Annotated in this window: 55 protein-coding genes and 5 tRNA genes (1 of these 60 cut by a window edge); 15 read left to right on the top strand and 45 right to left on the bottom strand. The window is 33.7% G+C overall.

Annotation, left to right across the window (positions count from 1 at the left end):
• Window positions 1-450 precede the first annotated feature (450 nt).
• From ABD859_RS17945 to ABD859_RS17975, 7 genes are all read left to right on the top strand, one after another.
• Window positions 451-523 (top strand) — tRNA-Asn (locus tag ABD859_RS17945).
• Window positions 524-543: 20 nt separating this feature from the next.
• Window positions 544-616: transfer RNA gene (locus tag ABD859_RS17950), tRNA-Asp, on the top strand.
• 71 nt (window positions 617-687) lie between these two features.
• Window positions 688-759 (top strand) — tRNA-Pro (locus ABD859_RS17955).
• A gap of 78 nt (window positions 760-837) precedes the next feature.
• A tRNA-Leu gene (locus tag ABD859_RS17960) sits at window positions 838-911 on the top strand.
• A gap of 800 nt (window positions 912-1,711) precedes the next feature.
• Window positions 1,712-2,809: a slipin family protein gene (locus ABD859_RS17965; RefSeq protein WP_345145961.1), complete on the top strand. Its 1,098-nt coding sequence runs from the start codon at window positions 1,712-1,714 to the stop codon at window positions 2,807-2,809.
• Between the two features lie 400 nt (window positions 2,810-3,209).
• The gene (locus ABD859_RS17970) at window positions 3,210-3,704 is read left to right on the top strand and encodes a hypothetical protein (RefSeq protein ID WP_345145962.1); all 495 of its coding nucleotides are present in this window, start codon (window positions 3,210-3,212) and stop codon (window positions 3,702-3,704) included.
• A 75-nt stretch (window positions 3,705-3,779) separates the two neighbouring features.
• Window positions 3,780-4,325, top strand: a complete 546-nt coding sequence (locus tag ABD859_RS17975; protein ID WP_345145963.1) for a 3'-5' exonuclease — start codon at window positions 3,780-3,782, stop codon at window positions 4,323-4,325.
• 103 nt (window positions 4,326-4,428) lie between these two features.
• On the opposite strand, the gene ABD859_RS17980 is transcribed toward ABD859_RS17975, so the two are convergent.
• The 3 genes from ABD859_RS17980 to ABD859_RS17990 all read right to left on the bottom strand — a co-directional run bounded on the left by ABD859_RS17980 (window position 4,429) and on the right by ABD859_RS17990 (window position 9,366).
• Entirely contained in the window at window positions 4,429-6,210 is a 1,782-nt protein-coding gene (locus ABD859_RS17980) for an AMP-dependent synthetase/ligase (protein ID WP_345145964.1), read from the bottom strand.
• Between the two features lie 178 nt (window positions 6,211-6,388).
• Window positions 6,389-6,820 (bottom strand): hypothetical protein, encoded by a 432-nt coding sequence (locus ABD859_RS17985; protein ID WP_345145965.1) that lies wholly within the window; start codon window positions 6,818-6,820, stop codon window positions 6,389-6,391.
• A gap of 143 nt (window positions 6,821-6,963) precedes the next feature.
• On the bottom strand, window positions 6,964-9,366 hold the full coding sequence (locus ABD859_RS17990) for a TonB-dependent receptor (protein ID WP_345145966.1): 2,403 nt from the start codon (window positions 9,364-9,366) through the stop codon (window positions 6,964-6,966).
• A gap of 241 nt (window positions 9,367-9,607) precedes the next feature.
• On the opposite strand from ABD859_RS17990, the gene ABD859_RS17995 reads away from it, so the two are divergent.
• Entirely contained in the window at window positions 9,608-9,892 is a 285-nt protein-coding gene (locus ABD859_RS17995; RefSeq protein WP_345145967.1) for a hypothetical protein, read from the top strand.
• 104 nt (window positions 9,893-9,996) lie between these two features.
• Here ABD859_RS17995 and purL read toward each other — a convergent pair whose 3' ends face one another.
• From purL to ABD859_RS18010, 3 genes are all read right to left on the bottom strand, one after another.
• Window positions 9,997-13,650: a phosphoribosylformylglycinamidine synthase gene (gene purL / locus ABD859_RS18000; RefSeq protein WP_345145968.1), complete on the bottom strand. Its 3,654-nt coding sequence runs from the start codon at window positions 13,648-13,650 to the stop codon at window positions 9,997-9,999.
• Between the two features lie 304 nt (window positions 13,651-13,954).
• Window positions 13,955-15,802 carry an endonuclease gene (locus ABD859_RS18005; RefSeq protein ID WP_345145969.1) on the bottom strand — a complete coding sequence of 616 codons (1,848 nt, stop codon included), beginning with the start codon at window positions 15,800-15,802 and terminating at the stop codon, window positions 13,955-13,957.
• Window positions 15,803-16,030: 228 nt separating this feature from the next.
• On the bottom strand, window positions 16,031-17,521 hold the full coding sequence (locus ABD859_RS18010; RefSeq protein ID WP_345145970.1) for a hypothetical protein: 1,491 nt from the start codon (window positions 17,519-17,521) through the stop codon (window positions 16,031-16,033).
• Window positions 17,522-17,771: 250 nt separating this feature from the next.
• Between ABD859_RS18010 and ABD859_RS18015 the strand changes: the two genes are divergently transcribed.
• The 4 genes from ABD859_RS18015 (at window position 17,772) to ABD859_RS18030 (ending at window position 20,262) form a co-directional block, all read left to right on the top strand.
• Complete coding sequence (locus ABD859_RS18015) at window positions 17,772-18,203, top strand: PaaI family thioesterase (RefSeq protein ID WP_345145971.1); 432 nt, start codon at window positions 17,772-17,774, stop codon at window positions 18,201-18,203.
• Window positions 18,204-18,206: 3 nt separating this feature from the next.
• Entirely contained in the window at window positions 18,207-19,274 is a 1,068-nt protein-coding gene (locus tag ABD859_RS18020) for a chorismate-binding protein (RefSeq protein WP_345145972.1), read from the top strand.
• 118 nt (window positions 19,275-19,392) lie between these two features.
• Window positions 19,393-20,109 (top strand): bacillithiol biosynthesis deacetylase BshB1, encoded by a 717-nt coding sequence (gene bshB1, locus ABD859_RS18025; protein WP_345145973.1) that lies wholly within the window; start codon window positions 19,393-19,395, stop codon window positions 20,107-20,109.
• Window positions 20,110-20,188: 79 nt separating this feature from the next.
• Window positions 20,189-20,262, top strand: a tRNA-His gene (locus ABD859_RS18030).
• A 304-nt stretch (window positions 20,263-20,566) separates the two neighbouring features.
• Here ABD859_RS18030 and ypfJ read toward each other — a convergent pair.
• From ypfJ to ABD859_RS18070, 8 genes are all read right to left on the bottom strand, one after another.
• Window positions 20,567-21,415, bottom strand: a complete 849-nt coding sequence (gene ypfJ / locus ABD859_RS18035) for a KPN_02809 family neutral zinc metallopeptidase (RefSeq protein WP_345145974.1) — start codon at window positions 21,413-21,415, stop codon at window positions 20,567-20,569.
• Between the two features lie 92 nt (window positions 21,416-21,507).
• Window positions 21,508-25,560, bottom strand: coding sequence for a PAS domain S-box protein (locus ABD859_RS18040; protein WP_345145975.1), 4,053 nt, complete (start codon window positions 25,558-25,560; stop codon window positions 21,508-21,510).
• A gap of 94 nt (window positions 25,561-25,654) precedes the next feature.
• On the bottom strand, window positions 25,655-26,449 hold the full coding sequence (locus tag ABD859_RS18045) for a DUF2189 domain-containing protein (protein WP_345145976.1): 795 nt from the start codon (window positions 26,447-26,449) through the stop codon (window positions 25,655-25,657).
• Between the two features lie 121 nt (window positions 26,450-26,570).
• A complete protein-coding gene (locus ABD859_RS18050) occupies window positions 26,571-27,899 on the bottom strand; it encodes an aldehyde dehydrogenase (RefSeq protein WP_345145977.1) in 1,329 nt (442 codons plus the stop codon).
• A 76-nt stretch (window positions 27,900-27,975) separates the two neighbouring features.
• Window positions 27,976-28,665, bottom strand: a complete 690-nt coding sequence (locus tag ABD859_RS18055) for an RluA family pseudouridine synthase (RefSeq protein WP_345145978.1) — start codon at window positions 28,663-28,665, stop codon at window positions 27,976-27,978.
• A gap of 185 nt (window positions 28,666-28,850) precedes the next feature.
• Entirely contained in the window at window positions 28,851-29,669 is an 819-nt protein-coding gene (panB, locus tag ABD859_RS18060; RefSeq protein WP_345145979.1) for a 3-methyl-2-oxobutanoate hydroxymethyltransferase, read from the bottom strand.
• A gap of 50 nt (window positions 29,670-29,719) precedes the next feature.
• Window positions 29,720-30,913 carry an SH3 domain-containing protein gene (locus ABD859_RS18065; RefSeq protein WP_345145981.1) on the bottom strand — a complete coding sequence of 398 codons (1,194 nt, stop codon included), beginning with the start codon at window positions 30,911-30,913 and terminating at the stop codon, window positions 29,720-29,722.
• A gap of 87 nt (window positions 30,914-31,000) precedes the next feature.
• Complete coding sequence (locus tag ABD859_RS18070; protein ID WP_345145983.1) at window positions 31,001-32,428, bottom strand: L-serine ammonia-lyase; 1,428 nt, start codon at window positions 32,426-32,428, stop codon at window positions 31,001-31,003.
• A 307-nt stretch (window positions 32,429-32,735) separates the two neighbouring features.
• On the opposite strand from ABD859_RS18070, the gene ABD859_RS18075 reads away from it, so the two are divergent.
• Genes ABD859_RS18075 through ABD859_RS18085 form a run of 3 tightly spaced genes read left to right on the top strand, consistent with a single transcriptional unit; the run spans window position 32,736 to window position 36,033 of the window.
• Complete coding sequence (locus ABD859_RS18075; RefSeq protein ID WP_345145985.1) at window positions 32,736-34,883, top strand: cation:proton antiporter; 2,148 nt, start codon at window positions 32,736-32,738, stop codon at window positions 34,881-34,883.
• Window positions 34,884-34,904: 21 nt separating this feature from the next.
• Window positions 34,905-35,648, top strand: a complete 744-nt coding sequence (locus ABD859_RS18080; RefSeq protein ID WP_345145987.1) for a DUF2625 domain-containing protein — start codon at window positions 34,905-34,907, stop codon at window positions 35,646-35,648.
• A 19-nt stretch (window positions 35,649-35,667) separates the two neighbouring features.
• A complete protein-coding gene (locus ABD859_RS18085) occupies window positions 35,668-36,033 on the top strand; it encodes a VOC family protein (protein ID WP_345145989.1) in 366 nt (121 codons plus the stop codon).
• A 59-nt stretch (window positions 36,034-36,092) separates the two neighbouring features.
• Here ABD859_RS18085 and ABD859_RS18090 read toward each other — a convergent pair whose 3' ends face one another.
• The 31 genes from ABD859_RS18090 to ABD859_RS18240 all read right to left on the bottom strand — a co-directional run.
• Window positions 36,093-36,776 carry an AKAP7-like phosphoesterase domain-containing protein gene (locus ABD859_RS18090; RefSeq protein ID WP_345145991.1) on the bottom strand — a complete coding sequence of 228 codons (684 nt, stop codon included), beginning with the start codon at window positions 36,774-36,776 and terminating at the stop codon, window positions 36,093-36,095.
• A gap of 7 nt (window positions 36,777-36,783) precedes the next feature.
• On the bottom strand, window positions 36,784-37,152 hold the full coding sequence (locus ABD859_RS18095; protein WP_345145993.1) for an iron chaperone: 369 nt from the start codon (window positions 37,150-37,152) through the stop codon (window positions 36,784-36,786).
• A 77-nt stretch (window positions 37,153-37,229) separates the two neighbouring features.
• Window positions 37,230-37,697, bottom strand: coding sequence for an SRPBCC family protein (locus ABD859_RS18100; RefSeq protein WP_345145995.1), 468 nt, complete (start codon window positions 37,695-37,697; stop codon window positions 37,230-37,232).
• Between the two features lie 159 nt (window positions 37,698-37,856).
• A complete protein-coding gene (locus tag ABD859_RS18105; protein WP_345145997.1) occupies window positions 37,857-38,438 on the bottom strand; it encodes an LOG family protein in 582 nt (193 codons plus the stop codon).
• Window positions 38,439-38,518: 80 nt separating this feature from the next.
• Window positions 38,519-39,043 (bottom strand): GNAT family N-acetyltransferase, encoded by a 525-nt coding sequence (locus tag ABD859_RS18110; protein ID WP_345145999.1) that lies wholly within the window; start codon window positions 39,041-39,043, stop codon window positions 38,519-38,521.
• A 28-nt stretch (window positions 39,044-39,071) separates the two neighbouring features.
• Window positions 39,072-40,196, bottom strand: a complete 1,125-nt coding sequence (locus ABD859_RS18115; protein ID WP_345146001.1) for a lactonase family protein — start codon at window positions 40,194-40,196, stop codon at window positions 39,072-39,074.
• Between the two features lie 40 nt (window positions 40,197-40,236).
• Window positions 40,237-41,340: an MBL fold metallo-hydrolase gene (locus ABD859_RS18120; RefSeq protein WP_345146002.1), complete on the bottom strand. Its 1,104-nt coding sequence runs from the start codon at window positions 41,338-41,340 to the stop codon at window positions 40,237-40,239.
• Window position 41,341: 1 nt separating this feature from the next.
• Window positions 41,342-41,764 (bottom strand): DUF1801 domain-containing protein, encoded by a 423-nt coding sequence (locus ABD859_RS18125; RefSeq protein ID WP_345146003.1) that lies wholly within the window; start codon window positions 41,762-41,764, stop codon window positions 41,342-41,344.
• Window positions 41,765-41,769: 5 nt separating this feature from the next.
• Window positions 41,770-42,816, bottom strand: coding sequence for a serine hydrolase domain-containing protein (locus ABD859_RS18130; protein WP_345146004.1), 1,047 nt, complete (start codon window positions 42,814-42,816; stop codon window positions 41,770-41,772).
• A gap of 92 nt (window positions 42,817-42,908) precedes the next feature.
• Entirely contained in the window at window positions 42,909-43,277 is a 369-nt protein-coding gene (locus tag ABD859_RS18135; RefSeq protein WP_345146005.1) for a nuclear transport factor 2 family protein, read from the bottom strand.
• Window positions 43,278-43,327: 50 nt separating this feature from the next.
• On the bottom strand, window positions 43,328-44,014 hold the full coding sequence (locus ABD859_RS18140) for a hypothetical protein (RefSeq protein ID WP_345146006.1): 687 nt from the start codon (window positions 44,012-44,014) through the stop codon (window positions 43,328-43,330).
• Window positions 44,015-44,061: 47 nt separating this feature from the next.
• Window positions 44,062-44,280, bottom strand: a complete 219-nt coding sequence (locus ABD859_RS18145; protein ID WP_345146007.1) for an ArsR family transcriptional regulator — start codon at window positions 44,278-44,280, stop codon at window positions 44,062-44,064.
• 10 nt (window positions 44,281-44,290) lie between these two features.
• The gene (locus ABD859_RS18150; protein ID WP_345146008.1) at window positions 44,291-44,719 is read right to left on the bottom strand and encodes a hypothetical protein; all 429 of its coding nucleotides are present in this window, start codon (window positions 44,717-44,719) and stop codon (window positions 44,291-44,293) included.
• A gap of 62 nt (window positions 44,720-44,781) precedes the next feature.
• Entirely contained in the window at window positions 44,782-45,696 is a 915-nt protein-coding gene (locus tag ABD859_RS18155; protein WP_345146009.1) for a helix-turn-helix domain-containing protein, read from the bottom strand.
• 12 nt (window positions 45,697-45,708) lie between these two features.
• Window positions 45,709-46,605, bottom strand: coding sequence for an SDR family oxidoreductase (locus ABD859_RS18160; RefSeq protein ID WP_345146010.1), 897 nt, complete (start codon window positions 46,603-46,605; stop codon window positions 45,709-45,711).
• A gap of 122 nt (window positions 46,606-46,727) precedes the next feature.
• The gene (locus tag ABD859_RS18165) at window positions 46,728-47,213 is read right to left on the bottom strand and encodes an SRPBCC family protein (protein WP_345146011.1); all 486 of its coding nucleotides are present in this window, start codon (window positions 47,211-47,213) and stop codon (window positions 46,728-46,730) included.
• Between the two features lie 159 nt (window positions 47,214-47,372).
• Window positions 47,373-48,155 carry a hypothetical protein gene (locus ABD859_RS18170; RefSeq protein ID WP_345146012.1) on the bottom strand — a complete coding sequence of 261 codons (783 nt, stop codon included), beginning with the start codon at window positions 48,153-48,155 and terminating at the stop codon, window positions 47,373-47,375.
• An 89-nt stretch (window positions 48,156-48,244) separates the two neighbouring features.
• Window positions 48,245-48,658, bottom strand: a complete 414-nt coding sequence (locus tag ABD859_RS18175) for a 3-hydroxyacyl-ACP dehydratase FabZ family protein (protein WP_345146013.1) — start codon at window positions 48,656-48,658, stop codon at window positions 48,245-48,247.
• Between the two features lie 102 nt (window positions 48,659-48,760).
• A complete protein-coding gene (locus ABD859_RS18180; RefSeq protein ID WP_345146014.1) occupies window positions 48,761-49,369 on the bottom strand; it encodes an NAD(P)H-dependent oxidoreductase in 609 nt (202 codons plus the stop codon).
• Between the two features lie 62 nt (window positions 49,370-49,431).
• Window positions 49,432-49,821 (bottom strand): DUF1801 domain-containing protein, encoded by a 390-nt coding sequence (locus ABD859_RS18185; RefSeq protein WP_345146015.1) that lies wholly within the window; start codon window positions 49,819-49,821, stop codon window positions 49,432-49,434.
• Window positions 49,822-49,839: 18 nt separating this feature from the next.
• Complete coding sequence (locus ABD859_RS18190) at window positions 49,840-50,271, bottom strand: GNAT family N-acetyltransferase (RefSeq protein ID WP_345146016.1); 432 nt, start codon at window positions 50,269-50,271, stop codon at window positions 49,840-49,842.
• Window positions 50,272-50,282: 11 nt separating this feature from the next.
• The gene (locus ABD859_RS18195) at window positions 50,283-50,966 is read right to left on the bottom strand and encodes a DUF4919 domain-containing protein (RefSeq protein WP_345146017.1); all 684 of its coding nucleotides are present in this window, start codon (window positions 50,964-50,966) and stop codon (window positions 50,283-50,285) included.
• Window positions 50,967-51,031: 65 nt separating this feature from the next.
• Window positions 51,032-51,934 carry an arginase family protein gene (locus ABD859_RS18200; protein ID WP_345146019.1) on the bottom strand — a complete coding sequence of 301 codons (903 nt, stop codon included), beginning with the start codon at window positions 51,932-51,934 and terminating at the stop codon, window positions 51,032-51,034.
• Window positions 51,935-52,187: 253 nt separating this feature from the next.
• The gene (locus ABD859_RS18205; RefSeq protein ID WP_345146021.1) at window positions 52,188-52,763 is read right to left on the bottom strand and encodes a hypothetical protein; all 576 of its coding nucleotides are present in this window, start codon (window positions 52,761-52,763) and stop codon (window positions 52,188-52,190) included.
• A 139-nt stretch (window positions 52,764-52,902) separates the two neighbouring features.
• Complete coding sequence (locus ABD859_RS18210; RefSeq protein WP_345146023.1) at window positions 52,903-53,310, bottom strand: hypothetical protein; 408 nt, start codon at window positions 53,308-53,310, stop codon at window positions 52,903-52,905.
• 1 nt (window position 53,311) lies between these two features.
• Window positions 53,312-53,956 carry a suppressor of fused domain protein gene (locus ABD859_RS18215; protein WP_345146025.1) on the bottom strand — a complete coding sequence of 215 codons (645 nt, stop codon included), beginning with the start codon at window positions 53,954-53,956 and terminating at the stop codon, window positions 53,312-53,314.
• Window positions 53,957-54,027: 71 nt separating this feature from the next.
• Entirely contained in the window at window positions 54,028-54,543 is a 516-nt protein-coding gene (locus ABD859_RS18220; protein ID WP_345146027.1) for a TPM domain-containing protein, read from the bottom strand.
• A gap of 121 nt (window positions 54,544-54,664) precedes the next feature.
• Window positions 54,665-55,189: a hypothetical protein gene (locus ABD859_RS18225; protein WP_345146029.1), complete on the bottom strand. Its 525-nt coding sequence runs from the start codon at window positions 55,187-55,189 to the stop codon at window positions 54,665-54,667.
• A 121-nt stretch (window positions 55,190-55,310) separates the two neighbouring features.
• Window positions 55,311-56,060, bottom strand: coding sequence for a DUF2314 domain-containing protein (locus tag ABD859_RS18230; protein WP_345146031.1), 750 nt, complete (start codon window positions 56,058-56,060; stop codon window positions 55,311-55,313).
• Between the two features lie 102 nt (window positions 56,061-56,162).
• Entirely contained in the window at window positions 56,163-57,128 is a 966-nt protein-coding gene (locus ABD859_RS18235; protein ID WP_345146033.1) for a DUF6620 family protein, read from the bottom strand.
• Between the two features lie 24 nt (window positions 57,129-57,152).
• Window positions 57,153-57,671: the 3' portion of a hypothetical protein gene (locus ABD859_RS18240; protein ID WP_345146034.1), read on the bottom strand. It continues 444 nt past the right edge of the window; the window shows 519 of its 963 coding nt (coding positions 445-963); its start codon lies off the right edge, out of view; the stop codon is at window positions 57,153-57,155.

A 57,671-nucleotide genomic window follows, 5' to 3' on the forward strand; every position in this document is an offset into this window, starting at 1 on the left:
AATCAAAAAAATAATTGACCAAATGTTTAATGATTAATAAAAATAGTGAAATATAATCTTGAAAAGTAATTGGGTGAGAGACAGTCATTTGATACGAAAAAAAAATCTGCACCAGTTTGCGGACAGGGATTTCTTTGCTTAAAATATAAGTTTAACTAATTAATAGTCAGTGAAATAATTGAAAAATAAATTTGGAGAATTGATTTTTTCGACTTTATCTTTGCCGAAGAAAATCAGAACAACGGTTTTCAAATAACAACGATTTTAAAATATAATACAGCATATAAAATGAAATTCAATTTCGCATATAGAATAGAATCACAATGTCCGAGCCTAGATCTTGGGTGTATAAAAATACAGGTGCATGAACATGGACAATAGGATACATATATCCTTATAAATCTTGTAAGCACCTTTAATCGGGTGCTTTTTTTATGCCCAAAAATTACTGATTTCGTAGCTCAATTGGCAGAGCACTTGACTGTTAATCAAAAGGTTGGTGGTTCGATTCCACCCGAAATCGCTCGTTCTCTAGAAGGAACTGGCTCATCGGGGTTACTGGCTAACCTTCCCGACTGTCTCTCGGGAGAAACGGGTTCGATTCCCGTATGAGCCGCTATTTTTTACAAAGGTGCTGAGGTGCTAAGTCGCTAAGGAACTAAGGGAAAAGATTGAGAGTTAAAAAAACTGGGAAGATAACGGAGGTTGTTTACCCGCCTTGGACGCGGGAGGTCGCAGGTTCGAATCCTGCTTCCCAGACAAATGAATTAATTTTTAAGTTACTGAGACCTAAAGTTATAAAAGTAAAAAACTTAGCAACTTAAAACCTTAAAAAAAGCAGGAATGGCGCAATTGGTAGACGCGACTGATTTAGGATCAGTTTTCTGAGAGTTCGAGTCTCTCTTCCTGTACAAAAAATACAGATTTTATTTTCTACGCAGAATAATTGCGTAGGATCATTTGAATCTTTGTTCAAGAAACAAAACGTTCTTTAATAAAATGAAATGACATCAAAGGAAACTTTGAGTAAAAATATCAAACAAGCCTTGTTGGGTGTTTCGGTATAGCACTATTGTAGCAGACTTTTCGCGAAAGCGTATTATGTTTTACTATGCAGCTTGGTTTGGAGGTTTTGATGGTTTTCCATAAAACTATCTCACACAAGGGATCTAAGGGTTGTGGGTTCGAATCCCACTCGCAGTAATGCGGTGGCTCAATAGGATAGAGCATTAGAGTGTTTACGCAGGTTCGAATCCTGCACCAATTTCGATTGGTTGGACGAGTCCGGTTTAAGTCAACAGACTGAAAATCTGTCAACAGTAGAGACCATCACTCTTAAAAAGATGACCATTAGAAAAAAACTGATTTGTCTTTGTCAGTGAAATTAGGATTGTAGATTCGAAGTTTCACACTCTGATAAAGCCAGTGCCAATAGAAATGTATTTTGAAAAGTTTGTTTTCTTTTTGATTTGATTGTTAAGAGAATTTGGGGATTCTCTCAATAAAATAGAATCAGAAACAATTCAGACAGACAAAGAACAAACTATTCGTCCGTTTTTCTTAGAGGAGAAAGACAAAAAGGTTTTTTTTTATTTATTAAGAAGAAAGAGAATAGAAAAAAGAAAAAAGATAAAAGATAAAAGATAATAGAGGTTATAGATTTCAGAACTTGAAACTTTAAACTTGAAACAAAACTAAAAAAAACATAACCATGATAAAAAGAATTAAAATCGAAAATTTCCAAGTAGGCTTGGTATTCGAAAATAGAAAATTAATTAAAGTATTAGAAGAAGGATTACACTGGATTTTTGGAGACAAAAATGTCATGATTTACGATCTAAATGGATCTTTTCAGGCTCCTTTTGAGTTGGATATTTTATTGCAAAATGAAGTATTAGCCTCTCTTTTGGAAGTGGTTGAGGTTGCCGATAACGAAATTGTATTACAATTCGTGAAAGGAAACTTTAAAGAAATCTTGGTGCCAGGAAAGTATGCTTTTTGGAAAGGAGTTGTAAAAAATGAATTCATTAAAGCAGATTTGTCTAAGATTGAAATTACAGAAAACATTCCAGTAAACTTATTGGAAAACGCTAAGTTGAGATTCTTCATAAGAAAGTTTATTGTAGCGAGCAATGACAAAGCTTTGCTTTTTGTGAATGGCACTTTCGTGAAAGAATTGAAATCCGGAACACATTATTTCTGGAATAACACGATTACAATAGAAGTAAAAACCGTTGATACAAGACAACAGCAATTGGAGATTTCCGGCCAGGAATTGCTGACTAAAGATAAAGCAGGATTGAGAATCAACTTTTTTGTGAGATACCAAGTGGTTGATATCATGAAAGCTTTGACTGAAAATAAAGATTTTGAGAAACAATTGTATGTAGCCATGCAATTGGCTTTAAGAGCCTTTGTTGGAGGTTTGACTTTAGATGAATTGTTAAGTAAAAAAGATGCAATTGCCGAAGCAATTTTAGATGAAGCGAAAGCTAGAATCGAAGATTTAGGTTTGAAAATTTCTGATGCAGGAATAAGAGATGTAATTCTTCCAGGCGATATGAAAGAAATCATGAATCAGGTTTTGGTAGCTGAGAAAAAAGCTCAGGCAAACAGTATTATGAGAAGAGAAGAAACCGCTGCAACTAGAAGTTTACTAAACACGGCAAAGCTGATGGAAGAAAACGAAATGTTGTGGAAATTGAAAGAGATGGAATACGTTGAAAAAATCGCTGATAAAATTGGTGAAATTACCATTTCTGGAAGTGGAAACGTAATTGGTCAATTGAAGGAAATCTTCGTAAAATAACACTGCTTGTAAAATAGAATTGTGCTAATTAACGTAGTAATATTGATTAAAGAACGCAAAAAACAGTATAGTAAAAACTAGAAACTATCAGTATTTAATGCTGATAGTTTTAAATTTAATAATAAAAATTAAGGATGAATCAAGAAATAGGATTTGGGTTAAGCCATAACGATCAAACAGATACAGCGGAGTTTAGTGAATCTTCATTTGCCTCGATTAAAAGAGCAGATTTAGAATTCATTATCCTATGGAATGAGAAGGTAAATTTTAAGGAATGATTGATATTATTTAGAGATATTTCTCTAATAAAGCAAGGGTGTTTTTGACCTTTTGTGATATTGGATTTCCCAGAAAAGCCTTTGATTTCTGAGATTTCCAAGAATTACAAAAAAAGAATGCCATGAACAACAATACACTAAAACAATATAAAAAGGCAATTAGAATTAAATACGAGATAGAAAAAGAAGGTAAATACTTCGATTACTTGTACAAACCCTCTCGTGGAAAACTTCGTGATTTATGCTGGTTCATTTTCGAAAATAACCCAACTCAGGATGATTTGAATGTTTTTAAGAATCTATTGGGATTAGATTTCGACCACACCAAAAAGAATAAGTTTAAGGAGAAGAAAGACAAGTTCAGACCTATCGAAACGTTCTTTAAAGGTGAAACAGATTTATCAAACATTGATGCTGTTAATATGGCAGCAATTTTGGTTGATTTTGAACCGCGTCCTTTTAAGCAATTCTATGAAATTGCTAAAACTCAAGAAATAAAATCAGGTAAAAAATTTGAGAAAGTTAAGTCTGTTTTTGAAAAGAAAAGTGCTGTAAAAAAAGAAAAAAAGTCTAAGAAGAGAAGTTTCTTTATGGATTTTAAAAGCATGTTTTTCTAAAAAAAAAAGCAGATAAGATTCAACAGAAACCATTAGTCAGAGGCTGATGGTTTCAATTTAAAATTTTTAAAAAAAATGAAAACTACAAATAAAATTATCATTATCGATTTAGAAGCCACATGCTGGCAGGGTGCAGTCCCGAAGGGACAGCAAAATGAAATTATTGAAATTGGTTTAGCCGTACTAGATACAGAAACCGGCGAAATTTCGAAAAATAAAGGAATATTAATTAAACCGCAGCGTTCAACGGTAAGTCCGTTTTGTACAGAACTTACTACCATTACTCAGGATTTGCTGGATAAAAACGGCGTTAGTTTTGAAGAAGCGATCAAACAGTTAAAAGATCAATATCAACCTTATTTATATACTTGGGCAAGTTATGGGCAGTACGATTTGAATATGCTTAAAAATCAATGCCGTTTACGTGATATTGAATATCCTATGAGGGGCGAGCATATCAATGTTAAAACATTATTTACAGAAAAATTTGGACTTACAAAATCCCAAGGAATGAATGGTGCACTTCATTTACTGAATATTCCTCTGGAAGGAACACATCACCGCGGAATTGATGATGCTAAAAACATCGCCAAGATTTTGAACTGGTGTCTTAAAAATTAGAATTTAATTTTTGTTAATTACAGTTATCAAAAGGATAGCTGATAACTGTAAAAAAGGCTGTCTCATAAAGACAGCCTTTTTCGTTTGGTTATATTATTTTGATTTATTGATTGTTTCCGTAGATTTTTGCGTAAAGATCTTTGTAAATTTCTTTAATAATTTTACGTTTCAATTTTAAAGTAGGAGTAAGCTGTCCGCCATCAATAGACCAAACATCTGGAGTTAATTCAAAACGTTTGATTTGTTCCCAGTGTCCAAATTTTTTGTTTATTTCTTCTACTTCAGTATCAATACGTTTTATAACATCTGGATTTGAAGCAATATCAGCAGTAGAATCTCCTAAAGTAATTTTATGGATTTTAGCCCATTCTTTTACAAACTCAAAGTTAGGCTGAATAAACGCTGCAGGCATTTTTTCTCCTTCACCAATAACCATAATCTGCTCAATAAAACGAGATTGTTTCATAGCATTTTCGATCATTTGCGGTGCAATATATTTACCTCCTGAAGTTTTAAACATTTCTTTTTTACGATCTGTAATTTTCAGGAATCCTTCGCTGTCAATTTCTCCAATATCTCCAGTATGGAAATAACCGTCGATTACAGCTTCGGCAGTTTTTTCAGGGTCTTTATAGTAACCTAACATTACGTTTGGTCCTTTTAATAAAATTTCACCGTCTTCGGCAATTTTAACTTCAACATTGCGAATTGGCTTTCCTACAGTTCCAACTTTAAAACCTTTGTTTCTCTGGTCGTTAACAGCAATTACAGGCGATGTTTCAGTTAAACCATAACCTTCCATAACCGGAATTTCAGCCGCAGCAAACACTCTTGATAAACGTGTCTGTAGAGCTGCACTTCCAGAAACCATTAAATCTAATTTTCCTCCCAAACCTTCTTTCCATTTGCTGAAAATCAGTTTGCGGGCAATTTTTAATTGAAATTCATACCAAAATCCATTAGCTCCGTATGGCTCATATCTTAAACCTAAATCGATAGCCCAGAAAAACAGTTTTTTCTTGATTCCTGTTAATTCAGCTCCTTTAGCGTAGATTTTATCGTAAACTTTTTCTAAAAGTCTTGGAACAGCAGTAATTACTGTAGGACGAACTTCTTTTAAGTTATCACTGATTTTATCAATAGATTCTCCAAAATAAACCGAAACACCATAATATTGATAGATGTATAAAATCATTCTTTCAAAAATATGGCAGATAGGCAGGAAGCTTAAAGCGGTACTTTTTCCCGGGTCAAACGGAATTCTTGGCGCGCTGTCTAAAACATTAGAAACAATATTTTTATGAGAAAGCATAACACCTTTTGGTCTTCCTGTAGTTCCTGAAGTATAAATAATAGTCGCTAAATCGTCAGTTTTAATACTGTCTTTTCTGGCTTCAACTTCGTTTTGATTGCTTTCGTCTGCACCTAAAGTCAGTAATTCTGACCAATGTTTACAGCCTGAAATTTCATTAAAAGAATAAACTTCTTTTAATGTTGGCACATTGGCTTTAATAGCATTTACTTTTTGTAAAACTTCTTCATCAGAAACAAAACAGTAAATACTGCCGCTATGATTTAAAATGTATTCGTAATCTTCTTCGGCGATGGTTGGATAAACAGGAACGTTTTGAGCTCCAGTCTGCAAAATACCAATATCCATGATATTCCACTCTGTTCTATTATTTGATGTAATTAAGGCAATTTTATCATCTTTTTGAACACCCATGCGCAATAATGCTCTCGATACGGCATTAGCTTTTGCAATATATTCCTGACTGGATGTTTTTTCCCAGACTCCATTTTTTTTAGTTGCAAGAGCAACCGGAAGGTTATAAGTTTCTTGTTGATAATAGGGAAAATCAAAAAGTCGTGTGATTGAAACCATGTTTAATATATTGAATTTTACTGCAAATTAAATAAAATTTAGGTATGATTTTTTATTTTATGGAATTTTATGGGAAAATTTATATAGACTATTAAAAATCAACGAAAACGTTTTCTTTTTTCTTGTAAAATTTACAAAAAATCAAGAAAAATTTAATTTGAAACCTCTTTTTAAAGGTCTATTGCACGTTATAATCTTCGTATGCTTTTACTCTTTCACCCATCAAGAACATTTTTTTCTTTGTAAAATGAATAGAGAATTGAGAATAGTACCATTCGTTGCTGTCGTTTGGTCTGTACCAGAATGTATAAGACTTGCTGTTAAAACCTTCTTTAAAAATGGCAACACCTTCTTCAGAACATTCAATTCCCCAATTGATTTTTTTCTTGCTTAAATCCTCTGCCTGAATAGAACCTGTTCCGTCCGGGTTTAATACGGTAATTGGTTCTTTCATGCCAATAGGTGCGTAAGTTCCCTGAACCGGATAACCAATTGTAGTGGTAATATAACGTTCTTTTGAATTGTGTGTAATTTGATTTACTTCGACTTGAGAGTATGATTTTACAGCAATAAAAAATAAGGCAGCAAGGAATACATGTACAGATTTCATTCTATGTAGGTTTAAGTGTTTTTGGCGTTTAGAGAAAAATCAGCGGTAAATTTTTCGGAGCTAATATAATCTAAATTTTAATAGAATAGTAAATCTGAAATGCAAGAATGCTATTTTTTGAGGTTTTAATTTTTTATGACAATTTATTCTGTCGAAAACTGATTTTCGAGCAGTTTTTCTTTAAAATCTGATTTAAAAGTATAGGCAAAAGTAATCATCAAAGCACGTGTATCTGATTTGTTGGTTCTGTTATTACTAAAAAGTGTCGTATTGTTTTTATAACCGCTTTCGAGTGTGTTAAACATATCGGTTACGACTAAGCCTAAACGGGCATTTCCTTTTCCTATTTTCTGCTGAAAACCCATGTCGAAATTGTATATAGGAATTCTTTTTCCCTGCGGAGTTGCTACAGCTGAATTATAATTTCCAATTAATTGCAACTTTCCGCCTTTCCACGGAGTAAAGTTGTTAATTAATTTTCCATACCAGCTAAAAGCGCTATTTACCAGATTTTCGTTTTGTGGTAAATTAACACCGCTTATTTTTTGTTCAAAAGTAGTTAAGCTAATATTGGCATCATAAAAAGAAAATGGCTTTATGCTGAAAATGGCTTCGACTCCGTAAGTAACCATATTTCCTATATTTTGAGGCTGTAATAAAACGGCGCCGTTGTCCTGAAGAATTGAATATTGTCTGATTGTATTATTGGTGTTTCTGTAAAAAGCATTTCCGGAAAGGGAATATTTATCCCACGCTTTGTTATAGCTTAATTCCAGAATATGAATTATTTCGGGTTTTAAATATGGATTTCCTCCATGTGGATTTAAGGCGTCGGTAATGTCAACAAACGGATTCAAATCGTCTAAATCCGGACGGTTGATTCTTTTACTGTAGCCTAGTTTTAACGACTCATCAGATTGGAAATTTAATTGTACAGATGCCGAAGGGAAAAATTTGAAATAATGATTATAAAAATGATCACTTCCGTTTTCTGTTTTTCCGTTGTTTGTAACCTGTTCAGCTCGAAGTCCTAAATTATATTTCCATTTTTGATTTTCTTTAGAACCTGAATACGAATTTAAAAGTGCGTAAAAAGCATTAATCTGCTCATTAAAATCAAAAATAGTACTAGTAAGCGGATTTATTACATATTCGCCATTGATTTGATCTGCACTTTGAAAATCAGAATTAAAGAATCTGAAAGTTCCTTTATAACCTGTTTCGATTATAGATTTTTCTGAAACAGGAAAAGCATAATTTACAATAGCATTCGAAATGTTTTCTTTTGAATAATTATGTGTTTGCTGTAAAAACGGATTACCTGTTATTGTACCGTTTTCATCATAATTATTAGTGTCAATATCTGTGTTTTCTCTTCCAAAGTTATACGAAGTCGTAATACTGGCGTTTAAAATTTTCCGGTCATCAGAAAATTTCCTGTCATAATTAAAAGACATTTCTGCCGCCTTGGCTTTTTGTATCTCTGAAGAAAAACGTTGATTTCCAGAGAAAAACTGATTCGAATTATTGAAAATATTGGTTCTTAAAGTTTCTTCATTGTCTTTATTTTCAAGATTGCCAAGAGCTTCAAATGAAAAAATATTTCTTTCATTTGGCGAAAAATCAACATTCAGTTTTAAATTTTGGAGGCCTTCTGTGCGTTGGTCACTTCTGTTTTGGTCAATAAAATGTTCGTCATCAATAAAGTAATTAGTCCTGTCTGCTTTGATTTTTTTAGTTCGTCCGGCAAATCGGTTGTCGTAAGCAAGACCAATGTTCCATTTGTCTGTTTTTTGATTCAAAATAACAGAACTGCTAAGTCTTCCTTTGGCACCAAAACCGGCGCCCAGAACAGCCGCACCGTTTATGCCGTTTTGGTTATTCTTTTTAAGTTTAATATTAATAATACCGCTTTCGGCATTGGCATCGTATTTTGCGGTTGGACTTGTAATAATTTCAATACTTTCGATACTGCTCGCCGGAATTTGATCCATGTTTGTAATAGCAGAATTCTTTCCATTTATTAAAATTAAAGGTGTTTTTCCTCGCAGCGTAATGGCGTCATCGGCATCAACAGCAACTGTTGGAATATTCTTCAGCATATCAATTGCTGTTCCGCCAGACTGCGAAATATTGGAAACAGCATTAAAGATAAAACCTTCATCTGTTTTTTGAATTTGTTTTTTCTGCGAATTCACCACTACAGTATTCAACAAATTGGTATCGTTTTCTAAAATAATAGTACCAACTGAGACAGGAGAATTTGTTACTCTAAACTTTTTAGTATAGTTTTTAAACCCCATTAATTTGACTTGCAGCTCATATTCACCTTCGGTTAAATTTTCTAAAGAGAAATTTCCCGAAATATCAGTTACTGTATAATTTGCTGTTTTTGTAGAATCGGCTGTCTTTTTTAATATAACATCAACAAACTCTAAAGGTGTTTTTCCATCTGTAACGGTTCCTCGAACAGAAGAAGCTTTTTGACTAAATGAAAATTGATGTACAAGAAATAAAAGAATAATAAGCGCGGTATTTTGAGTCATTTTTTTCATGAGACAAAGATATCTGCCGAGTGAAAGAAAGCTTAAAAAACTGCCTTAAGATATTATTAAGCTATTCTTATATGTCAGTTAGAGTATGGTTAATGAATAAAAAAAGGGATTTTTCCCCTTTGAAAAACAGTAGTTTACCTTATAAAAACAGATTTCACTTATCCTAATTTTACTCTAATTAAATGCGTAAGCCGAAAAGCAAAAGAGTAGGCATAAATTAAATCATGAAATTATGGAAACTGCTTTATTTTTAGCAATGGGCTGGTGCGGAACCAAATACCCAGGCTGGTGGAGACGTTTTTGGAAAAATCCGCCGCCTCCGCCGGATCCAGAACCTTGGTGGACTGTTACATTAATAGGAATTGGCCTTGTTGCAGGAGCTGCAGGCGGGTTATTCTTTAGTAACGCGATCCTGGATAATCAATTTTTTGCAGGTCAAAACGCAGTAGCTTCGGGACTGTTTGCTTTTGGTGCTTCAAATGTGGTTACCGGTATTGCTTCTACCTTTAGAAATTAAAAAATGCCTCGGCTTAGGGATAGCGTCGAGGCATTTTTTTTATACAATTTAACTTTAACCATTAAGGTATTAAGTTAATTAAGTTCTGTTGTAATGGTAAAAAACTAGTTTTTCTCAATCCATTTTCTGGCGTTAACAAACGCTTCATGCCAAGGAGAAACTTCGTCGTTTCTGTCTTTTGGATAATGCGCCCAGTTCCATTGGAAAGTAGAACGCTCAATGTGAGGCATCATAACCAAATGTCTTCCAGTTTTGTCGCACATCATTGCTGTGTTGTAATCAGAACCATTCGGGTTTGCAGGATATCCTTCGTAAGCATATTTAGAAACAATGTTGTATTTATCTTCTGCATAAGGTAATTTGAATTTACCTTCTCCGTGAGAAACCCAAACTCCTAAAGTACTTCCTGCCAACGTAGAAAGCATTACAGAGTTGTTTTCCTGAACTTTTACAGATGTAAAGATACTTTCGTGTTTCTGGCTTTCGTTATGAAGCATTTTTCCGTGAATTTCGTGTTCCGGATTAATTACTTCCAATTCCATAAACAACTGGCATCCGTTACAGATTCCGACAGATAAAGTATCTTTTCTTTTGAAGAAATTATCTAAAGCTGTTTTTGCTTTTTCGTTGTATAAGAAAGCTCCAGCCCAACCTTTAGCAGAACCTAAAACATCTGAGTTAGAGAAACCTCCAACTGCTCCGATAAACTGAATATCTTCAAGAGTTTCACGACCAGAAATTAAATCCGTCATGTGAACGTCTTTTACATCAAAACCTGCTAAGTACATAGCATTTGCCATTTCACGCTCAGAATTACTTCCTTTTTCGCGGATAATAGCTGCTTTTGGTCTTGGTTTCGAGTTGTCGATTTCTGGTTTTTTTCCTGTAAAATGTGCAGGGAAAGTATAATTTAAAACCTGATTTTTATAGTTTTCGAAACGTGCCTGAGCTCTTCCGTTTTTAGATTGTTTTTGATCTAATAAATAAGAAGTTTCGAACCAAATATCTCTGTAAGTTGGAATATCCAATTTATAATCTCCAAATTCCAAACTTGCAGTTTCTTGAACTGAACCTAATTTGAAGAATTCGATATTGTTTACTTTTAATTTCGCTTCAACTGCTTCGTTTGAGTTTGCTTGGAATACGATTCCGATGTTTTCTGCGAAAAGGATTTTCAATAAATCTTTTTCCGCGAAAGCGCTGAAATCAATTTTTGCTCCCAAATTCACATCAGCAAAACACATTTCTAATAAAGTTGTGATTAAACCACCGCTTCCGATATCGTGTCCAGCTAAAATTTGGTTTTCACCAATTAATTCCTGAATGGTATTAAATGCATTTTTGAAGAAAGCCGAATCTTTAATGGTCGAAGTTTCGTTTCCGATTGTATTTCTAATTTGTGAAAAAGAAGAACCTCCAAGTTTGAAATCATCCTGAGACAAATTGATATAATAGATTGAATCTCCGTCTTTTTGTAAAACAGGTTCAACTACTTTTCTAATATCAGTACAGTTTCCAGCAGCAGAAATAATAACCGTTCCCGGCGCAATTACTTCGTCATTTGGATATTTTTGTTTCATTGAAAGTGAATCTTTTCCTGTTGGAATATTGATTCCCAACTCGATTGCAAAATCAGAACAAGCCTGAACAGCTTCGTATAAACGAGCATCTTCTCCTTCATTTTTACAAGCCCACATCCAGTTTGCAGAAAGAGAAACACCTTTTATTCCGTTGATAATTGGGGCCCAAACTAAGTTTGATAACGATTCTGCAATAGCATTTCTAGAACCTGCGGCTGGATCGATCAAAGCCGCGATAGGAGCGTGCCCGATAGAAGTTGCAATTCCTTCTTTTCCTAAATAATCCAATGCCATTACACCAACGTTGTTCAAAGGCAATTGTAACGGACCAGCGTTTTGCTGTTTTGCTACTTTTCCTCCAACACAACGATCCACTTTATTTGTTAACCAATCTTTAGATGCAACTGCTTCTAAACGTAAAACGTCTTTTAAATAACTTTCAAAGTCTGCTGAATTGTAAGCAATAGCAGCATATTTTCTGTCAACCGTTTTGTCTGTCATGATTGTTTTTGGAGAACTTCCGAAGAAATCTTCTAAAGCATAATCCATTGGTTTAGAACCGTTAGATTGAGATTGGAATGTAAAACGGTGATCGCCCGTTACATCTCCAACTTCGTACATTGGCGAACGCTCTCTGTCGGCAATTCTTTGCAATGTATCGATATCTTTTTGACCAATAACTAATCCCATTCTTTCCTGAGATTCATTACCAATAATTTCTTTTGCAGAAAGAGTAGGGTCGCCAACAGGTAATTTATCTAAATCGATTAAACCTCCCGTTTCTTCAACCAATTCAGAAAGACAGTTTAAGTGTCCGCCCGCACCGTGATCGTGAATCGAAACAATTGGGTTATTGTCACTTTCTACCAATCCGCGGATCGCGTTTGCAGCACGTTTTTGCATTTCTGGATTTGAACGCTGAATCGCGTTTAACTCAATTCCTGAACCGAAAGCTCCTGTATCTGCAGAAGAAACCGCAGCACCACCCATTCCGATTCTATAGTTTTCTCCACCAAGAATTACGATTTTATCGCCTTCTTTTGGTTTATTTTTAATTGACTGATCTACTTTTCCGTAACCAATTCCACCCGCTTGCATGATTACTTTATCGTAACCAATTTTTCTGTTTTCTTCTTCGTGTTCAAAAGTTAAAACAGAACCAGTAATAAGCGGCTGACCAAATTTATTTCCGAAATCAGAAGCTCCGTTTGAAGCTTTGATCAAAATATCCATTGGCGTTTGGTATAACCATTTTCTCTCTTCAACTGCATTTTCCCATTTTCTGTCTTCTTTCAAACGAGAATATGAAGTCATGTAAACAGCAGTTCCTGCTAAAGGAAGCGAACCTTGACCTCCAGCTAAACGGTCACGAATTTCTCCTCCAGAACCTGTTGCAGCTCCGTTGAAAGGCTCAACTGTTGTTGGGAAATTGTGTGTTTCTGCTTTTAATGAAATAACCGAATCAAATTCTTTTACTTCATAAAAATCTGGTTTGTCAGCAGATTTTGGTGCAAATTGCTGCACTTTTGGTCCTTTTACAAAAGCAACGTTGTCTTTGTAAGCAGACACAATATCGTTAGGATTTTCCTGTGATGTCTTTTTGATTAATTTGAAAAGAGAAGTCTCTTTTTCTTCACCGTCAATAACAAAAGTTCCGTTGAAAATTTTGTGACGACAGTGTTCTGAATTCGCTTGAGAAAAAGCAAAAATCTCAGAGTCAGTTAATTTTCTTCCAAGTTTTGTTGAAAGATTTTTTAGGTAATCAACTTCTTCTTCGCTTAAAGCCAAACCTTCAACTTTGTTGTAAGTTGCAATATCTTCAATCTCCAAAATTGGTTCCGGCTGAATGTTGATCGTGAAGATTTCCTGATCTAATTCGTTGAATTTTTGGAAAAGCATCGGATCAAAATCAGTAAAATCTTCCGTTGCAGGATGAAATTCTTCAATTCTAATAATGCCCGGAACACCCATATTCTGAGTGATTTCTACAGCATTTGTGCTCCACGGTGTGATCATAGTGGCACGGGGACCAACAAAAAAACCCGTCAGTGCGGATTTTTCGATCTTATTTGCGTCGGCAAAAAGCCAGTTTAATTTTGAAATGTCTTGAGCTGAAATTTCGTTTTGCGTTTGTACGGCAAAAACAGTTTTGCTTTGGTTTTCAAAGAAATGGATCATTGTGATGTGTAGTTTGTTGTATTGAGCTGCAAATTTAGTTTAAATAAATAGCAAGCGCAAATTTGATAACAAACTCTTTTGAAAAAAATGAAATTGAACTGAAATTAAGTTAAAAATTAAGAATGTGGTTGTTTTTTGATTGAGTCGCAAAGGGACAAAGGTGCACAGGTGCAAAGGTTTTGTTTCACGCAGATTGGCAGATTGTACAGATTTATTTGTTAGAGTAATTTAAAAATCTGTGTCAATTAATTTTTAAGTTTAAGCTGCTGATCTGTTTTATCTGCCAAATGCGTGAAAAAAAATATTATTCTACAATTATTTTTTTAATAATCGTTTGAGAATCTTTTTCAATTTTAACTACATAAATTCCTTTTGCAAGCTGACCCGCAGCAATTACAGAATCTGTGCTGTTTGGTTTTTCGAAAACTTTTTGTCCTGTAAAAGAGAATATTTCTAAGTTATAAGGAGTGTCGAAATTGTTTAAACCAATATTAAAATTTCCATCAGATGGATTTGGGAAAATCAAAACATCATTTGAAGTTTCAACAATTTCTTCTTCAGTTAAAGGCACTTTTTTGCTTCCTAAATTATTGCAGGTATCTTGTGAATATGAATCCCATTGAGCACTTAAATTGAAAGTCGTGCTTGGAGAAGTTACGGTTGATTTTCTTCTTAAAGTAACGTCGACAGCAAAATTGGCTGTTCCGCCGTTAAAAGTTCCAATAATATCAATTAAAACACCGTTTTTAAATAGACCTACAGCGTCATTTCCGTTAAAAGTAAGTTCAGTTGCTGTTGTCGAAATATTCGCTGAACTTGTAGGAAAACAGCTTGATGACATTGAGCTATTTACAACCACAAATTTGCTTCCAGTTGTTAAAGTTCCGCTTAATGCAAGACCTGTACTCCATGAACCGGAACCATTTGTCTGCTTTTTAATCGTGTAAGCAGATAAATTAACAGAACTTCCGGTATTGTTGGCAATTTCCAGAGCTTTGTTGTTTCCGGAACCTTCGATGTATTCAGAGAAAAGCAGATCTGTTGAAGTTCCTGTTCCGCTGCTGTTTGTAGTAACATTTATTGTGTTGCTTGATGCTGAAGTATTTCCAGCTGCATCTTTTGCTTTTACATAAATAGAATACGCTGTAGAAGCTGTTAAATCTGATATTGTTGCTGTTGTTCCTGAAACCGTTGTTTTTAAAGCACTATTGGCATAAACATCATAACCAGTAACTCCCACATTGTCTGTAGATGCATTCCAAGTCAAAGTAATTGAAGTGGCAGTTTTTGCAGTCGAAGCTAAACTCGTTGGTGTACTTGGAGCTGTCGTATCTCCTGATCCAGAAGTTCCGCCCCAAATTTGATTTACGTATTCAGGATGATCGATAAACGGATTTCTGTTGTTTTGGCGGGCATAAATCGCATTGTTTCTCGCGATTTCTCTTGCGCTCACAGGATCCTGTGCGTGCCAGGCTAAAAGTATATTTAAGAAAGCAGTTGTAAAAACCTGATTGCTTGAACCGTTAAACATTGCATAAGAATATCCGGCAACAGTGTTTTCATATCGTGTTGCAAAATAGAAATACATTCGGGCTATATCACCTTTAAAAGCATTTATAGGTTCGAATACTGTTCCCGAATATCCGGAAACCGCGCTTGAGCCTAATTTACTTCCGTTTTGAGACGTATAAGTCGCAGAACTTACATTTCCATGCGGATAATTCGAACGCATTCCGTTTACTTTTCCGTCTGTTGGCGTAATAAAATGCGCATCGGCAACCATTGGTGACTGTTCATTAAAAACAGATTGTGGAATAATATGTTCTCTATTGTAGCAGTCTCCTTCGGCAGAATAATTACCGCATCTTTGCGTACTTCCGGTTGAGTAATTGTAAGGATCTGTTCCTGATGGATTTTCAGAATACATGTCTAAAATAGTACCGTCATTTTCATAAAAATTATCAACGTCAGAAGTTAGATATGTTGTATAAAGTCCTGCATAACCATTATTAGTATGATCTTTAATAATGTTATACAGTTGAGTTTTTAAAGTATAACCCGTTCCGGCTGCGGTGTTATAATAACCCGATGGAATTTGAGAAAAACCAATGCAGGTAAACAGTAATAACAGTAAAAAGTAGTTTTTTTTCATAGTCAATAGTTTAAGATTTGGTTGAAAATACATTTTTAAGGGTTTGATATCTAGGTTTTTAAAAATGCATTGTAGCAAATCTACTACTTTTATGAATACACAGCGTTAAGCAATGTTTAATTTTTGATATATTTTCTTACGGATATTTTTTAATCCTAAATAAGTTCATTTTGAAACTTTAGAGTTCAATCAAGAGCTTCGATTTATATCAATTGTGTAATTTTAAAATTATTTAGGAAAATCTTTGCTTTGATAAGCGCCCAAGTCAGGAGGCGAAGTTCTTGTAATTCCTAAAATGTCGGTTGGAATTATATAAGCTGGATTTCCTTTTGCAAAAGCAGATGAAGTCTTGTCAATATTCAATTGATTTCTAGAAACATTATAATACTTAGGATTTTCGTTTAGAATTATATTGTTATAATGTTCAGTGTCGGTTTTAAACTGATAATCGGCATTTGTTGTTGAGCCAAATTTCAACAAACAATTGTTCAGCTGATATACAAAAGCCGCATTTGTGCTTTTTTCTAAATTGAATTCGTTGGTGCTTGAGCCGTAAATAATGCAATTATTGAAAACAGCATTCGTAAGCGGATTAGTTTCAGGAACTGCTCCAGATAAACGATTACTTAAATTGACTGCAAAATGAGAACTGTTTGACCAATTATTATTAAAAGTACAATGCGTAAAATTATAATTACCGCCATAAACACAAGATAAACTGGCAATTCCCGAATAATTTATAACCATGTTTTCGCCAATAATATGAGCGTTTTGAGCCAGAATTCCATATTCGGCGCAATTGTAAATCTGTGAGTTTTTAATTTCAATAGTGTTTGATGGACTTCTAAACTCAAGTCCTGTAAAAGCATTTTTTAAAGTCAAATGATTGATCGAATGATTTGCGCTTCCTTTTTCAAAAATAACTGATTTCCATTGTCCGGGAATATCAGAATAAATTGATTCCAGTCGATCGCCTTCAAAAACAACTTCGTTTTCTAGTTTTTCGGTTGTCGAAACAGTCCCGTTTATTTGAAGAGAAGCTTTATTACCAACATACAAACCTGAATTAGCATGAAAGTGAACTCTGGTTCCGGCTTCAAAAGTTACGGTTTTATTTTCCGGAACGCCGGCATAGCCATAAATTACATACGGTTTTTGATTTGTAAAAGTCAGTTCATTTTCTTCCAAATAAAATCCGTCAACATCCTTGTCGTCAATTTGGATTTTTTCTTTTGTTCCGTCGGGATTTTGATTTGGATATAGAAAAACAGCATCCTGAATCAAAGTAACTAAAGCAACTTCCTGCAAATTGGCACCGCTGTCAAACTGAATTTCATCAGTATATAAAAAATCAGCCGGGTCTGCATCAGTAATATCTGCGGTTGTTTCAATAAAAATGTACAAACTGTCTTTTGCTAAAAGCGTAACATCTTTAAAGATTTTTCCCTGATTACCACTCATTCCGTCTACAGTCATTCGGTATTTAGAATTCAAACCTTTTTTAAGCTGTACAATTGGAATCGAAATATCATTTTTACTGCGGTTGTATACTTTAAGCTGATACGTGCTCGAACCAATGTTTTTAAAAACAGTATCGAGGTAAACAGTATCTTTTGAAAATTTTAAATCTCCGGAACTGGCAACAGTATCAAAATCAGTTCGGCAGGAACTGAACGCTATAATTATTCCGAAAATGAAAAGTATAAAGTTTTGACGCATTTATTTTATTTTTTGCTGCAGATTAAGAAGATTAATGATTTCTGAACAATCAGAAAAAAAATAATAATCTGTGATAATCTGTGCAATCTGTGGCAAAAAAATAATAGTTTTTGACCAAAGATTGATTTTGATTGTTTTTGTAAAAATAACAAAAAACTTACATGTTTGAAGTTGAATTTTAATTTTCGGAAGGGATTTTTCAATTTGTGTCAATATCTTCTTTAATTTTACGATTTTAAAGATTGTTTTAATGAATTATACAAAAGAGCAGATTTTAGCGCGCTGTAATGAGTTTACAAAAAACACATTAATGGAAACGCTGAAAATTGAATATATCGACGCTGGAGAAGATTTTTTAACTGCAAAAATGCCAGTAAATCCAAGTGTTCACCAGCCAATGGGCCTTCTTCACGGAGGTGCATCTGTTGCCTTGGCAGAAAGTGTTGGAAGTGCAGCTTCTTTCTTTTTTATCAACCCAAAAGAGCAGGAAGTAAGAGGAATCGAAATCTCGGCAAATCATCTAAAAAGTATTCGTGAAGGTTATGTTTTTGGAACAGCCAGAATTATTCATAAAGGAAGAAGTCTTCATCTTTGGGAAATTAAAATTACAGATGAAGCAGGAAATCTGGTTTCGCTTTGCAAACTGACAAATATGGTTTTAGACAGAAAGAAAAGTGAATAAATTATGAATCCATTTTTCTTAAAAATTAAAAAACATAAAGAACAAAATTTACCTTTTGTACTTTATTCAAAACCCAATTCTTCAACTCTTATTGGTTTTTTACAGCAAAATAATGCTTTGTATACAATTTCAGATTATACAGAAAAAGGATTTGTTTTTGCTTCTTTTGATGAAAAACAGCTGATTTTAATTCCGGAAAATGAATCGGAAATTATTACGGCTCAAAACGAAGTAACTTCTTTTGAACCTATTGAAATTGACGATTTGAGTTTTGATGCCAAAGCTAAAAAACAATACGAAGATTTAGTAGCTAAAGGTATTGAAGCTATAAAAAATGAAGAATTTAAAAAAGTAGTTTTATCAAGAAGCGAAGAAGTTCCTTTAAAAGAATTTGATTTTATAGAAACCTTTCAGCATTTGGTTCAAATATATCCTGCGACATTCTGCTACTGTTTTTTTCATCCGAAAATTGGACTCTGGATGGGAGCAACACCAGAAAAGCTTTTAAAAGCAAACGGAAATGTTTTTGAAACTATGGCTTTGGCAGGAACGCAGAAGGATATTCCTGAAACGCAGATTGTATGGCAGCAAAAGGAAAAAGACGAACAGCAGTTTGTAACTGATTTTATTGTAAAAAGGCTTCGTGAATTTACAGCTTCGGTTGTGGTTTCTGAACCATACAGTTTAAAAGCCGGATCGATCTGGCATATCAAAACCGATATTTCGGGAGTTTTAAAAGAGAATTCGACTTTAGAAGAGGTAATTGATACGCTTCATCCAACGCCTGCCGTGTGCGGACTTCCAAAAAAGAAATCAAAATCGTTTATTATTGAAAACGAAAATTACGACAGGACTTTTTATACCGGATTTCTGGGGGAATTAAACACCAGCTTTGCAGGAACAAATGAAAGTTCTGATTTATTCGTAAATTTACGAAGCATGCAGATTCAGGAAGATAAAGCGATTTTATACATGGGATGCGGTATTACAAAAGAAAGTATTCCTGAAAAAGAGTGGGAAGAAAGCGTCAATAAATCCATGACGATGAAGAGAGTTTTGAAAATAGAATAAAGAAAATAGGATAAAGAAAATAGAATAAAGAAAATAGAATAAAGAAAATAGAGTCAAGATTGGTTTGTTTTTGAAAATTGACATTGAAATTGATTTTTTGACATTGATATTAAAAAGTATGAAATTAGATATATTAGCCTTTGGCGCACATCCGGACGATGTTGAATTAGGATGCGCCGGAACAATTTTAAAAGAAGTTTCCTTAGGTAAAAAAGTAGGTATTGTTGATTTAACCCGCGGCGAATTAGGAACGCGCGGTACAGCAGAAATTAGAGATCAGGAAGCAAAAGATGCTGCAGAGATTTTAGGAGTTCTGGTTCGTGAAAATCTGGCAATGCGCGATGGTTTTTTTGTTAATGATGAAAAACATCAATTAGAGGTCATTAAAATGATCCGAAAATATAAACCCGAAATTGTATTGTGCAACGCAATCGACGATCGTCATATCGATCATGGAAAAGGAAGTAAGTTAGTTTCTGATGCCTGCTTTCTTTCGGGATTAATGAAAATCGAAACTTCGATTGATGGAGTACAGCAGGAAGCATGGAGACCAAAGGTTGTATACCATTATATTCAGTGGAAAAACATCACGCCGGATTTTGTTGTTGACATTACCGGTTTTGAAGAAAAGAAAATTGAAGCGATTATGGCTTATAAAACGCAATTTTATGATCCAAAATCAAATGAACCTTCTACGCCAATTACGAGTAAAAACTTTTTTGAAAGCTTAAATTATCGTGCGCAGGACTTAGGAAGACTAGTTGGGAAAGATTTTGCCGAAGGTTTTACAGTTGAAAGGTGTTTGGCAGTCAACAGCTTAGAAAATTTGATTTAATTTTTATGAAAATTTTTCATTTTTTTCTTTGTAGAACTCAACCTTTGTTATATATTTGCACTCGCTAAGCAAAAAAATGGTGGTTGTAGCTCAGCTGGTTAGAGTAGCGGTTTGTGGTGCCGCGGGTCGCCGGTTCGAACCCGGTCAGCCACCCAGATTTAAAGCCTTGAAGAAATTCAAGGCTTTTTTTGTGGACAAAAAACAGCAAATCTCAATTTTTTAAATTCCAAATTCCAATTTAACGATAGCTTGTTATTTCAACTGAAAGGAGAAATAGTATAAGAAACTCTACAGGCAGAGCTCTTGTATCTTTGTTCATTAACTATTTATTCAGTCTAAATGATAAATACATTGGCATTTGGAATTTAAAAAATTGAAATTTGCTTTTATTTTTAAATAAAAAAAGCACGACGGCTAAGTCGTGCTTTTCGAGCGGTTATTATATTTGGTTTATGTATTATCTTATTTCTTCAAATGTAGTGCCTTGTTTAATATCTCCGGTTTTGTAACCTTTTTTAAACCAATACATCCTTTGTTCTGATGTTCCGTGAGTAAAAGAGTCCGGAACAACCTGTCCCTGCATTTTGCTTTGTATCGCATCATCGCCTACAGCATTGGCGGCACTTAACGCTTCTTCTATATCGCCTTCATCTAAATTTTCCTGATTGTAGTGCGCCCATACTCCGGCATAAAAATCAGCTTGTAATTCTAAAGCAACCGAAAGTTTATTGGCTTCAGCCTGGCTTTTTCCCTGCTGGTCGCGATGCATTTTTGCAGATGTTCCTAAAAGAGTCTGGATGTGGTGGCCTACTTCATGCGCTATAACATAAGCAATAGCAAAATCACCGCCTTTGGCACCAAATTTTGTTTTAAGTTCTTCGAAGAAACCTAAATCCATATATACTTTTTGATCTGCGGGACAATAAAATGGTCCGGATGCTGATGATGCGCCACCGCATGAAGTTTGAACAGAACCTCTAAAAAGCACCAATTTTGGGTTTTTATAAGTCATTCCGTGCTCTTGAAATATTTTCCCCCAAATATCTTCGTTATCTGCCAGAATAACCCGAACGAATTGTCCCATTTCTTCATCTTCTTTGCTTAACGGAGCAGCAGCTTCGGTTTGGTTTTGTCCACCCTGCATTTGCTCTAAAACAGGCGTAATCAGCTGGGCATTTTCACCGCCAAAAACATTTAACAGCAGAATGATAATACCAATAATCCCTCCGCCAACGGCTATTTTACCGCCGGAAACTGATCTTCGGTCTTCAACATTATCACTTTGTCTTCTGCCTTGCCATTTCATAGTATATTGTTTTTAAGCTTTTTGAGTTTTTTCTTGTACGAATTTATATAATTTTTAGGAAAAACTTATGATTTAAGAGAATTTAGTTTCAATTATTTTAACCATTTCTCTAAAGTTTCTTCTACAGTGCCTTTCATAATAGGTTTAGAAATATAATCGTTCATTCCGGCAGAAATACATTTGTTTCGTTCTTCTTTTTCTGCACCGGCAGTTACTGCAATAATAGGAATATGCTTGCCGCTCATGGTATTTCTAATGGCTTTTGTAGTTTCGTAGCCGTTCATGATTGGCATTTGTATATCCATAAAAACAAGTGTTGGATTAATGCTTTCAAATTGTTTTACAGCTTCGTAGCCATTTTCACATTCAAAAATAAATGCATTTTGATACAGGTTTTTTACAATTGTTTTTAAAAGAAGCATATTGACTTTGTTGTCTTCAACAATTAAAAAACGAATGTTTTTGCTGCTGGTTTCATTTTTGTCTGTATCTGTTTTTATGCTGATGCCTTTAAGTTCGCTGTTATATTTTTCGTTAATGCTTTGATTACTGGTTTTTAAATTTAAATCAAAGAAAAAGTTACTTCCTTCGCCAATTGTGCTTTCCAGCTGTAATCGGCTTTCCATTAATGCCAAAAGCTGGTTGGAAATGGTTAATCCTAAACCGGTACCTCCAAATTTTCTTGTTGTAGAACTGTCTGCCTGCGAAAAAGCTTTAAAAATTTTCTTTTGATTTTTTTCCATGATTCCAATTCCGGTATCAATTACAGAAAAACGTATCGTGCAGAAATTGTTTTTTGTCTTGGATAAAACAGAGACATTTAATTTTATAGAACCTTCGTTCGTAAATTTTACTGCATTGGAAAGCAGATTTATCAAAATTTGTTTAATTCTAACAATATCAGTCCAAATGTATTTTGGAACATCTTCGTCTACATTGAGTTCTAACTGAAGATTTTTTTGATTTGATTCAAAAACGATCAAATCAAATACCTGACCCAGTACTTTTTTGATATCGTATAAATCAATAAAAAGTTCCAGTTTTCCGGCTTCAATTTTAGAAAAATCAAGGATATCATTTATGATTTCAAGCAGCGAATGTGCTGATTGATTAATCGTTGTCATATATTTTTCCTGAATTTCTTCAAGTTCCGTTTTCATCAATAAATGTGTAAAACCTATAATACCGTTAAGCGGCGTTCTGATTTCATGCGACATATTGGCCAGAAAATCTGATTTTGATTTATTTGCTGCTTCAGCTAACTGTTTGGCTTTAATGGCGTCTTCGGTTTCTTTTTTATTGGTAATATCAAAGTAGATACCGCCAACAAATTCAATTTCATCTCCTTTTTTAATTACGTCTCCAAATTCTTCAACCCAAATATATTCGCCGGTTTTTCTTTTTATTCGGTAAATATTATGCAAAGGCATTCCGTTTTGAAGATTATCAATCTGGTTATTGATTACTTCGTCTCGGTCATCATGATGTATAAGTGATAAAAAAGATAGATTATTTTCTATAAATTCTCCTTTTGAATATCCTGTAAGATTCTGTATTTCATCATTTAAAAAGATTTTTGTAGAAAAAGCATCAAATTTTGACAAATAAACGGTTCCTGGAATATTGTTAGCAATTAACTTGAATTTTTCTTCGCTTTCGATAATTTTAGATTCGTTTCGGTTTCTTTCTAAGGCCGACGAAATATTATTGGCTAAAACCTGAAAAATATAGATTTCTTCTTCCAGCCATTTTCTTTCTTCGCTGCAGTCATCAAAACCTATAAAACCGGTAAAAATATCGTTGATATATAGCGGAAGAATTAAAATAGATTTGATTTCGTTGTTGATTAACAACTGTTTAAAAAAGGAATCTTCGAGTTTTCTTGTAAAAGTATTTACGATTCGTTTGTTTTTTGCCGCTTCAAAAATTTCCTTTAAATTATCTTCGGTCATGTGTCGCAAAGGCGTAATCTGATGCGTAATGCCTTGTCTGGACCATTTGTATTTTTGGGTAACGGTATTGGTCGAAAAATCTCTTTCATAATAAAACATATGATCAGCTTTTGAAGCTTTTCCAATTAAATCATAAGTTTCCTGAAACATTTGCTGTGTCGATTTACTCAGCAAAAACTTTTCGGTACAAAGAGAAAGCGCAGAAAGAAGCTGGCTTTTAAATTCTAATCGGCGTTCTGTTTCTAAGCGCATCTGCATGGAAATAGCCAGCGAAATCACGTCAGAAATAGTTCTGGCATAATTAATATCTTCGTTATCCCATTCTCTCTGCTCTTCTGTGATTTCAAAACAAACCACACCGGCCAATTGTCCGCTTAAGAAAATCGGGACATCGAGCATCGATTTGATTTTGTTTTTGGTAAAATAGAGTTTCTGAAATTCTGATGTTTCTAATTTATTAAAAACATCCGGAGCGTTAATTATAGCTTTGTTTTTTAGTGTTTCAAAATAGATAGGGTATGATTCTTTATCTAAAATATTTTTATCGGTTACGTTTTGATTGTCAATGCTGTAAAGGTTTTTGCAGGTAATGAGGTCTTTATAGTATTTCCAAAAACTGACACGATTTGATTTGCTTACCGTCGAAGCTTCTTTGATAATGTAATCAATTACGGTGTTTAAATTGTCGTAAGTGCTAAAGTCTGTAGTTGACAGCTTTTTCGTTGAATTGTTATAAGCTTCAATTTTTTCCAGACGTCTTTTCTTTTCGTTCTCGGCATTTTTAATTTCCGTAATATCTCTTGCTATACCGGCAAAACCAATTGTTTGCCCCAAATCATTTTTGCGGATGATAATTTTTTGAGAAATCCATAATTCGAGTCCGTTTTTCTTTACAATAGGAAGTTCTATTATGGGAAATTTATAACCGTTGTTTTCAAAGTTCTCATAAAAATCAACGGCACTCATCGAATAATTTTCATGTATGAAATTGGAGTAATGTTTGCCTACAATTTCATCTTCTGAATAGCCTAAAACAGAATAAGCAAATTCATTTATAAAAGTAAAATGACCTTCGGCATCGACTTCAAAAATAATATCGGTGGCGGTTTGAATTAAGTTTTTGTACTGATCCTGAACTAAAATTTGTTCCGTAACATCCTGACCAATACTGATAATAAGATTGTCAGAGAATTTTTTATCTTTCCACTGAATGTATTTGTATTCTCCGTTTTTACTTTTTAATTTTCGGGTATAAACTTTATTTTCATGGTGATGAATAGGGTGAATGTTGGCATTGTATCTTTCGCCTTTTGTAAGTTTCCAGAAATTTAACCCCATGACTTCTTCAGGATAATAACCTAAAATAGAGTTTATGGTTTCGCTGCAAAATAAAATTTCACCTTTTTGATCTGTGGCAATTGTCAGGGAATTTCCTTTGTGTACAATTTCATTAGCAAACCTAAAATTGTCGCGGTTATTTAGTAAAACTGCATATTTAACCTGATTGATAATAAAGATTAAAATGCAGAAATTAATTAATAATATAGATGATTTTATGGGAATTAAATGAAATACAACCGTTATAATCAAGAATGTAAATACAAGCGCTACAAAAAACCAGTAAATTTTTATGGGTTTTAAGATGTTGTATGAAAAGAAAAATGAAATCAGGAAAACAATTACGGGTACTACATCATTGGCAAGGAAAATAATATTGTAACACACATAACTGATGTAGACGAAAAAACCGAAGATAAAAAATCGTTGTATTCTATCGCGAAGCCATTTTATTTTATCGGTTATGAGATAAATCAGGAGAACTGTAATTCCAATTGAAATATTGGTAATTAATAAGCTCTTAGGTCTGATTTTGAAGATTTCATTTATAATTTCGATTACAATAACGGCAATTCCAAAAAATAAAATGTAAAGCTGGTATTCTCTTCCAACAGTTTCGGCTTCTTTCTTTTTTTCTATAAAATTTCCAATTTTGGCTTTTATTCGAAAAAACTGATAAACTAGTAAGGATAAGAATCCCAGTAATGAAAATCCAAGAACTATAAGTTTTGGATTGTTGTAAAAAATAATATCTGAGTTGAAAACGTACCAGTTTGCCATAATTGATTTCAGGGTATTACCAGCACCGGCAATTCCCGAAACCAACAAAATGAAAAAACTACAGCTTTCTACCATAGATTTTGGGGATGTTTTTGGTTTAGTTAATTTGTTTTTAAAAACCTTTAAAATGAGTTGGTTAGTCTCAGGTTTTATTTCAGGTTTTTAGTTTTTATTCTAAATCCGTTCTTCCAATCGAATCAATTGAATCTTGTTTTTCTTCTTCATTAAAAATGGAGAAATAGGTAGCATAAGTAACGCATGTATTAAAAACGACTGTAAAAATCACTCCCACGCAACAGCCTACAAGGCCTACTAAAGATCCAATATAACCTATTAGAAATAAACAGAATATGGTAACTGGATTTTTGCTTACCAAAACCAAACTTGATTTGATAGCGTCGATCGCTTTTAAATTTCCAAAAATGATAAGCGGAATGGTGAAAAAGGTAAAGAAGTTTACAAATAAGGAAACTACTGTTCCAAGATATCCAAAACCTAGAGTTTCTGTAAAGTAAGAAATTCCGTTAGTAACAATTCCTATTATAAATGCAACGGAAAACAGTTGAAGAAAATAAGGTGCTTTGTAGTATGTAAAAATTGTAGAGACATTAAACGTTTCATCTTTGTCTGCACAATCGGCCATTTTTAAAAATCCGGCACCCAGCGGAGCAAATAATGCCGTAACAGCCGCAATAGATGCTGCCGTAGCTATTTGCTCAACATAGCTTAGATTTTGAATTTTAAAATTTTCCAGAAAGTTTTCAGATATGCTTTGCAGACCATAAAATGTAACCGCCAATCCCATAACCACCGCTCCGGCTACAACCGAAAATACCAGAATTATTAGTCCTGAGTAAAGAGCAATTTTTTTGTAATTCTCAACAGCATAATTAAATACAGTAGAAAAGTCTATTGAATAGCCATCTTTTTTGATGTCTTCAATCTGGTCAAGTGTAGATTTCATTTTAAAGGTAAAGTTGTTTTATATTTTCCGTTTTATGATAATAATTGCTTGACGTAAATATAATATTTTTAATCAATTCCGTGTAAAAATCTACAAAACATTACGAAATTGTTTTCGAATTTTAAATCCAGTCTAAAATTCGTTTTATTGAAGCTAATTTGTCCTTGTAAGGCGCGTAACGCATAGGTAAATCGAGCCAGTTTGCTTTTTTTACAATGGCTTTATGATGAGAAAAAGTATCAAAGCTCATTTGTCCGTGGTAAGCCCCAATACCGCTTTGGCCAACACCGCCAAAAGGCAGTCTTTTATTGGAAAAATGAACAACAGTATCGTTTATACACCCGCCTCCAAATGAGTAATTTGCAATTAATTTTTTAGCAAATGATTTATTTTCGCTGAAGATATAAAATGCGAGAGGTTTTTCGTACTTGCTGATTACGTTATGGATTTCCGCAGGAGTTTCGTAAGTTAGAATAGGCAATAGCGGACCAAAAATTTCCTCTTTCATTATAGGGCTGTCTAAACTTGGTTCTTCAATTAATGTTGGCGAAATATATAATTTGTCGTGATTAGTTTCTCCTCCAAAAATTACTTTTTCGCGTTCAATCATTTGATCCAGACGCACCCAGTTTTTGGTATTGATTATACGCGCAAAATCCGGTGATTTATCTATTTTTTTGCCATAAGCGTTAACAATTTCTTCCATTAAAAAAGAAATAAAATTAACCTTCATGTTTTTCTGAATTAAGATATAATCCGGCGCGATACAGGTTTGGCCAGCATTTATAAATTTTCCCCAGACAATTCGTTTAGCTGCTAGTTTTAAATTAGCTGTTTCGTCGACTACACACGGGTTTTTTCCACCTAACTCTAAAGTAACAGGAGTGAGGTTTTCGGCTGCGGCTTTGGCAACAATTTTTCCAACAGCAACACTTCCGGTAAAAAATATATAATCCCAGCGTTCTGCCAGCAGTTTATTTGAAACATCGACACCGCCTTCAAAAACTTCTACATGGCTTATGTGAAATGTTTTTTCTACTATTTTAGCAATAATAGAAGAGGTGTGAGGCGTAAGTTCTGATGGTTTTAAAACAACTCTGTTTCCGGCAGCGACTGCAGCAATAAGCGGACACAAAGCAAGCTGAAAGGGATAATTCCACGGTGCTATTACCAAAACGTTTCCGTAAGGCTCTTTGTAAATATAGTCAGATGAAGGAAAATTTAGGATAGAAGGAAGAACACGTTTGGGTTTTGCCCAGGAATTGATGTTTTTTATGGTATCTTTTAGATCAGAAATGACATAGTTGGTTTCTGTTAAAACAGCTTCAAATTCAGGTTTTTTGAAGTCGTCATATAAAGCCTTTACAATTAGATCTTCATTTTTCTGAATGTTGTATAGTAACTTTTTCAGCGTTTCTTTTCTATAACCAATGTCGTTTTTGAAGTCCATTTTATGATCAGCTTGTTTTTTAGGATATGCAAGTTAATCGATAAAAATTAAAAAATTAACAATTTAATCATAAAAATCATACCGCATTCCAAATAGTTTCATCAGGAACAGGGGCAATAATTGTGATATTTTCTTTTGACACCGGATGTACAAAAACGAGTTTTCTGGCATGGAGATGAATACCTCCGTCTGGATTGCTTCTGTCGGCACCATACTTTAAATCGCCTTTTATAGGAGAACCAATTGCAGATAACTGCGCACGAATTTGATGATGACGTCCCGTATGAAGATTGATTTCCAGCGCCGTATAATTTTGAAGTTCTTTGATGATTTTATAATCCAGACTTGCAATTTTGCTGTCTGGAACTTCTTTTAAATGCGCTTTAGAAGTATTGTTTTTTTCGTTTCTTTTTAAATAATGCACCAATTTTGCCGATGCTTCAGCGGGTTTGTTTTTTACAACTGCCCAATATGTTTTTTTAGTTTCGCGATTACTGAACAATTCATTCATTCGCGATAATGCTTTACTGGTTCTGGCAAAAACAACAATTCCGGTTGTTGGTCTGTCCAGACGATGAATTACGCCAAGAAAAACATCTCCTGGTTTATTGTACTTTTCTTTAATATATTCTTTAACCACATCAGACAAAGGCTTGTCGCCGGTTTTATCTCCCTGAACAATATCTCCCACACGTTTGTTCACAACAATGATATGGTTGTCTTCGTGCAGCACTTGCAGATTGTCTTTAGTAGAAATAATTTTCATAATTTGAATTTCGAATTATATGGAGAGATTTGGCTAAAGCCTTTAAGATATTTAAAAAAGAGACCTCCAGCTAAAAGCTGGAGGCAAATCCTATTTTTGATATTTGAACCTTTGTCACTTTGCTGCTTAGAAACTAAGAAAAACCTTAGCATCTTAGCATCTCAGGACCTTAGCGGCTTAAAAAACTAATATTGTTCACTCGCATTAGGGAAATCACTTGATTTAACATCAGCAGCATATTGCCCGATTGCTTTTGTCATTTCATCATAAAGATTCAAATAACGACGAAGGAAACGCGGACTAAATTCATTGTTCATTCCCAACATATCGTGAATTACTAAAACCTGTCCGTCAACACCGCCTCCGGCACCAATTCCAATTACAGGAATAGAAATACTATCTGCCACTTTTTTAGCAAGATCTGCAGGAATTTTTTCAAGAACAATTCCAAAACAGCCTACTTTTTCAAGCATTTTTGCATCTTCAATAAGTTTTTCAGCTTCTTCTTCCTCTTTGGCGCGTACGCTGTAAGTCCCAAATTTATAGATAGACTGAGGCGTTAAACCCAAGTGGCCCATAACCGGAATTCCTGCGTTTAATATTTTTTTAATTGATTCTTTAATTTCTTTTCCGCCTTCTAATTTTACGGCGTGAGCACCGCTTTCTTTCATAATTCTGATAGCAGAACGAAGAGCTTCTTTAGGATCTGACTGGTAACTTCCAAAAGGCAAATCTACCACAACTAAGCCTCTTTCTACAGCGCGAACTACAGACGAAGCGTGATAAATCATTTGATCTAAAGTAATAGGAAGAGTCGTTTCGTGACCCGCCATAACATTTGAAGCAGAATCTCCCACCAAAATCACATCTACTCCTGCGGTATCAACAATTTTTGCCATTGTATAATCATACGCAGTAAGCATAGAGATTTTTTCTCCGTTGCTTTTCATTTCAATTAATGACTTTGTTGTGATTCTTTTATAATCTTTTTTTGCTACTGACATTTTAATTTTTTTTGATAATGTAAAAGTATTGAATAATTGTAAACTGGGAATCAGCAATAAAAGATTATTTCGACAGAAAATAGCTTTCCGTCTTTAAAAACTAATCTAAATTGACTGTCTTCCATTATAATAGCATAATTATGCGGTGATTTTATAGAAGCTTCGATATAGGTTCCATATTTTTCAATGAAAGTTTTTTCGGATATCGAATTGTCTAAAATGGTATTTGGATTTATGATAAATTTATTGTTTTCGTTGATGTAGACTTTTACAATTTCGGCCTGATTTTTCTTTTCATCAACAGATACTTCCAAGTCCGGATAATAGTAAAATAAATCGCTTAAATATACACCGCATTCATCGCCAACGCTGGCTTTTTTAACCGGACTTCCAAATATTTTAACCAGTTGTGTCTGCGATAAATAAAGCGATTTGGTTTTTGTGCCTTTTAAACTGAATTCTGCTTTTTGAGTAAAAGCCGTAATTTGTTCAGGCAGTTTATGTTTTGCTAAAGCAGCGGCTAAAGCCATATTCATTTCAGTATCGGCAATTAATTTTGGATCATTAATCTGCTTAACTACTTCGTAATATCTTTGATATGCCGGAGCTAATTTAGAATATTCGCTGTTCCATGCCAGTTCTACAATTCGTTCGCTTACCGTTTTGCGGTCTTGTAATGCGTCTTTATTTAATTTGTCAAACTCTTTTAGCAAGGCATCAAAATCAGGTCTTGGGCCAATAAATTTTCGGAGTGTATATTGGGCATATTCTTCAACAAAATTTCCATTAATATTTACCCAGTCATCCTGATTAACCGGAACATAGTTTACAGCAACAGGATCTCCCGTAAAAAGAATTTCTTTGATTTTTGAGTTTTTATCCGGCAGCGCTCTGGCTTTTAAACCAGCGGCTAAAACAAATAAGTGATTGCCTCCGTAATAAGCGTCGCCGCCTTCTAAAATTGGATTTTGTGGATCTTTAATTTTTACATCTTTTGCATTAAGACGTGTTGCAACGAATTTTTCCTGAACAAATCCTTCGTTAAAATTATCAGCCTGAACTTTATACCAGCCGTTCTGACTTTCAGATAATAATCTTACTTCAGCACCGTATCGAAAATAGCCTAAAAACGAAGCAGAATTTGGAGAAGTATAAAGTCTGGTATCTGAATTTAAAAAATAACGTTCCTGAGAATGCAGTAAAATAGAGCAGAATAATGCAGTTAAGAAGTAGATTTTTTTCATAAAGTATTTTGAATATTTTGCCGCAGATTAAAAGGATTAACACAGATAGAAATCTTTTTAATCTATTTAATCTGCGGCATAAAAAAATTAACAGTCGGCCATATTTACAGCAACGGCGAGACCGCCTTCTGAAGTTTCTTTGTATTTAGAATTCATATCTTTTGCAGTTTCCCACATCGTATTAATTACTTTATCTAGTGGTACTTTAGCATTTTTAGAATCAGTTTCAAGAGCTAATTCGGCTGCGTTTATGGCTTTTATGGCGCCCATTGTATTTCTTTCAATACACGGAATCTGAACCAAACCGCCAATTGGGTCGCAGGTTAAACCCAAATGATGTTCCATTGCAATTTCGGCAGCCATTAAAACCTGAGCCGGAGTTCCGCCCATTAATTCGCAAAGCGCCGCTGCAGCCATTGATGACGAAACACCAATTTCGGCCTGACAACCGCCCATAGCTGCAGAAATCGTAGAACCCTTTTTAAAGATACTTCCAATTTCACCGGCAACCATCAGGAATTGTTTGATTTCTTTTTCGCCAGCATTATGGTTTTCAATTACCATATAATACATTAAAACGGCAGGAATAACGCCAGCGCTTCCGTTTGTAGGCGCAGTTACAACACGACCTAACGAAGCATTTACTTCGTTTACTGCCAATGCAAAACAGCTTACCCATTTTAAAATCTGGCGAAATTTAACCTCTGTTTTTCTAATTTCTTCCAGCCACGACTGCGGATCTGTATAATTAGATAAACCAATTAAATTCTGATGCATATCAAATGCGCGTCGGCGAACGTGTAATCCGCCCGGAAGAATACCTTCAGAATGACATCCAATGTACATACATTCCAGCATTGTATTCCAAATGCGCATTAATTCTGAGTGAATTTCATCTTCAGAACGCATCGATTTTTCGTTTTCATAAACAATCTCAGAAATCGATTTGTTTTCAGAAACGGTATAGTTTAAAAGCTCAACTGCATTTTGAACCGGAAACGGAAAAGCGCATTTAATAACCTCTTTTATTTTGGCATTTTCGCGTTCTTCTTTTACCACAAAGCCGCCTCCAATTGAGTAAAATGTTGATTCATATTCAGAATCGTCATTTTTGTAGGCTGTAAATTTTAATCCGTTAGCATGAAAAGGAAGGAAATCTTTATTGAAAACAATATCCTGCAGAAAATAAAACGGAATTTTATATTCGTTGCCAAGATTAATTTCGTGCGTGTCTTCGATTGTTTTAATAATTCCGGCAATATTTTCAACCGGAATATATTCAGGATCCTGACCGCTTAAACCCAGCATAACCGATAAATCTGTAGCGTGTCCTTTTCCCGTTAAAGAAAGAGAACCATACAAATCGACTTTTACGCGTTTAATCTGGTATAAAATTGATTCGCTTTTTAACTCTTCTAAAAAACGTTCGGCGGCTCTCCACGGACCCAAAGTGTGTGAGCTTGAAGGGCCGACACCAATTTTAAGCATATCAAAAACAGAGATACATTCTTCCATTATTCAAGTTTTGTTAAGACAAAGATAATTGAATAATGCAATGATGATTTAATTTTGATTGTTAATCTTGAGCTTTTGTTAAAAAAAATATTATTTTTTAATAATTCGGCAACGAAATAAAATTAATTGCTTAATATGCGGTTTTCGTTTCAGGTTGATGTTTTTTCGGTATTTTTGTAATGATGCAAATTGCCAAAATCAATGAATTTTTATTCCTGATGATATTTGTATTATCCCCATGATTTCGTTTTAATGCTTACGTCTTTTTACGAAAATTTAGAATACCACAAAAAGATAAAATTACAATATGATAGAATTTTTTAAGCATTTTTTACACGAATTCGAATTACCTTTAAGCAATCCGGTATTAATTTTTTCTTTAATACTTTTTATAATTCTGTTGTCGCCTATTTTACTTAAAAAAATAAATATTCCCGGAATTATTGGTTTAATTATTTCAGGAGTTATTATAGGTCCGCACGGATTAAATATTTTAGCAAAAAACTCAGCAGTTGATTTATTTTCGACAATTGGGCTTTTGTATATCATGTTTATTGCAGGTTTGGAGCTGGATATGAATGAGTTTAAAGCCAACAGAAACAAAAGTCTCCTGTTTGGATTTTTTACTTTTATTTTACCGCTTTCAATAGGTTTTCCGGTTTGTTTTTATTTACTGCAATATGATTTTAATGCCAGTTTTTTAACGGCGAGTATGTTTGCCACGCACACTTTAGTTGCATACCCAATTGTAAGCAAACTTGGAATTGCAAAAAATCAGGCGGTTGCCATTACAGTAGGAGGAACTATTTTAACCGATACGGCTGTTTTAATTATTCTGGCCGTCATTATGGGAAGTGCACAGGGAAGCTTAAATCAGGCGTTTTGGATTAAATTAGGAATTTCGCTGGCTATTTTTTCTGCGATTATGTTTTTGGTTATTCCAAGAATTGCCAAATGGTTTTTCAAAAAACTGGAAAGTGAAAAACACGCCCATTATATTTTTGTGCTTTCAGTGGTTTTCTTCGCAGCGTTTTTAGCCGAAGTAGCTGGAGTAGAACCTATTATTGGAGCTTTCGTTGCCGGTTTGGCGTTAAATCCATTAATTCCGCATTCATCCGCTTTAATGAACAGAATCGAATTTATTGGAAATTCATTATTCATTCCGTTTTTCCTGATTTCTGTTGGAATGCTGGTAGATATTAGCGTAATTCTAAGCGGACCAACTGCTTTAATTGTTGCTGCTACTTTGAGTGTTGTGGCTATTTTTGGAAAATGGATAGCGGCATTTTTTACACAAATCGTTTTTAAATATACCAAAACAGAAAGACAGCTTATTTTTGGTTTGAGCAGTGCGCACGCGGCCGCAACTCTGGCTGTAATTTTAGTAGGGTTTAAAGCGAAAATTCTGGACGAAAATATTTTAAACGGAACTATTATATTAATTCTGATAACTTGTATTGTGGCTTCATTTGCTACCGAAAAAGCAGCTAAAAAAATCGCAATCTGCGAAGAAGAATTTTCACATGAAGATGCCGGAAAAGATCAAATTTTAGATGAACATATTTTAATTCCGCTGGCAAAAACTTCGGCAGCAGCCACTTTATTAGATTTTGCACTTTTAATAAAAGATAAGAAATCGTCAAATCCGGTTACACTTTTAACGATTGTTCCTAATAATGATCAGGCCGAAAAAAATATTTTAAAATACAGAAAAGCTGTTGATAAATTCGTAGTTCAGGCATCGGCATCAGAAGTAAAAATAAATACCATTGCCAGAATTGACCATAATCCGGCGAGTGGAATTGCCAGAACGTCTAAAGAAATCATGTCGGATATTGTTATTATTGGCTGGCCGAAGAAAACCGGTTTTCTGGATAAAATCTTTGGAGAAAATGTAGATTCTATAATCAACAATGTCGATAAAAGTTTGTTTATATGCAGATTTCAGAGAACTTTTATTGAGGATAAAAGACTTGTCTTTATTTGTCCGCCATTTTCTGAAAGAGGCGTTGGTTTTCAGGTTTTATTGCAAAAGATATGCAGACTTTCTCAGGAATTAAGCATTCCTATTGTAATTTATGCCGAATACAAAACACATCAGACTATTCAGCAGATTGCCAATAATCTTCGTTTAAATGCGAAATTAGGATTTAAAAGCGTTTTAGAATGGGATGACTTTGAGGCTATTTCAGATGAAATCCGTCCTAATGATTTAATCGTTTTTAATTTATCAAGAAAAGGTTCTGTTTCGTATCATTCTATTTTTGACCGACTGCCTTTTAAATTTGAAAAATTCTTTAACGATAATAATATTATATTGGTTTATCCTCATGATGACCGAAAAGAAAGCGCAATGGATGCTTACGAAGATTTTACCGCGACGCCATTAACCAAAAGTATTGAAGCGATTGAGCAGATAGGGCGCGGTTTAGGAAGCATCCTTAAAAAAAGTTAGAATAATAATTATTACAATAAAATGAAATCAAAACTACAGCTAATTGTATTGGTATTTATAACTCTTACGACAGCTGCACAAAACAAAATGAAAAAAGCAGAAGAACTTATCGATAAAAATGATCCGGGCTGGGCTTTTGTTGAAGACTGGATTAAAACAGCAAAAAATAAGGTTGAGATTTTACCTGTAGACGCCGCAAAAGCAAAAGACGCGTTGTATAAAACTCAGGTTACAACACGTTCGTCTATGGGAGCAGTTGTTTTTATGACGGGCGGACTTTTGATTGATGACGGATGGATCAGGATTTTGGGTTCAGGAAATGCAAAATTTAACCGATCGCTTCCGGATTGGAATAAAGGAAAAACCTTTAACGAATTTGGCGAAGCTCCGGGATATTTATTAATTGCAGATGATGCTGTAGGCGGTTTTTATCTGTTAAACGGCGGCGGATTAGGAGCCGACACAGGAAAGGTTTATTATTTTTCTCCGGATAATCTGGAATATGAACCGCTTGACATTTCGTATTCAGAATTTTTAGGATTTTGTTTTAATAATGATCTCGATAAGTTTTACGAAGGAAACAGATGGAATGGATGGCGAGAAGAGGTTACAAAACTAAAAGGCGACGAAGTTTTTAATTTCTATCCGTTTTTATGGACAGCAGAAGGAAGCGATATCAATAAATGTTCGCGAAAAATAATTCCGGTTCAGGAACAATACGGCTTGAACATCGATTTAAGAAAGCAATTGGGTTTTGAAAAATAATTTCTAAAAGAGAAACAATATGAATCATAATATTAAATCAATCCGGCCTTTTATTGGCGCTAAAAATTTTGAGATTTCCAGAAGTTTTTACCGCGATTTAGGTTTTGAAGAAGTCGTTTTAGAATCTAATTTTTCTGTTTTTAAATCGGGAGAAACCGCTTTTTATCTTCAGGATTATTACGATAAAAACTGGATAGAAAATACCATGATTTTTGTTGAAGTTGATGACGTAGAACGTTATTACAGTGAACTTTTGGCTTTAAATCTTCCTGAAAAATACGAAGGTGTTAAACTGACTCCAATACGCCATTTAGATTGGGGAAGCGAATGTTTTCTTCATGATCCGTCTGGTGTTTTATGGCATTTTGGAGTATTTAAAAAATAATTTTTTATTGCGGATTTTCAGTTTTATTTGAAAAGTAATTCGTGAAAATCACGGCAAAACTATCTCAAACAAAATTCGCCCAGAACTTTTGTGTTGTTTTTACGCTGATACCAGTCGTTGTAAACCAATTCTAAGTTTTTTACGCTGAATTCTCCAAAATCGTAATCACGAAATATTTCTGCTGTTTCTATTAATTTTTTAGGATTATGAAGTTTTTCCTGAAAACGCATCACTGTTGCGTGTGCCGTTGCAATCGTATATCGGCTGTCTATGCTTTGCTGCAATCCTGAGCTTTTAAAATTCTCACGAAGTTTATTTCTGAAATTGTTTAATGTTTCATCTGTTGGAAATCCCTGAATCATAAGTGCCGAAGATGATGCCGTAATTCCTTTAAACTGAATTGTAATTTTATCTACATCAACCATACTTTTGCAAATAAGCTGAATATAATCGTTTGGTGAAATCTGATTTAATCGAAATGTTTCTGAACAGGAAATAATTGACATTACAGTAATATGAATATCAGAATCCGGATAATAATACTGTTCTGGTTCAGTCTTTTTTATTTCATTTAAAAAATCCTGCATTTTGGCTTTAATTTCCTCATTAGGACGAATGAGTAAAGTAATACCGAAACGCGAATCAGATTCATTTTTAATTTCTTTATCAATAGAATAATTTCCTGCCGCAATACTTTCTGAAGAAGTTGTATATAATTGATTGTAATGTTCCGTTAAGTTCATTTATGATTTATTTCTTTTTTACTTTTTCTAAATTTTCTTTAACTCTGAATTTTACAATTTTGGTAATTAAATCATAAGGCATAGGCTGATTTAAAGGAAACTGAACAGAACCTTTTCCTGATTTGTATTTGGCAAGATCTTCTTTAAAAGCTTCGTGACCGCTAGGAAGCGCATACAAACCAATATGATTTTTAAAGGCAGCAAAATATACCACAATTCCGTTTTGGTCAAAAGCGGGCATCGAATAACTTATTTTTTCTTTAGCGTCAGGAGCCGCTTTCTGAATCGTCATTCTAACTTTCTCTAAAATTTCCTGAACATCATTTGGAAATCCTCCAATGTATTCGTCGATATTTTCGGGTTTTTTAGTTTCCATAGTGTTTTTCAAGTTTCAGGTTTCAAGTTTCAGGTTTTATACAACAACCTGAAACCTCAAACCTGAAACAAATTTTTTTAAGCTAATCCTTTTGGGAATCGGTCTAAAACAAGATTTAGTAAAAGCTGATGCTCTAAATATGCTTTTGCTCCGGCTAAAACTAATGTAAAACCTTCTGTTGAGTTTCGAACCTGATCGATTATTTTATCTGAATCGCCTTGAAAACCAGAATTTGTAACGCTTACAAAAGTTTCATTTTCATTCAATGGCGTAAAAAACCATTCTACTAAAGTAGTTTCGTCCGGGTTTCCCCATTCAATCACAATTTTTTTATTTTCCTGTAAAACCAATGTTGTAACCGAAAGCGAGAAACCGTACATTTCCCAAGTCCATTCGGTTTTTTGATTTTCTTCTAATTTTCCAGAACCTTTGGTAAACCAAAATTTACTGGTAATATCGGGATTTATAAAAGCTTCAAAAACTTCAGAAACAGGTTTTCTAATCAGCATTTCGGCCTTTGCATATTTGTTGTTTTCTGTTTTCATGGTGATTTGTAAAATGTAAGAAGTAATCCGTGAGTTGTTTTTTGAACTTCTAAATTTAAGAAGATAATTTTAAAATAAGCATAAAAAAAGCTTTACATAAACATGCAAAGCTTTTTGAAATTATACTAAATCCTGATTTAGTCTGTAAATCAAAACATTTTAAACATTCTTTTTATCAATCCATTTTCCAACCGTCGGCGGCACATAATTTCGCATTTGATTTAATAAATCTTCGATATCATTGCTTACTAACAGCATTTTTTGGTTTACTTCTTTTAATAAACCTTTTTCGGTCATGGTTTGTAGAAGTTCAATCAAAGAATCATAAAATCCGTTGATGTTTAAAACTGCGATTGGTTTTTTGTGAAGTCCTAATTGTGCCCAGGTCAGCATTTCAAAAAGTTCTTCCAGAGTTCCAAATCCGCCCGGAAGCGCAATTACGCCATCGCATAAATCATTCATTTTGGTTTTTCTTTCGTGCATACTTTCAACCAAAATTAATTCGGTTAAACCTAAATGTGCGATTTCTTTTGAGCGTAAAAAATTAGGAAGCACTCCAATAACTTTTCCGCCCGCATTAAGTGCACCATCGGCAACAGCGCCCATTAAACCAACATTGGCACCGCCATAAACGACATCGATATTTTGTTCTGCTAAAGTTTTTCCAACTAAAGCGGCTTGTTCTTCGTAAATTTTGTCTGTGCCAAAACTAGAGGCACAGAAGACAGTTATTCTTTTCATTTTTGTGATAATGTAAACGTTAAAAGTTAGATTTCAAATGTTGCTTTACTGAAAACTGACACTGAAAACTGTGATTAACTTTATTTCTTCAATTCATATTCAAAATAAGGCATGTCGATACCGTTAGCCGTTATAACCATGTCTCTGACTTTTTCTGCTCCCAGTTTTAAAACGGCTTTCTGCGAACGGAAATTTTCTGCTCCAACATGAAATAATATCGAGTTAACATGCTGAAACGCATAATCAATCAAGAGTTTTTTATTTGAGCTGTTATATGGCCCGCCCCAATATTTTCGGGTAATAAAAGTATATCCAATTCCTACGCTCGATTTTTCTGGGTCGTAGTCGTAATAACGGGTTGTGCCCATGATTTCCCCCGTTTGTTTATCAAGAATTAAAAATGAACCTTTAGAATCCATCGCGGCCTTAAAAAAAGCAGTAAAACCTTCTCTGTGATATCGGTCTTTAGAAGGATGCTGTTCCCAAATTAAAGGATCTGAAGCAGCCTGAAAAAGCGCTTCAAAATGTTTTTCTTCTAACGGAATCAATTTTGTGATTTCATCTTCGAGAATTTCCGGCTGTAAATTAAAATTTGATGTTGTCATTTTTATGATGCTTTACTAGTTAGTTCTTCTAAATATTTTTTATCTGAACGCAGGAAACATTTTCCATTTTAATTTGTTTTCCTATTTTCTTTAATAATCCTGTTTTAGAATCTCTTCTAAAAACAATCACATTTCCGGTTAATACATTCGAAGCAACTAGAAATTTACCGCTTTCGTCTATAGCAAAAATTCTTGGGTGTTTGCCTAAAGTTGACTGATAACCAATATTTTTTAAAAGTCCGTTTTCATCAATTGTAAAAATCGCAATATTGTTTTCTTTACCGCGGTTTGTTGCATACAAAAACTTTCCGTCTGGAGAAATGTGAATATCAGAACTTTCAAAACCTTCTTTTATTTTATCAGAATGTGTTGGAATGCGTTGTATTTTATTTAAAACGCCGTTTTCATAATTATAAACGCTGATTTGTCCTGCCATTTCTTCTATACAATAACCCCATTTTTGATTTGGATGAAAAGTAAAATGTCTTGGTCCGGCTTCTAAATCAGTTTTTGTAAACGGATTTGAAGTTTCAATTAAAGGTTTTTTCTGATTCGCATCAAAAGCATAACAGCGAATTTTATCGGCACCTAGATCTGGCAGAAATAAATAATCACACTGAGGAGAAAATACTGCCGAATGCACGTGAGATTTTGTCTGTCGGTCTTTATTTACACTTCCGTCTGAATAGTGAAAATTCTGCGCAATAGAATCTATTTTTCCGTTTTCTAAAAGCGGATAAACAGAAACGCTTCCTTCAGTATAATTGGCATTTGCGAGCCATTTACCATTTTTGTGTACACTTACATAAACCGGATTTTCGCCGCCGCTTCTCTGACTGTTTAAAAAGGTCAGCGTTTTATTTTCCGGATTAAATTCAAAACTGCTTACACTTCCTGCATTTGGCGTTTTAGTGTCGGTGCAGGCGTATACATATTTTCCATTTGATGAAACGGTTAAATACGATGGATTTACAATGTTTTTTGCCGAAGTTACTTTCGTAAGTTTTCCGTTTAGTGTATCTAACTGATAAATCTGAATCGCTTCTGCCGATTTATCACGGTTATACGATCCTAAAAAGACATACGTATTTTGAGAAAAGATATTTAACGTTACAAAAAGAGCAGCAAATAGTACTTTTATTTTAAGTTTCATGGCACAAATTATTGGTTTTAACGAATGACAAATTGAAAAATTAATTAATCCCTTTCCACCATTGTTTAAATTCTTGTTTTTCATTTTTTAATTCTACCAATTCACCAATCATTGGCGTAATTAGCGGAACAGGATTTTCGCTTAAGCAGTTTAATTCTGTGATTTTGATTAAAGGTTCATCCCAGGAATGAAGTGATAACGCAAATTTTGAAGAATGTACAGGAAAAACTCTTTTGGCTTTTAAGTCTTTCATCGCTTTTATAACATCTTCTGGCAGATTATGAATGTATTTCCATTTTGGATTATACTGGCCGTTGTCGATTAAAGCAATGTCAAACGGACCGTATTTTTCTGCAATTTCTGCATAATGTTTGTCGTAACCGCTGTCGCCGCCAAGATACATTCTAAAATCTTTACTTTCTAATACAAAAGAAGTCCAAAGCGTGTTGCATCGTTTAAAACTTCTACCGGAAAAATGCCTTGAAGGGGCTGTGTAAAGTGTTAAATTTTGATCGAGTTCGATTTTTTCAAACCAGTCTTTTTCGATTATATTTTCAGTTGGGAATACCCAAAATTCAAAATGCGAACCTACGCCAAGAGCTGTAATTACTTTTTTAGTTTTAGGTTTTAGTTTTAGAATGGTATCATAATCTAAATGATCATAATGATCGTGAGTAATCAATAAATAATCAATTTCCGGTAGATCATCAACCGTATAAATATCAGAACCTTTAAATGATTTTGTAGTTCCCGAAATAGGAGAGGCGTTTCCGCTGAAAACAGGATCAATTAAAAAGCGTTTCCCTTCAAGCTGAATAAAATAAGAAGAATGCCCAAACCAAACTAAAACATCTTTATCTAAGGGAAGTTCCAGTAAATTGGTTTTAATCGAAGGAATTAAATCCGTTGGTATTTTCCTGTCGACTTTTTTAAAGAAGAATTCCAGTAAAACACCCATAAAACTTTCACCTTCTGCAAGATCTGGCGTAAAACTTTGATTTTCAAATTTTCCGTTTTTGTATTGAGGTGATTTTTCAATTAATGCTAATCTTTCGCCGGAAGGCTTTTTTCCAAATTTAGGATGCTGTAAAAAATTGTAGATAAAAAGTATTAGAAGTAATACAACAATTAAGAATGTAACCATTTTATTTTGAAGGATATAATTTTTGAATTGAGGCAATCGAAAGTGAAATCATCTGCTTTAAAATTTCAATATCAATGTCAGTTAGTTTTTTGATGTAAACACAGCCTTTTCCGGCTTTGTGTTTTCCAAATTTAGAGAGCAGTTCTTGTTTATTTTCAAAATCAGAATTTAAATAAAGTGAAACAGCATCTTTTCTTGGTGAAAATGCGGCTAACGGAGCATCGCCTTCGTGTCCGCTTGCATATTTGTAATGATAGCTTCCAAAACCTATAATCGAAGGTCCCCACATTTTTGGTTCAAATTGGGTTTGCGTTTCCATTATTTTTAAAAGTTCAAAAGCATCTTTTCTTTTGGCTTCGTCAGGAACGGCATTGATAAAATCAATTACGTTTTGTTCTGTTTCCGTGGTTTTATTTTTAGCCATTGCCTTTATTTTTTATGTAATAAATCGCTTTTGAGTAAAATGTTCTTGATTTTAAACCCTGCAGCATAAAACAAACCAGAATCTTCGGGCATTTGATTTTCTAAAACAATTAAACTCACATCGCTTTCAGGGAAATACAAATTTACAGAAGAAAATCCGTCGCCTAAGCCTGTATGACCCAAATATTTTACCGGTTCTTTTTCAATAATTCGTATTCCGTAACCATAAGGTTCTTTTTCTTTTCCGAAGAAATTATGCTGTGATAAAATTGTGTTTTTTGTCAGCAATTTATACGATTCCGGTTTCAGGATTTTTCCTTTATGAAGATTATTATCCCAAATTGCCAAATCAGAAACGGTTGAAATGATACCATCGGCACCAAAACTTTCTGGTGTAATCTGCGAACCGTTTACAGGTTTCATATCATTTTTTAAAGAGAAATATCCAGTTGCCAGATTCTGTGCTTTATCTTTTGAATAGCAAAAAGTATGATTCATTTTTAATTTCTTAAAAAGCGCGTCTGCAGTTTCGTTGTATTTTTTCTTTGTGCTGAATTCTACAATTTTGCCAATTAAATTAAAGCTTAGATTTCCATATTTAAATTCAGTTCCGGGTTTAAAAGCTAAAGGTTTCTTCAAATCGACAATTCCGTGCGAATGATTTAAAAGCTGATGCACAGTAACGGTGTCTGCCCATGTTTGGGTTAATTCCGGCAGATATTTTTTTATGGGAGAATTCAAATCGACTCTGCCTTTTTCGACTTCTAGTAAAACCAAAACCGCCGCAATCTGCTTGCTGTTTGACATGATTTCAAATTGAGAATCGATTGTTAAAGGCTTTTTGTTTTCTAAATTGGCATATCCTTTTGCTTTAGAATAGAGTGTTTTTCCGTTTTTTGAAATTAAAACCACACCGTTAAAATCAGATGGACTGCTATTTTGTATTACGCTGTCGATTTTTGAAGCATAATTGTCTTTTTTCTGAGCAAATGAATTACAATTTGTAAAAAGAAGAATTGCTGTAAAGAGGGAAAGGGTTTTGTAAAAGGTCATTTTTTTTAGTGTATTCAGTCTCAGTTTTTTAGTCACAGTTTACGTTTCAGTTTTTAGTTTCTGCAAACTTCGACCGAAAACTAAAAACTACATTAAAACATTCCGTTTTCGTTTATAGTTTCAATTGGAATATGTTGTCCTAAATCCCAAAGTTCGATTATTTTATCTTCTTTAAATTTTAAAATATGTACAACCGCAAAACCAATGTCAGCAGGTGTTTGTTTTAAATGAGAATGTACAGCAACTAGATTTTCTTCTTCAATGATATGATGAATTGTAAATATCTTATTGGGATTTTTCCTTGCAGATTCTTCCATTGCGAGCATTAAAGTTTCGCCATCGCCTTTAAAATAGGCGTTGTGATGCTTAAAATCTTCATGAACATGAAGACGAAACGCTTCGTGCGAATGTCCGCTTGCGGCAAGTTTTAAGAAGTTTTGAGTGATTTCTTTCTTAGTCATAGTTTTTGGAAATAAAAACGAAACTAAGTTATGAAATAAGTAAGTAGAAATTAAACAATTTTTAAATCATTAGATTTTAAATAATGGTTTTCATTTATGACCTTTTTTGCTTCTGCACTAATCCAGAAATTAGGACGAAATAATTTTGCACCCTTTTCTAATTTTGCTTTATTTGATATTGCTTTTATGTTTTTTATCAAATTGTTAAACAAATTGTAAGTTGTAAAAGTATGGGCGTCGATTAAAGTTTTAAAATCATCTTTTCTAAAACTTACAACTTTTGGATAGGTTAATTCTAAGCCAATTGTACCTTCCGTATTTCTATAAGCAATAGTGGGGCTTTCTTTAATTTTTGAATAGGTTAGATAGAGAGGTCTTATATTTATTACAGGTTCAGTTGGTGAAACTAATTTAAAATCACTTGAAACAATGCCTTTTTTATTAATGATATCATTAAATTGTATCTTGTTTATATCGTCAGTTATCGATATCCTAATTTTCTCCTCAAAAATCCAGTAATCTTTTTTATCTCCAATTATAATCTCGTTAAAAAAGTCTTTGTAACTATTAAAAATAAATTCCTTATCTGTTTCGGTATAATCAATTTCAACTCTTGAATTTGTTATGACAAAAGAATATTTTTGGTTTTCAAAAATTGAATTAAATTCTTTAGGTGTTAATATAAAATTAAAAGTGTTCCAGCCTTTTCCTGAACCTAATCCTCCAAAATATGACATAATCTGAAATTTAAAAACATCTTACAAATGTAGTATTTTTATTATATTTAATATTTTTTTATGTCTTTTACTTCAGCAATATCGATACCTAGTTTTGTGAATTCTTTTTCGCCTAAATCAGTAATATAAAAGTGTTTATCTGAATTGTTTTTCTTTTCAATCCAGCCTTTTTCGGCAAAAGATACCGCAAGTAACTGCCCCAGTTTACCACCTATATGTTCATAACACATTTTCGCCGGTTTTTGTTTAGGAGATTCGTCTTTCATTTTTGGGATATTAGTATTCGAATTTCAGTTGTTTTTTGCAGACTAATTTCAAAGCGAGATATGCGGCCGGAATGTAGGCAAAAGCCAAATCTATAAGGGTAAACCAGGTTGGAGACGGGAGTGAACTGACACTTATAATACCGCCAAATAAAAAAAACGCTCCAATTGCTAAAGCCAGTTTCTTTTTGTGGTTTACAGCAAGTAAAGCGGTTGTAACGGCTCCGGTAAAGGTTCCTATGGCGTGTGCCAGAAAGGGAAAAAGGAAATGTTTTGCCTCAAATAAATGAATGGTTTTTTGAAGTCCTTCGATTGTTGAATTATCAGCTCCTTCCGGCAGCGGAATTACCGAACTGCTGATTAAAATTATGCTCATGTTTATTAAACTTCCAATAATAATTCCGGTAACAACGGCCAGAGTATTCCTTAAAGCGGGGTCCATAATTCTGATTTTATTCTTACGAATTTATGAAAATTATGAATTCGATTTAGTTAAAATATTTTTTAATTAAAAGACTGCCTGAATTCTAATGGCGAAACATTGGTCTTGGTTTTGAATAATTTGCTAAACGACTGCTGGTGTTCGAAACCTAATTCGAAAGCAATTTCACTTACAGATAAATGGGTTGTAGAAAGTTTTTCTTTTGCTTTTTCTATGAGTTTGTTGTGAATGTGCTGCTGAGTGCTTTGTCCTGTAAGATGTTTTAAAAGTCCGCTTAAATAATTGGGCGAAACATTTAGACTTTCGGCAATAAAATGTACTGTTGGAAGTCCTTTTTGAGTAAGCGAATCGTTGTTGAAATAGTCTTCGAGCAGTTTTTCTAAACGCGCAAGAATTTCATGATTGCTTATTTTTCGGGTTATAAACTGGCGGTTATAAAAGCGTTCAGAATAGGTAAGAAGCAGTTCAATTTGGGCAATAATTACGTCCTGACTGAATTTGTCGATATTGGCCTGATATTCCTGCTGAATATTTTTCATGATATCGATAATCATTTTCTCTTCTTTATCTGAAAGATGCAGGGCTTCATGAACTGAATAACCAAAATATTCGTATTGTTTTATTTTCTGCGCAAGCGGTGTATTCCACAAAAAGCTGGGATGTATTAATAGTGAATAACCTGTATGCTGCAGTTCTAAATTGCCTTCGATAGAAAAAACCTGACCAGGCGCAATAAATAACAAAACGCCTTCTTTAAAATCATATTCCTGCTGGCCGTAACGCATTTTGGCATTGGCATTTCTTTTTAATGCAATTGAGTAGAAGTCTAAAATAAGGCTTTTTGGTTCTTCTTTATTGAGGTATTTTAAATCTTCAAAATTATAAACGCTCACTAAAGGATGTTCAGGTTTTGGCAAATCTCGAAACTCATGAAATTCGCTGATACTTTTTATTCGATGGAGTTGTTGATTTGCCATGACCTAAATTACTTATTTTTGATTATATATTGCAGCAAATTCTTGTGCATAATCTGCCAGTTTTGTTTTTCCTAAAACTGTCGGTTTGTTTTTTAGATAATCTTCTGCCAGTAAACCATTGTAAAGTGCAGCGTACATTTCGACTAAACCATTGGCAATTTTAGGCTGCATACCCGCAGAAATTAATCCGTTTAGGGTTTCTTCGTCAGTAATGAATTTCCATTCTAAATCTGGTTTTCCTACCGCTGTGCCTAATATTTTTGCTGTTTCCTGTCCGGTGAGTTCTTCGCTTGCTACATAACGAATTTTATTTCCGTCAGGCAGAGAAGTTAGTTCTTCTGCAATTGCTTCTGCGATATCGTTTGGAGAAACCCATGGAATCATTGCATCTACACCATAATTTGTGGCGATAAATCCCAGATTTTTAATCATAGGAATATAAGCCAGTACATTATAATAAAACGAAGTTGGACGCATAAATGTTATTGAAACATTTTGCAATGTATTTAAAACAGCTTCGATTTCATTGTAACGCTGAATAATTCCTGAATTTTCTTTTAAATGTGCTCCAATACTGCTTAAGAAAACTACTCGTTTTACACCCGAATTTTTGATGGCCTCGGCGTAATTGTTTCCTATTGTGCGGGTAAAAGCATCTAAATCCAGATTTTGATCGAAATAATTGGCACGCGGAATCATGCAGTACACAGCATCTGAATCTGCAAAATTTTTGGTTAGAAATTCAAGATCGTTTACAGAACCAACGGCTGCTTTTGCGCCAAGTTCCTCGATTTCAGTTTTTCTTTCGGCACTGCTGGTAATTATAGTTACAGAATGCCCTTTTTGTATTAATTGTTTAGCCAGTGGCTTGCTGATGTTCCCTAAAGAACCTGTAATAGTAATTTTCATCTGTTCTAATTTTTGATGTTACAAAATTGCAATGCATCAAAAAAAGAGCTGTAGCCAAATCTACTATTGTTGTAGTCTTTTTTTAGCTTCTAAGTTTTTGAGGTTCTTAGATGCTGCGTTTTTTATTTTTTTGATAATCTTTTTTCGTTTTCTGTTTGGGGTTTTCCGGTTGCGTTTGGTTCGCCTTTTCCGGTTTCAATAAGTTTTTTTAAACTGTTTTGAATATAATTGGTCCAGGCACCGCGACAGATTTCAAAGCATTCGTATTCTGAAGTTAAACCAACGTGTGTAAAACGAAGTTCTGTTTTTCCGTCTTTCTGGGTAATCTCAAAAGTAGGTTTTGTTCCTGTCCATTCCGTTTTGTCTTCGGTAAAATTGAAATAGTTTTCTTTTACTAACCAGATGATTTTTTGATTTGGAATTACTTCTACAAGTTCTACTTTACAGCGGTGAACGTCTTCGTAATGATACTCGAATTCATCGTGAAGTTTTGCGGTATTGCCTTCTATTTCTTCTGACCACCAGCCGCGAACATTGATTACGGCATTAAAAACGTCTTCCGGAGATTGTTCTACTTGTATTGCTGTGGTAAAATCTGTTGTACTCATTTTTATGATTTTTAAATTTCAATATCAAATTTATGTTTTAAAAATCAATATGTTAGGTTTTTAAAAGGACAATTCTAAGGGGGATTTCGGACAAAATATTCTCATGAATACATCATCGCATGATATCCATTCGACATATTTTTTGAGAATTAATTGAATTTACTCAATGCGTTTTACAACATTATCAAGATTATCAACAACCAGATTAAAAATAATTTTGTTGTTAGGAAAAAGCTGCTGCATATTATTACGTAATTCTACGAACGCTAAATAATCTGTTGGATTACTTTTAATGGATTCCGTACACGATATTGAGATTTCATAGGTATTCCCATCTTTTCTTAAATGAACAAACTTTGTTTGATACTGGTCAAAAAAAGTTGTTTTTTCAAAAGCTTCAGCAATTTTATCAGCTTCCTCAACTTTGACATTGTCTTCATAAACAATTTCATGATTCATAGTGCCATAGGTTTTCGATGTTTCTGTATAAGAAGGATTGTTGATTGTATCGATCGCAAAAAAAATCGAAAATATAACAGCAAAAGTTAGAATGCAGCCTGCAATTGAAACTCCAATTGTTCTTCCCCAGCCAAATTCTTCTCCGCCGTTTTTAAGATGCTCGTTTATGTTTTTTTCCTGATATTGTTTTATAAAATACGCAGCAATTCCCGTATAAATTAAAGGAAAAACTATATTTGGAATATTAATATTTTCAGGAATTATAAATATAAGTGCAAAAATAATAACCGTAGAAATAAGCGTAATTATCCACGTTGTTTTTACTTTTTCGAAATCATTAAAAGCTTTAAAATTTTCACTCAAAAAATATCCTGCGACTAAAGGACCTCCAAGAAAAGTTCCAGCTCGAATTGCTTTTTCAGAATATATTTTTTGCTGCGGGATCTCTTTAAAATCAGATTTTTCGATTACTGTTTCTTCCATTTTTATTTATTTGAAAGCAAAAATAGGTATTTATTGGAAAGTATTAGTAAGAATATTTTTATTTATTATGTGGTGTGTAAAAATTTTTACTAAGAAATTTTTACACACATCCAGCCTGCTTCTACAATTGGTTTATCATCAATATAGGCTGTTCCTCGTTGTTTTATTATTTTTTCGCCTAAACGTATATTTTCAATAACGAGTTTTATTTTTTCGCCAAATTTGGCTTTGCCATAAAATTGTGCGTCTTCAATACTTACTAAACCAAATATTCCGTCGGTTATTCCTAAAAGTTTTACGCCGGCACCGCCGCATTGTGCCATGGCTTCTATTAAAATAGCGCCCGGTATGAAATCAAATATTTTAAAAGTAGTTTTTAGCCAGTTGTCTTTTTCGTTAAAAATTTTAGTACCAATAATTGTTTCATTTGTGAAAGATAATATTTCATCGACAAAAAGAAATGGTGCCCTATGTGGAATAAGACTTTCAATATTTTTTGACATGCTTGTAATTTTTGTTCTACGCAATATAAGGAAATTCCACTGATATTCTAATTTGAAATCTGTTAATAAAAATCGGCCGTTGGTTTTGAATTTTTTCTTGTTTTAATTTGGAGTTTTTTCGAGATGATTTTTGATTTTTTCGACAGCTTTTTCTATTTCTAAAAAATGATTTGCCATTACATTTTCGAGATTTAAAGTTCCTCCCAGAATAAGCATTTCTTTATTTGTAAAACGTTTTCCTAAACGATCTTCCAGCATAATGGTTTCCATACTTTGTGCCATTCCAATTTCTGAAAGAAAAGCATTTGGATGCCCTGCAGTGCAGATTACGAGACCATGTGGAATGGTTTTCATTCTCGGAAAATCATTTGTCTGTCCGTAAGCATATCCAACAGAATAAACCCGATCGAACCAGCCTTTTAGTTTTGCCGGACAATCACTCCACCAAACCGGATAGAGAAAGATAATACAATCGGCTTTTTCAATTTTTTGATGCTCAGCCTGTACGTCTTTTGAAATTGGAAGATTTAGTTTTGCAAAGCCTTCTCTTTCGTATTCTTCTTCAGACATATCACTTTGAAAATTCGATGCATATAGATCTGAAATTTCAAGATTCCAGTTTTGTTTTTTTATGGCTGATTTTAATTGTTCTAAAACCTGAAAAGTATAAGACTTTTTACTGGGATGACTGTAAACGATTAAGATATTCATGTTAATATTGATTTTGTGGAGTTGCAAACAATGCGTTTTAAATTATGATTTTAAGAGGAATGTTATTTCAATCGTATTAAAACGCCTTTTCGTTTTACAATATTTTTATAATCCCATTGAATATTCCGGGCTTTGTCGAGCCATCTTTTTAAATCTTCAATATTGATTTGGTCTGATGTGGTGTATTGGGCTTCGGCCGCTTTAAAACTTCCTTCGTTTTTCAGTTTTGGTTCATCAAATGACTGCCCGCTCCAAAAAAGTAATCTTACAGAATCTTTTAATTTGCTGTAACCCACAACGGGATTTCCGTCGATAAACCAAACCGGATGCCTGTGCCAGATTTTATTTTCGGCTTCGGTTAAAAAAATATCAATTTCAGAACTTAAAATGTCGCATATTTTTTTGTCTCCGGGACTTTGTAAATCGTTGTATTCCTGAATTTCTTTGTTCATGACTTTTGATTTTCATGGTTAGCCAATATTTTTTGTGAGTTCAAATATGATGTAAGTTCCATTGACAGAATCTCCTTTTCCTTTTTCTGCAAATCCAATTTTTTTATAAAACTCAACTGCTTTTGTATTGTTTTCAAGACATTTTAATGTCAGCGGAAGTTTTACTACTGCAATTGCTGCTTGTATTAATTCTGTTCCTATTTTTTTGCCCTGATGATTTTGATCAACATATAAATGATGAATAAAATTATTGGGTTTCCAGATCGAAATAAAACCTACAGGAATATCGTCTATTAATGCGGTTAGAATATATTCTCCCTGCGTTTGTTTTTCAAAATCGTCTAATTGATATTCTGATGTATCAAGCCATGAAAAAGTTCTTTTTCTTTCTTCTAAAAACAGCTTTTTTAAAGCTTCATAATCATTTTTTCCGGCTTCGGTTATTTTCATTAATATCTGTTTTATTTTTTGAAAGCTTTGGTTTCGTTTTCTAGCATTTTTTCAATATTAAAATAAATACCGTCGACTTTGTATTTTCCTTTTTCAAATTTGAGATAATCGCATTTTCCTACTAAAGACTGTCCTTTTGGTTCAAGTTCGAAAAAACTCAAAAGAGTATATTCGTGATCGACTAATAAAACATGAAATCCGGTTTCGCAGGTTTTGCCGTCGCCAGAGGATAAAATGGTATTCATGATACTGTGAAATTTAAAGGATAATGATTTGGCCATTCCTTCGTCGCCTTTTAAATGATACACATAAGCAAGATAATTTATGGGATTCAGATCAAAAGGAAACTCTTTTAATGTACTGTTTATTAGTTCGATGATTTTGTCATAATCAGCGGTTTCCAGTTTTTCTTTTCCGTATAATTCGCGTAACTTTTTTTCGTTTTTTGATGTCCAGAATGCATTATATTCCGGCTGAAAAACGTAACCTAAATACAAATGCTTGTAATTTTCGGCTGTTAAAAGTGTATCGTTTTTTACTAATCTTTCCATTAGTTTTGGATAGTAATTAGGAGAATTTTTATCCTGAATTTCTTTTTCAATGGCTTTGTAATCCGGAATTTGAAAAGCTTCTTCCTGTGCAGTAATTTTTGCAGAAAAGAGAATAACAATTAACAATATAATTTTTTTGATCATGGTTTTGGTTTTTGGTTATGATTTTAGACATTATTCTGTAATTCATTTTTCTGCTGTTTTGCAGATTATGTATTAAAGTTTTGATTGAAAGCCGCCGTAATATTAGATACAAATTCTTTTGTGTATTCTCCTGTTTCGTCTAAATCCGGATCGAGAATAGTAATTTCGAGTCCGCTTAATTTTGGATTTTTAAACAAATAGGAGGTAAGCTCATTAAATTCTGTATACGTTAAACCATCCGGAGTTCGGCTGTCTACGCATGGCATAACAGCATCATCTAAAACATCAACATCGATATGAAGCCAAAAGCCGTCGAGTTTTTTGCTTTTTACTTCTAAAAGAAAAGATTCAACAGTATTTTTAATTCCTTGTTTTCGCAGTTCTTTTAGACTAATATAAGTCGCAGAAGATTTTTTGATTTGATTTTCGTATTCGTCGTCATATTCGCGATTGCCAACGCACCAAAGATTTTCTTCTTTTATATAAGGCGATAAATTGAGAATATTGGTAAGTTTTTCTGGTCCGTTTCCGGTAACAATAGAAGCGGCCATTCCGCCCACACCGCCGGTTTCAGATAAAGAAACATCCATAAAATCAGTGTGTCCGTCGAGATAAAACAAACCGTAATTTCCTTTTTGTTTTAAAGCCATTGCAACTCCCAGAAGAATACTGCAGTCGCCGCCAAGTACAAAAGGGAACTTATTCGCGCTGATTAAATTATTGATTAAATAAGCTTGTTCTCTGGAATAGGTAACCAGCGAATCGGCATTTAAAATGTTGGTTTGAGGATCTTTTATGTTCGAATATCTTGGCGGATCGACTCTTATAATATTTTTGGCTTTAATAAGTTTATGCAGATTGTGTTTCCATAACCAGTCAGGCAAACGATTTACGCCTGGTTCTTTGCCCGGATACGGTTCTTTTAAACCCAGATTAGAAGTGAATTCAACAATTGATATTTCTTTCATAATGCGGTATTTTGAACCTAAAGTTATTAAAATATCTGGCTTGGAACGTTTTTTTAACAGCCAAAAAACAAAAAATCCGATCTGTTTCATAAATCGGATTTTTTGATATTTAATCAGCAGTTACATCAAAACTTATTTAGGATTATTAGTTCTGTGCATTATAGTCGACTGGAACGGATCAGTTTTTTCAATATTTTTTGTTGATTTTTTAATTTAAGTACCGGATTTTTCTTTGATGATCTGATCTGTTTATCTAATCACGACCTGTGGTATTAAGGTATTCTTCCAGATCACTTTTGATTATTTCTATTTTTTTTGTCTCAAAATAATTTATATAATCTTTTCTGTTTCTGTATTTTCCGTTAGGATGAGATTCATAATAGTTAATGATTTTGATAATCTTATTATTTAACCGTTTATTTTTTTTCTGATTTTTTAAGTATTCTTTGGTTTGTTCTTTATCAAAGCCAAAAATTAATTCAATGTCTACAAAAAACTGAGCATCAGTACCAGTGCCAAATTTAGCTAGGTATAAATCATAAATATCTTCATTTTCCATTAACTTGTATAGCATGAACGCGCATACATCAAGTGCATAAACGGGAATATCAAATTCAATACCTTTTATTTGTTCTTGTAATAACCACTTAATGAGTTTTTTGTCTTCAATATTATAATTATTATACAACTCAAATATTAAATCATTTCTCGACCAATAATTTTCATCAAAACTATGGCCGTATTCTGTTTTGCCATTATGTTTACATTCAAAATCATGTAATAAAGAATTGTCCTGATTTTTTCTGTATTGATTTATAAGGTTAAGCATTTTCAATTATATTATTAATGTTGTTTTTGTAGCCTTTAGTTTACGAAAATAAATAAAAATTGTTTCCACTTAAGTTTTAGTAATTAGAATTTATCATAAAAAAATCCGATCTGTTTATACAAATCGGATTTGAGAGTTTTTATTGGTTTTGAAAAATAATAACGTCGCTGAATTGTTCGATCTGGTCTATTATAAAAAGACTGTCGTTAAAATAATCCATGTCAAAATCGGGATCGCCCCAAACTTCAAATCTTTTTTTCGAAGCCCTTAATTTTTCTTTGTCGTAAATGTCTTCATTCCAATCTTCTTCGAGGTCATCTGCAATTTCAAGAGCTTCCTGATTGATATGTTCTTCTTCTGCTAAATAAATGTAAAAGTTATATTCATCATCAAAAGTGAGTTTTATTTCATTATTGTCCAGCACAATTTGAGGATTTTCAGCATCAGATTCGCTATAAAAAGACTCTAGGTAATCCTTTAAAATTGCGATATCTGCATTTGAACCAGGCGCAATAAAAGCAGAGTAGGAATAGAAAGAATTTGCCATTTTATTTTCGGTTTAAATCAGTTATTAATAAAGGGTTGTTCTCTTTTAATTTATTTACTAATTCTTCTACCTGGGTTGGATTTTCTTTTATAAGTTCATATTCTGCCGAAGTTATTCCCACAATTTGAAGAAATGTTACTTCGCCGTGCGGGGTTTGTATTTTTTCGATTTCGGGGTCGTTTACAAAAACCAGTGCTGTAATATCAGTTTCGGTATCAAGTCTTATGGGACCGTTTGCGGGCATGTAATGAAATTCTTCAAACCAGTTTCCGCTGTCAAAAACATATTTGGCAATGTTTTGTAAAAGCGCAACTGCCCAGCTTGGGTTACCGTTATCGGCTTCAAAAGGTTTTAATCTAAAAGTAAGTTCAAATCCCCATTTACTGAATTCGCCGTTGACTTTTTCTTCGTTGTAATAGAGTTCAGAAAAACCGTAGGTTACAAAATGAAAATGTTCTTCTTGTTTTTTACTTTCGTAAATGCTGACGCCGTCAAGCGGATGTTCACCGCCAAGCATATAACTTATAGCTGGTGCAAAATGTTTGGGTTCCTGTTCCGGATAAAGTTCATCAAATACCTTATCAATTTCAAGCCATCCAACGGCATCATCTTCTGAAAATTCTTTTTTATATTCTTCTAATGTCATGTATATCTTATTATGATTAAAGCAATATACAAGATATGAGTTTTGAAGTTAAGAAAGAAGTTTCTTTTTAATTAATATGTTTTTAGTTTATTCATGATTTGCTCAACGGCAAGTTCCAACCCTTTAGAATAATCTCCTTTTTTAAATTCAGGAACGGCATAAGTGGTAATAATGCTTTGTGTATCGCTGTCGCTTAATTTGTAGCGTATAAGATCAATGCTTTGTACCTGAATTTGTCTTAACTGTTTGCTTACCACAATTAAAATAGTTGGGTCTAATTTTGGATCTGCAGCCAGATATTTGTCTAGTTCTAAGGCATAATCCGGAAAGGCATTATAAGGTGCTATTGAAGCTGTAGTTACAACGGTAATTTTATAAAGGTGTTTTTTTTCAAATGCTTTAAGCGTATTGCTGAGTGTTGTAATTTGATCAGCATTCATGATTTTTTCGAAGTCGTTTACATAATCATACGATTTTGAAAAAAAGTCATTAGAATTTGCAGTTACATTCTTTTCTTTTTTGGCTTGAGAAAGTACAATACTTGGTGAAAACAAGATAATTAAAATAATGAAGAATATTTTTTTCATCACATTTGCGGATTAGATTTGGTGCTGCAAAAGTAGCACATTCTTTACTTTAAACAGATGAAAAAAAAGATTAGTTTTTCGCTGGAAAACGAAAAATAATTCAATCTTTAAAAACAGCATTTTAATTTTGTTTATCCTGATATTGGGCTAGTAATACCTTTCCTGCTTTTTTTTCAAAATTTCTACTGAATGTAAATGCATCCCAAAACCAATATCTCTGGGTTATGCCTAAATTAAACTTTTGAGGTGTAATTTTTCCTTTTTCAATTCTGTCAAATTGATATTCATACTGGTTTGGTAAGTTTACTGGTAACTGGCCTAAAGTAAGCACCTGAGCAATAATTGGATTTCCACATGCAGGATATTGTCTTATAGGATAAAGTTTTATTTTTAAATTGGTTTTTGTGCTGTCTTTGGTAAAAGTAAAGAGATCTGATTTCTCTAAAATTTTAAGTTCTTTTTTTAAGGTATCGTTTAAAACATAAACAGTTTCTTTTTCTGTAATGTTTTTTACATTTCGATATTCCTTTGGGTAAATTTTATACGAATAACAAGAGGTAAATAGTAAAGGGGAAAGAAGACATAATACTACTGTAAACGGTTTATTTGATAGTGACTTAACTGTCGCCGAAAATTTGAAAGACATTTTGTAAACTTTTAAAACAAGATCACAAATGTAAGTTTTTATTTATGTTTTGTGAAAAAATATTATGGGTTTTGAAAATTAAAATCCGATTTGCTTTTACAAACCGGATTTTGACTAAAAATTATTTCAATAAAGGAATTAAGTGTTCCCAGTTTAACTGTTTTGCATAATCTAATGCTGTTTTTCCGTTTTCTGTTTTAGCATTCACATCGGCGCCGGATTCGAGTAAAACCTCTACCGATGTACTGTTTCCGGCAATGGTTTCGCGATGCAGAAAAGTATAACCTAACTCATCTGTTCCTGTTATTTCTTCGGGATTATTTTTTATGAAATCAATAAGGCTTTCCTTCATGTTTTTGCTCATAGGATGTTCTATAAGATTTTCCGGTTTTTCTTTTTGGTCAGAAACTACCAGAATATCATTAAAATCTCCAAAATCTAATCCCCATGCTTCGTCGTGTTCTTCTCTTTCATTGTCACTCATTTCTGAGCGCATTGCATGTATGGTAAAAGCGCCGTAGGTTTTTCCCTGAGCTGCAAATAACCAGTCGCTGATTTGATTTGCCGGAATTTCTACTTCGTCTCCATTACTAACGTTCGTTAATTCGTTTGGCTGGTTTACGAGTATTCCATAGATCGTATCGCCGTCAAAATTTATATCGTTAATCCACATGTGTTCAACTACGGTTTCGCCGTCTATTTCCTGAGTAAAAGCCAGTTTTACGCAGGCAACATCTAGTCCGGGAACTATTCTGCGGTATTCCCATGATAATTCTCTCCAGAAATATTTAAAGGTTTCCTGCGCTTTTTGGTAGGCTTCGATCATTTTTGGATTTTCTCCATCGGCAAAGAATATAGGCGTGTTTTCCATTATATATTATTTAAAAGGTTTTTGAGTTTTGTGAGAAATACAAACGAATAAAAAACCGATTTGTTTTGCAAATCGGTTTTTTATCATCAAAAGAAATTGAATTTAGAAATTTACATCATCTGCAACATTTCCTCCTTGTTCTGCAGCAAATTTTGCGGCATATTCTTTTTGTTTTTCCTGCTGATAATCATGAAATTCTGTAATATCTGCAGAATTCCAGTTTTGATTTTGTTCTGTAAGCCATTGCATTGCCACAGATTGAAAGTCAGCTAAATTGATTCCGAAATTATCCAAAATCCATTGAGCACCGTCAAGTCCGTATTCATACGCTGCTTGTCTTGCTCCGGCAAGTTCTTCGTAGAAATAGCGGTCCGTTTTCATTCTTTCTAAGTTTGCCGCTCCTTCTTCAGAAACTTCGGCTTTAAGGTTTTCTAATTGAGGAACCGTAACGTTTTCAGCATAATACTGACCAAATAAAGTTGTAACCGTAAACGAAGTATCTTCGCCCATACGCTGCGGCCAGATTGTGTTTAATTCTTCCCAAACTGCCGGTTCAAATCCCATTGCTTTACAAACTTCAAGGTAATCAACGCCTGCGCTGATTTTAAGACACATTGCAGTGTAAGTTCTTAAATCTACTCCATGTACAGGTTCTAAAAACGGATTGTTATCGTCTACTTTTACAAAACCTGAAGTCTGGATTCCGCTGTATTTTAAAGAATTTGCATGTTCAAAACGAATCATTTGGTCAGAGTCGCAGTTGTTCCATTCTGTATAAACTGTTCTTCTATAATTGAAATAGATGTTTTGAATATCTTTTTCTTCAAGATTTTCGCCGCTTGCGCGTTCATCTGCAATCCATGCTTCGGCTCTTTCAGCTACTTCTGCATCAAAATCTTCTACACTATAATGTGTTCCGTGTAAAGTTTCCGGATCGTATTCTACTTCTGTGTATTCTTCTTCGTAATCATTTTCATAATTATCGTTTGAAGTTTGTGCTTCATAATTTTGGTTTTGATTTTCCTGCTTGTTGTCTCCTGTTAGAGCTCCAAAAAGTTTTTTAAACATTTTTTAAATTTTAGGGTTAATTAATTATAGATACTGCAATTGATTTTGATACATTTTTTCGTTGTGGTCTTTTAAATCCGGCGTGATTTTATTCCATTCGTCATACATCGCTCTTAGATAAGTCTGATGCAGTTTTGGCGCATTTTTAATAACAAATTGTCTTTGTTCTTCTAATTCGTCCATTTTTGCCTGAATTTCGCTTAAGATTTTTTTATCACTTTCGTGAATTTTACTCAGGCTTAATTCATGACGCTGATGATACAATTCACGTTCTTTATTATTTTCTATTTCAAATTCTTCATACAAATGCGCTGTTCTCTGCTCGGCTAAACCTCTGGCAATATTTTGAAGATTTCTTGCCTGTGTGCTTGGCGCAAATGTGTTTTGCGTTTTGCAATACGGACATGAAATATAGGTTTCGATTAAAAATATTTTCTCAATTTCGATATTACCGCCGCATTGTGTGCAGTTGAATTTGTTTTTAATGGTTTCGTATTCGTCTAATATTTTTTGATATTCGATTTCAAGATCGCGTTCCTGAGT

Origin of the sequence: Flavobacterium ginsengiterrae (genome assembly GCF_039539785.1) — a bacterium.
Lineage (GTDB): Bacteria > Bacteroidota > Bacteroidia > Flavobacteriales > Flavobacteriaceae > Flavobacterium > Flavobacterium ginsengiterrae.

Bases quoted from the DNA above. Each gene is read 5' to 3' on its own strand.
- ABD859_RS17965 (WP_345145961.1), top strand. From the start codon at position 1,712: ATGATAAAAAGAATTAAAATCGAAAATTTCCAAGTAGGCTTGGTATTC.
- ABD859_RS17970 (WP_345145962.1), top strand. From the start codon at position 3,210: ATGAACAACAATACACTAAAACAATATAAAAAGGCAATTAGAATTAAA.
- ABD859_RS17975 (WP_345145963.1), top strand. From the start codon at position 3,780: ATGAAAACTACAAATAAAATTATCATTATCGATTTAGAAGCCACATGC.
- ABD859_RS17980 (WP_345145964.1), bottom strand. From the start codon at position 6,210: ATGGTTTCAATCACACGACTTTTTGATTTTCCCTATTATCAACAAGAA.
- ABD859_RS17985 (WP_345145965.1), bottom strand. From the start codon at position 6,820: ATGAAATCTGTACATGTATTCCTTGCTGCCTTATTTTTTATTGCTGTA.
- ABD859_RS17990 (WP_345145966.1), bottom strand. From the start codon at position 9,366: ATGACTCAAAATACCGCGCTTATTATTCTTTTATTTCTTGTACATCAA.
- ABD859_RS17995 (WP_345145967.1), top strand. From the start codon at position 9,608: ATGGAAACTGCTTTATTTTTAGCAATGGGCTGGTGCGGAACCAAATAC.
- purL (WP_345145968.1), bottom strand. From the start codon at position 13,650: ATGATCCATTTCTTTGAAAACCAAAGCAAAACTGTTTTTGCCGTACAA.
- ABD859_RS18005 (WP_345145969.1), bottom strand. From the start codon at position 15,802: ATGAAAAAAAACTACTTTTTACTGTTATTACTGTTTACCTGCATTGGT.
- ABD859_RS18010 (WP_345145970.1), bottom strand. From the start codon at position 17,521: ATGCGTCAAAACTTTATACTTTTCATTTTCGGAATAATTATAGCGTTC.
- ABD859_RS18015 (WP_345145971.1), top strand. From the start codon at position 17,772: ATGAATTATACAAAAGAGCAGATTTTAGCGCGCTGTAATGAGTTTACA.
- ABD859_RS18020 (WP_345145972.1), top strand. From the start codon at position 18,207: ATGAATCCATTTTTCTTAAAAATTAAAAAACATAAAGAACAAAATTTA.
- bshB1 (WP_345145973.1), top strand. From the start codon at position 19,393: ATGAAATTAGATATATTAGCCTTTGGCGCACATCCGGACGATGTTGAA.
- ypfJ (WP_345145974.1), bottom strand. From the start codon at position 21,415: ATGAAATGGCAAGGCAGAAGACAAAGTGATAATGTTGAAGACCGAAGA.
- ABD859_RS18040 (WP_345145975.1), bottom strand. From the start codon at position 25,560: ATGGTAGAAAGCTGTAGTTTTTTCATTTTGTTGGTTTCGGGAATTGCC.
- ABD859_RS18045 (WP_345145976.1), bottom strand. From the start codon at position 26,449: ATGAAATCTACACTTGACCAGATTGAAGACATCAAAAAAGATGGCTAT.
- ABD859_RS18050 (WP_345145977.1), bottom strand. From the start codon at position 27,899: ATGGACTTCAAAAACGACATTGGTTATAGAAAAGAAACGCTGAAAAAG.
- ABD859_RS18055 (WP_345145978.1), bottom strand. From the start codon at position 28,665: ATGAAAATTATTTCTACTAAAGACAATCTGCAAGTGCTGCACGAAGAC.
- panB (WP_345145979.1), bottom strand. From the start codon at position 29,669: ATGTCAGTAGCAAAAAAAGATTATAAAAGAATCACAACAAAGTCATTA.
- ABD859_RS18065 (WP_345145981.1), bottom strand. From the start codon at position 30,913: ATGAAAAAAATCTACTTCTTAACTGCATTATTCTGCTCTATTTTACTG.
- ABD859_RS18070 (WP_345145983.1), bottom strand. From the start codon at position 32,428: ATGGAAGAATGTATCTCTGTTTTTGATATGCTTAAAATTGGTGTCGGC.
- ABD859_RS18075 (WP_345145985.1), top strand. From the start codon at position 32,736: ATGATAGAATTTTTTAAGCATTTTTTACACGAATTCGAATTACCTTTA.
- ABD859_RS18080 (WP_345145987.1), top strand. From the start codon at position 34,905: ATGAAATCAAAACTACAGCTAATTGTATTGGTATTTATAACTCTTACG.
- ABD859_RS18085 (WP_345145989.1), top strand. From the start codon at position 35,668: ATGAATCATAATATTAAATCAATCCGGCCTTTTATTGGCGCTAAAAAT.
- ABD859_RS18090 (WP_345145991.1), bottom strand. From the start codon at position 36,776: ATGAACTTAACGGAACATTACAATCAATTATATACAACTTCTTCAGAA.
- ABD859_RS18095 (WP_345145993.1), bottom strand. From the start codon at position 37,152: ATGGAAACTAAAAAACCCGAAAATATCGACGAATACATTGGAGGATTT.
- ABD859_RS18100 (WP_345145995.1), bottom strand. From the start codon at position 37,697: ATGAAAACAGAAAACAACAAATATGCAAAGGCCGAAATGCTGATTAGA.
- ABD859_RS18105 (WP_345145997.1), bottom strand. From the start codon at position 38,438: ATGAAAAGAATAACTGTCTTCTGTGCCTCTAGTTTTGGCACAGACAAA.
- ABD859_RS18110 (WP_345145999.1), bottom strand. From the start codon at position 39,043: ATGACAACATCAAATTTTAATTTACAGCCGGAAATTCTCGAAGATGAA.
- ABD859_RS18115 (WP_345146001.1), bottom strand. From the start codon at position 40,196: ATGAAACTTAAAATAAAAGTACTATTTGCTGCTCTTTTTGTAACGTTA.
- ABD859_RS18120 (WP_345146002.1), bottom strand. From the start codon at position 41,340: ATGGTTACATTCTTAATTGTTGTATTACTTCTAATACTTTTTATCTAC.
- ABD859_RS18125 (WP_345146003.1), bottom strand. From the start codon at position 41,764: ATGGCTAAAAATAAAACCACGGAAACAGAACAAAACGTAATTGATTTT.
- ABD859_RS18130 (WP_345146004.1), bottom strand. From the start codon at position 42,816: ATGACCTTTTACAAAACCCTTTCCCTCTTTACAGCAATTCTTCTTTTT.
- ABD859_RS18135 (WP_345146005.1), bottom strand. From the start codon at position 43,277: ATGACTAAGAAAGAAATCACTCAAAACTTCTTAAAACTTGCCGCAAGC.
- ABD859_RS18140 (WP_345146006.1), bottom strand. From the start codon at position 44,014: ATGTCATATTTTGGAGGATTAGGTTCAGGAAAAGGCTGGAACACTTTT.
- ABD859_RS18145 (WP_345146007.1), bottom strand. From the start codon at position 44,280: ATGAAAGACGAATCTCCTAAACAAAAACCGGCGAAAATGTGTTATGAA.
- ABD859_RS18150 (WP_345146008.1), bottom strand. From the start codon at position 44,719: ATGGACCCCGCTTTAAGGAATACTCTGGCCGTTGTTACCGGAATTATT.
- ABD859_RS18155 (WP_345146009.1), bottom strand. From the start codon at position 45,696: ATGGCAAATCAACAACTCCATCGAATAAAAAGTATCAGCGAATTTCAT.
- ABD859_RS18160 (WP_345146010.1), bottom strand. From the start codon at position 46,605: ATGAAAATTACTATTACAGGTTCTTTAGGGAACATCAGCAAGCCACTG.
- ABD859_RS18165 (WP_345146011.1), bottom strand. From the start codon at position 47,213: ATGAGTACAACAGATTTTACCACAGCAATACAAGTAGAACAATCTCCG.
- ABD859_RS18170 (WP_345146012.1), bottom strand. From the start codon at position 48,155: ATGGAAGAAACAGTAATCGAAAAATCTGATTTTAAAGAGATCCCGCAG.
- ABD859_RS18175 (WP_345146013.1), bottom strand. From the start codon at position 48,658: ATGTCAAAAAATATTGAAAGTCTTATTCCACATAGGGCACCATTTCTT.
- ABD859_RS18180 (WP_345146014.1), bottom strand. From the start codon at position 49,369: ATGAATATCTTAATCGTTTACAGTCATCCCAGTAAAAAGTCTTATACT.
- ABD859_RS18185 (WP_345146015.1), bottom strand. From the start codon at position 49,821: ATGAACAAAGAAATTCAGGAATACAACGATTTACAAAGTCCCGGAGAC.
- ABD859_RS18190 (WP_345146016.1), bottom strand. From the start codon at position 50,271: ATGAAAATAACCGAAGCCGGAAAAAATGATTATGAAGCTTTAAAAAAG.
- ABD859_RS18195 (WP_345146017.1), bottom strand. From the start codon at position 50,966: ATGATCAAAAAAATTATATTGTTAATTGTTATTCTCTTTTCTGCAAAA.
- ABD859_RS18200 (WP_345146019.1), bottom strand. From the start codon at position 51,934: ATGAAAGAAATATCAATTGTTGAATTCACTTCTAATCTGGGTTTAAAA.
- ABD859_RS18205 (WP_345146021.1), bottom strand. From the start codon at position 52,763: ATGCTTAACCTTATAAATCAATACAGAAAAAATCAGGACAATTCTTTA.
- ABD859_RS18210 (WP_345146023.1), bottom strand. From the start codon at position 53,310: ATGGCAAATTCTTTCTATTCCTACTCTGCTTTTATTGCGCCTGGTTCA.
- ABD859_RS18215 (WP_345146025.1), bottom strand. From the start codon at position 53,956: ATGACATTAGAAGAATATAAAAAAGAATTTTCAGAAGATGATGCCGTT.
- ABD859_RS18220 (WP_345146027.1), bottom strand. From the start codon at position 54,543: ATGAAAAAAATATTCTTCATTATTTTAATTATCTTGTTTTCACCAAGT.
- ABD859_RS18225 (WP_345146029.1), bottom strand. From the start codon at position 55,189: ATGTCTTTCAAATTTTCGGCGACAGTTAAGTCACTATCAAATAAACCG.
- ABD859_RS18230 (WP_345146031.1), bottom strand. From the start codon at position 56,060: ATGGAAAACACGCCTATATTCTTTGCCGATGGAGAAAATCCAAAAATG.
- ABD859_RS18235 (WP_345146033.1), bottom strand. From the start codon at position 57,128: ATGTTTAAAAAACTTTTTGGAGCTCTAACAGGAGACAACAAGCAGGAA.